The organism is Zoogloea sp. LCSB751 (assembly GCF_002028455.1).
In the GTDB taxonomy this organism is placed as follows: Bacteria; Pseudomonadota; Gammaproteobacteria; order Burkholderiales; family Rhodocyclaceae; genus Zoogloea.
Genome location: NZ_MWUM01000021.1, coordinates 57,159 through 99,227 on the forward strand (window position 1 = coordinate 57,159; position 42,069 = coordinate 99,227).

34 protein-coding genes and 1 other RNA gene (1 of these 35 cut by a window edge) are annotated in these 42,069 nt (G+C 63.4%); 24 read left to right on the top strand and 11 right to left on the bottom strand.

The window, feature by feature from the left end:
* Positions 1-151 carry the 5' end (the start) of a YMGG-like glycine zipper-containing protein gene (locus B4920_RS19600; protein WP_079436373.1) on the bottom strand. It extends 326 nt beyond the left edge of the window, so 151 of the gene's 477 nt are visible here — the first part of the coding sequence; the start codon lies at positions 149-151; the stop codon falls past the left edge of the window.
* An 873-nt stretch (positions 152-1,024) separates the two neighbouring features.
* Here B4920_RS19600 and B4920_RS19610 point away from each other — a divergent pair.
* From B4920_RS19610 to B4920_RS19700, 19 genes are all read left to right on the top strand, one after another.
* Positions 1,025-1,363 carry a hypothetical protein gene (locus B4920_RS19610; RefSeq protein WP_139379567.1) on the top strand — a complete coding sequence of 113 codons (339 nt, stop codon included), beginning with the start codon at positions 1,025-1,027 and terminating at the stop codon, positions 1,361-1,363.
* A gap of 43 nt (positions 1,364-1,406) precedes the next feature.
* An RNA gene (gene rnpB, locus B4920_RS19615) (RNase P RNA component class A) lies at positions 1,407-1,792 on the top strand.
* 332 nt (positions 1,793-2,124) lie between these two features.
* On the top strand, positions 2,125-2,571 hold the full coding sequence (gene mraZ, locus B4920_RS19620; protein ID WP_079436405.1) for a division/cell wall cluster transcriptional repressor MraZ: 447 nt from the start codon (positions 2,125-2,127) through the stop codon (positions 2,569-2,571).
* Positions 2,568-3,497, top strand: coding sequence for a 16S rRNA (cytosine(1402)-N(4))-methyltransferase RsmH (gene rsmH / locus B4920_RS19625; RefSeq protein WP_079436375.1), 930 nt, complete (start codon positions 2,568-2,570; stop codon positions 3,495-3,497). The genes mraZ and rsmH overlap by 4 nt, the downstream gene beginning before the upstream one ends.
* A gap of 1 nt (position 3,498) precedes the next feature.
* Positions 3,499-3,765 carry a cell division protein FtsL gene (gene ftsL / locus B4920_RS19630; protein ID WP_079436376.1) on the top strand — a complete coding sequence of 89 codons (267 nt, stop codon included), beginning with the start codon at positions 3,499-3,501 and terminating at the stop codon, positions 3,763-3,765.
* Positions 3,762-5,519, top strand: a complete 1,758-nt coding sequence (locus B4920_RS19635; RefSeq protein WP_079436377.1) for a penicillin-binding protein 2 — start codon at positions 3,762-3,764, stop codon at positions 5,517-5,519. The genes ftsL and B4920_RS19635 overlap by 4 nt, the downstream gene beginning before the upstream one ends.
* Complete coding sequence (locus B4920_RS19640; protein WP_079436378.1) at positions 5,520-7,034, top strand: UDP-N-acetylmuramoyl-L-alanyl-D-glutamate--2,6-diaminopimelate ligase; 1,515 nt, start codon at positions 5,520-5,522, stop codon at positions 7,032-7,034.
* A complete protein-coding gene (murF, locus tag B4920_RS19645) occupies positions 7,034-8,407 on the top strand; it encodes a UDP-N-acetylmuramoyl-tripeptide--D-alanyl-D-alanine ligase (protein WP_088179510.1) in 1,374 nt (457 codons plus the stop codon). Before B4920_RS19640 ends, murF begins: the two co-directional genes overlap by 1 nt.
* A 60-nt stretch (positions 8,408-8,467) precedes the next feature.
* Positions 8,468-9,556: a phospho-N-acetylmuramoyl-pentapeptide-transferase gene (gene mraY, locus B4920_RS19650; RefSeq protein WP_079436380.1), complete on the top strand. Its 1,089-nt coding sequence runs from the start codon at positions 8,468-8,470 to the stop codon at positions 9,554-9,556.
* Between the two features lie 6 nt (positions 9,557-9,562).
* The gene (murD, locus tag B4920_RS19655; RefSeq protein WP_079436381.1) at positions 9,563-10,954 is read left to right on the top strand and encodes a UDP-N-acetylmuramoyl-L-alanine--D-glutamate ligase; all 1,392 of its coding nucleotides are present in this window, start codon (positions 9,563-9,565) and stop codon (positions 10,952-10,954) included.
* Positions 10,951-12,186 (top strand): putative lipid II flippase FtsW, encoded by a 1,236-nt coding sequence (gene ftsW, locus B4920_RS19660; protein WP_079436382.1) that lies wholly within the window; start codon positions 10,951-10,953, stop codon positions 12,184-12,186. Before murD ends, ftsW begins: the two co-directional genes overlap by 4 nt.
* Positions 12,186-13,244, top strand: a complete 1,059-nt coding sequence (gene murG / locus B4920_RS19665; RefSeq protein ID WP_079436383.1) for an undecaprenyldiphospho-muramoylpentapeptide beta-N-acetylglucosaminyltransferase — start codon at positions 12,186-12,188, stop codon at positions 13,242-13,244. The genes ftsW and murG overlap by 1 nt, the downstream gene beginning before the upstream one ends.
* Positions 13,245-13,253: 9 nt before the next feature.
* On the top strand, positions 13,254-14,648 hold the full coding sequence (murC, locus tag B4920_RS19670; RefSeq protein ID WP_079436384.1) for a UDP-N-acetylmuramate--L-alanine ligase: 1,395 nt from the start codon (positions 13,254-13,256) through the stop codon (positions 14,646-14,648).
* Positions 14,649-14,664: 16 nt separating this feature from the next.
* Positions 14,665-15,579 (top strand): D-alanine--D-alanine ligase, encoded by a 915-nt coding sequence (locus tag B4920_RS19675; RefSeq protein WP_079436385.1) that lies wholly within the window; start codon positions 14,665-14,667, stop codon positions 15,577-15,579.
* Positions 15,572-16,447, top strand: a complete 876-nt coding sequence (locus tag B4920_RS19680; protein WP_254050998.1) for a cell division protein FtsQ/DivIB — start codon at positions 15,572-15,574, stop codon at positions 16,445-16,447. The genes B4920_RS19675 and B4920_RS19680 overlap by 8 nt, the downstream gene beginning before the upstream one ends.
* On the top strand, positions 16,444-17,673 hold the full coding sequence (ftsA, locus tag B4920_RS19685; protein WP_079436386.1) for a cell division protein FtsA: 1,230 nt from the start codon (positions 16,444-16,446) through the stop codon (positions 17,671-17,673). The genes B4920_RS19680 and ftsA overlap by 4 nt, the downstream gene beginning before the upstream one ends.
* 150 nt (positions 17,674-17,823) lie before the next feature.
* Positions 17,824-18,963: a cell division protein FtsZ gene (ftsZ, locus tag B4920_RS19690; protein ID WP_079436387.1), complete on the top strand. Its 1,140-nt coding sequence runs from the start codon at positions 17,824-17,826 to the stop codon at positions 18,961-18,963.
* A gap of 165 nt (positions 18,964-19,128) precedes the next feature.
* Entirely contained in the window at positions 19,129-20,046 is a 918-nt protein-coding gene (gene lpxC, locus B4920_RS19695) for a UDP-3-O-acyl-N-acetylglucosamine deacetylase (RefSeq protein WP_079436407.1), read from the top strand.
* 9 nt (positions 20,047-20,055) lie between these two features.
* Positions 20,056-20,253 carry a hypothetical protein gene (locus B4920_RS19700; RefSeq protein WP_079436388.1) on the top strand — a complete coding sequence of 66 codons (198 nt, stop codon included), beginning with the start codon at positions 20,056-20,058 and terminating at the stop codon, positions 20,251-20,253.
* Here the strand turns inward: B4920_RS19700 and B4920_RS19705 are convergent.
* Complete coding sequence (locus B4920_RS19705) at positions 20,250-20,678, bottom strand: DUF721 domain-containing protein (protein ID WP_079436389.1); 429 nt, start codon at positions 20,676-20,678, stop codon at positions 20,250-20,252. The two genes, B4920_RS19700 and B4920_RS19705, sit on opposite strands and share 4 nt — an antisense overlap.
* A 144-nt stretch (positions 20,679-20,822) precedes the next feature.
* Between B4920_RS19705 and secA the strand changes: the two genes are divergently transcribed.
* The 3 genes from secA (at position 20,823) to argJ (ending at position 26,422) form a co-directional block, all read left to right on the top strand.
* On the top strand, positions 20,823-23,549 hold the full coding sequence (secA, locus tag B4920_RS19710) for a preprotein translocase subunit SecA (RefSeq protein WP_079436390.1): 2,727 nt from the start codon (positions 20,823-20,825) through the stop codon (positions 23,547-23,549).
* A gap of 107 nt (positions 23,550-23,656) precedes the next feature.
* On the top strand, positions 23,657-25,096 hold the full coding sequence (locus B4920_RS19715; protein ID WP_079436391.1) for an HDOD domain-containing protein: 1,440 nt from the start codon (positions 23,657-23,659) through the stop codon (positions 25,094-25,096).
* 87 nt (positions 25,097-25,183) lie between these two features.
* Positions 25,184-26,422, top strand: coding sequence for a bifunctional glutamate N-acetyltransferase/amino-acid acetyltransferase ArgJ (argJ, locus tag B4920_RS19720; RefSeq protein ID WP_079436392.1), 1,239 nt, complete (start codon positions 25,184-25,186; stop codon positions 26,420-26,422).
* A 21-nt stretch (positions 26,423-26,443) separates the two neighbouring features.
* Here argJ and B4920_RS19725 read toward each other — a convergent pair whose 3' ends face one another.
* Both B4920_RS19725 and B4920_RS19730 read right to left on the bottom strand, forming a co-directional pair.
* Complete coding sequence (locus B4920_RS19725) at positions 26,444-27,658, bottom strand: ABC transporter permease (protein WP_079436408.1); 1,215 nt, start codon at positions 27,656-27,658, stop codon at positions 26,444-26,446.
* 13 nt (positions 27,659-27,671) lie between these two features.
* On the bottom strand, positions 27,672-28,907 hold the full coding sequence (locus B4920_RS19730) for an FtsX-like permease family protein (RefSeq protein ID WP_079436393.1): 1,236 nt from the start codon (positions 28,905-28,907) through the stop codon (positions 27,672-27,674).
* 279 nt (positions 28,908-29,186) lie between these two features.
* Here B4920_RS19730 and pepA point away from each other — a divergent pair, with 279 nt between their 5' ends.
* Entirely contained in the window at positions 29,187-30,059 is an 873-nt protein-coding gene (gene pepA / locus B4920_RS19735) for a flocculation-associated PEP-CTERM protein PepA (RefSeq protein ID WP_161493346.1), read from the top strand.
* A gap of 171 nt (positions 30,060-30,230) precedes the next feature.
* Here pepA and B4920_RS19740 read toward each other — a convergent pair whose 3' ends face one another.
* From B4920_RS19740 to mshL, 7 genes are all read right to left on the bottom strand, one after another.
* On the bottom strand, positions 30,231-31,019 hold the full coding sequence (locus B4920_RS19740; protein ID WP_079436395.1) for a 2-oxo acid dehydrogenase subunit E2: 789 nt from the start codon (positions 31,017-31,019) through the stop codon (positions 30,231-30,233).
* A gap of 246 nt (positions 31,020-31,265) precedes the next feature.
* Complete coding sequence (locus tag B4920_RS19745; RefSeq protein WP_161493347.1) at positions 31,266-32,471, bottom strand: glycosyltransferase; 1,206 nt, start codon at positions 32,469-32,471, stop codon at positions 31,266-31,268.
* 196 nt (positions 32,472-32,667) lie between these two features.
* Entirely contained in the window at positions 32,668-33,258 is a 591-nt protein-coding gene (locus B4920_RS19750; protein WP_139379569.1) for a hypothetical protein, read from the bottom strand.
* Positions 33,255-34,757 carry a hypothetical protein gene (locus B4920_RS19755; protein ID WP_079436398.1) on the bottom strand — a complete coding sequence of 501 codons (1,503 nt, stop codon included), beginning with the start codon at positions 34,755-34,757 and terminating at the stop codon, positions 33,255-33,257. Before B4920_RS19755 ends, B4920_RS19750 begins: the two co-directional genes overlap by 4 nt.
* Before the next feature lie 2 nt (positions 34,758-34,759).
* Positions 34,760-35,965: a type II secretion system F family protein gene (locus B4920_RS19760; protein ID WP_079436399.1), complete on the bottom strand. Its 1,206-nt coding sequence runs from the start codon at positions 35,963-35,965 to the stop codon at positions 34,760-34,762.
* Positions 35,962-37,665 (bottom strand): GspE/PulE family protein, encoded by a 1,704-nt coding sequence (locus B4920_RS19765; RefSeq protein ID WP_088179511.1) that lies wholly within the window; start codon positions 37,663-37,665, stop codon positions 35,962-35,964. The genes B4920_RS19760 and B4920_RS19765 overlap by 4 nt, the downstream gene beginning before the upstream one ends.
* A 16-nt stretch (positions 37,666-37,681) precedes the next feature.
* On the bottom strand, positions 37,682-39,532 hold the full coding sequence (gene mshL, locus B4920_RS19770; protein ID WP_079436401.1) for a pilus (MSHA type) biogenesis protein MshL: 1,851 nt from the start codon (positions 39,530-39,532) through the stop codon (positions 37,682-37,684).
* Positions 39,533-39,835: 303 nt separating this feature from the next.
* Here mshL and acs point away from each other — a divergent pair, with 303 nt between their 5' ends.
* Positions 39,836-41,794 carry an acetate--CoA ligase gene (gene acs, locus B4920_RS19775; RefSeq protein WP_079436402.1) on the top strand — a complete coding sequence of 653 codons (1,959 nt, stop codon included), beginning with the start codon at positions 39,836-39,838 and terminating at the stop codon, positions 41,792-41,794.
* Positions 41,795-42,069: the final 275 nt, after the last annotated feature.

Below are 42,069 nucleotides of genomic sequence, written 5' to 3' on the forward strand. Positions count from 1 at the left end.
GCTCCGCGAAGGCGCGGCATTGCCGGTCCTCAGCGACGAATAGATCGAAAGGCTTGCCGGGGGTCGGCATGACCGCGACACGGGGGCCGCTCGGCAGGCTGGCGCAGGCGCTCAGGAGAATGAGCGGGAGCAGGGCGTATGGGGCTTTCATTGGGCACCTCCGGGGACCGCAGTGCCGGGCGGCGGCGAGGCAGGCGTGGCGCGCCACCCCTCGGGGCAACTCTGCACATAAGGGTAATAGGTCTTGGCGCTGTCGCAGTAGTACCAGTTACTCTGTGCTCCGGGTGTGTTCTGTGTGTTGGACGGAGGCGTTGCGGGCACGCTGCGCCAGCCCTCCGCGCAGCTCTGCACGTAGGGATAGTAGGCCTTGGCGCTGTCGCAGTAATACCAGTTCTGTGCCGCGGGCTGTGGTGCCGGCTGGACCACGACGGGTTCGGGCGCCTGCTGGACCACGACCGGAGGGTATGGGTAGACCGGCTGTGGGTAGAATAGCCAGGTTGCCCCGGCCACCCACCACCAGCCCCAGTGTCCGTCGTGATAGCCGTGATGCCAGGAGCCGGGGTGGCCTATGGGGCCACGAGGACCGGGAAAGCCGCCTGGCCCTCTGCCGTGACCGCGTGGGCTGTCGGCACTCGCTGGATGCGTCGCAAGCAGGCTGGTGCTCGCGACGATGGCCAGCAGCGCATAGTGGATGAGTCGTGTGGTCATCTTGTCTGACTCCGAAACGGAACGTTTTCATTGCAGCACCGGGGGAGCATCTGGGTGTGTGAGTGATGATCACATACGTAAGTGAATGAAACTGAAACGGGTTTCTGCAATATTTGCTGACAAGGTTGCCTGGGTTGAGAACGTGCCCGCTTGGTCATGTGGTGTTGCGGTTGCCGTCGTGGAACGATGAGCCCTCTGTCGGGTATGGTAAGTAATGGTCATGGATGTGAGAAAACTTGCGGTAACGCTGTGCGTGCTGATCCTTCTGGCGGTTGGGGCCGTGTTGTATTTCCAGGTGAGGGGGCAGGATGACGGCATGCGACCCAAGAGCAACCCCGAGGTCGTCCAGCAGATCGAAACGCGCCACGGTGCAGCATTGCGTGCCGTCGGCGTGCGTAGCCTGGGGGTGGATCCTCGTAACAGTGAGGACGTGGTGGTGGTCTTTTCGGGCGGCGGACGTCTGGGGCGCAAGGTTGCCGGACGCCTGCCGGGGCTTGTCGGTAGCGCTGGCTGTGGCAGGCTGGAAGTCGGGATTTCGGTGGGCGATTCGCTGACGGCCTGGGGGAGCATGGATGATCCGGCTTTCATGTCCCGCTTGGATTGCGTGGTCGGGAAGGTTGTCGAGCAAGCAGCGGAGTTGCGCGACCCCGACTGATTTTCGGGCGCGACCGGGGGGGACCCGCTATACTGCGCGCCGGGAAGTCCGCCAGGCAATCGCGGTGTTTGCGCATCGAGGAAAGTCCGGGCCCCATAGAGCAGGATGCCGGCTAACGGCCGGGCGCCATAGCCTTCGGGTGAAAGCGACGGAAAGTGCAACAGAGAGCAGACCGCCGATGGCTCTTCGGAGATCAGGCAAGGGTGAAACGGTGGGGTAAGAGCCCACCGCGGCACTGGCGACAGTGACGGCACGGTAAACCCCATCCGGGGCAAGGCCAAATAGGGGGACGTTGACGCTGCTCGCGGAGTCCCCGGGTAGGCTGCTAGAGCGGCGTGGCAACGCGTCGACCAGAGGAATGATTGCCCGGTGGCCGGATCGTCAGATCCGGCTACTCGACAGAACCCGGCTTATCGGCGGGCTTCCCCCATTCTTGTATTCCCCACTTTTTTCCACCTGCGGGGCCGTTTCCGGTCTGCCCGTAGCGTGGCGGTGTGCAATTTCACCTTCCTTTTCCCGGTCGGTCGGTGTTCGGCGGGAGCCGCAATTGATCCAACACTTTTGCATTCCTTCTCATGGGCATTGATTTATAAGCGGATTTGCCTCGCGCCCTTCTTAACTGTAAGTGCTTGTGTCCAAAAGAAATTTACGTTGTGGTCAAGTTGACCGAGTATTTCTTTTCCTCTAAAGTGGGGCGAAGTGGATGAAAGTGGGAAAAAGTGAGTTTTTCCGGTTCGTCCGAGTGGAGAAGTGGGGGAATGATGTTTCAAGGCGCTGCAGCGCTCAGTCTCGATGCGAAGGGTCGCCTGGCGATTCCGGCGCGGCACCGGGACGCGCTGACGAAGCTCGCCGAGAATCAGCTCGTTCTTACCGCCCATCCCCATCGCTGCCTGTTGATCTACCCGGCGCCGGCCTGGGCGCCGATCCGCGACAAGGTGCTTGCCGGCTCCAGCCTTGATCAGCACTCCGCCCTGCTCAAACGCCTGCTTGTCGGTTTTGCCCGTGACGAGGAGGTGGATTCGGCTGGGCGCGTGCTCATCGCGCCGGAACTGCGTTCTTTTGCGCAATTTGAAAAGCAGGTGCATCTGGTGGGACAAGGCGATCACTTCGAACTCTGGTCGGATGCCGGCTGGCAGAAACAGCAGGAAGCGATCTTCGCGCTGGGCGATCAGCTCATGCCTGCCGGTTGGGAAAACTTGCCGCTGTGACGAACACTCCACATATCACGGTGCTACTGGAAGAAGCAGTGGCGGCCCTGGCTATCAAGCCGGATGGCGTCTACGTGGACGGCACCTTCGGAAGGGGCGGGCACAGCCGCGCAATCCTGGCCCAGCTGGGGCCTCAGGGGCGCCTGATCTCCTTCGACCGGGATCCGGTGGCCATTGCGGCCGGGCAGGCGGTGGCAGACCCGCGCTTCGAGCTGGTGCATGCACCGTTCTCGGATTTTGCCGAAGCGCTGGCCGAAAGAGGAATTGCCGGGGTGGATGGCGTCCTGCTGGATCTGGGCGTGTCGTCCCCCCAGCTGGATGAAGCGGAGCGGGGCATGAGCTTTCGGTTCGATGCGCCGCTCGACATGCGAATGGATACGACCCGCGGGGTGACCGCGGCGGAATGGCTGGCGGAAGCGGCGCTTGCTGACATCACCCGCGTACTGAGGGAATACGGTGAAGAACGGTTTGCTTATGAGATTGCAAAGGCGATTGCAGCTGCTCGGGCAGGGGGGCCTGTTGCAACCACGGGACAGCTTGCCGCGATCGTGGAAAAAGCGGTCCGCACACGCGAGCCGGGCCAGCACCCTGCGACGCGCACCTTCCAAGCTCTACGGATTTGTGTCAATCAAGAGCTCGAAGAACTGTCGTTAGTTCTTCCGCAGGTCGTGGCAAGGCTGGCAGTGGGAGGTCGTTTGGTGGTGATCAGTTTCCACTCGCTCGAGGATCGCATCGTCAAACGTTTCATGCGGGATGAGTCGCGTCCGCCGCAGCTTCCAGCGCGACTGCCGGTACGGGCCGCCGATCTGCCGAAGCCGAAACTGGCCTTGGTGGGCAAGCCTGTGCGGCCGTCCGATGAGGAGGTTGCTGCAAACCCGCGTTCCCGCAGTGCAGTGATGCGTATTGCCGAAAGGCTGGAGTCCTGACATGGCGCGCCTCAACGGATTCCTTCTGATGCTGGTGGTGGCCAGCAGCCTTGGTGTGGTGGCGTCCCAGCACCAGGCCCGCAAGCTGTATGCCGCCGTCGAGCGCGAGCAGCAGCGTTCCAGCCAACTGGAAGTCGAGTGGGGGCAGCTCCAGCTTGAACAGAGTACCTGGGCCGCCCACGCCCGCATTGAAAAGCTCGCTCGCGAAAAGCTTGCGATGCGCCCGCCTCAGTCTGGGCAGATCATTGCCATCGAGGAGCGGCCATGACGAAGGCCAAGAAGGGCGTCACCTTCAACCACAATCCCCTCCTGCGCTCCGAATTGCCGGCTTGGCGGCCGCGTTTCGTGCTGCTGTGCCTGCTCGGCGGTTCGCTCGCGCTGATTGGCCGTGCTGCGTATCTGCAGGGGGTCAATGACCAGTTCCTGCAGGCCAAGGGCGAATCCCGCTATGCTCGCCTGCTGGGGGTGCCCGCTACCCGCGGCAAGATCACCGATCGTCAGGGCGATGTGCTGGCGGTATCGTCGCCGGTCAAGTCCCTCTGGGCGATTCCCGAAGATGCCCGCCTCAATCCGGCCCAGACCCGTCAGCTAGCCGCTTTGCTGGAGATGGACGTCAATGAGGTCAATCAGAAGCTGGCGGTCGACAAGGAGTTCGTCTACCTGAAGCGCCAGGTGTCGCCGGAGCTGGCTGACCGTATCGCGGCGCTCAAGCTGCCGGGCATCCACGATCAGCGGGAATACCGCCGGTTTTACCCTGGCGGCGAGGTCATGGCCCATGTGCTGGGCTTTACCGGCGTGGACGACAAGGGCCAGGAGGGCATTGAACTGGCCTACGAATCGGCGCTGGCGGGCAGGCCCGGTTCCCGTCGGGTCGTCAAGGACCGGCGTGGCAATGTGGTCGAGGATGTACAGTCCATTCGCCCGCCGCAGGACGGCAAGGAAGTGGCGCTGGCGCTCGACAACAAGATCCAGTATCTGGCCCATGCCGCGCTCAAGCAAGCCATCACCGACAACAAGGCCAAGGCGGGCGGAGTCGTGGTGCTCGATGCCAAGACCGGTGAAGTTCTGGCGCTGGCCAACGCGCCGACCTTCAACCCGAACAACCGGGTGCATCTCACCGGCGACCAGTTGCGCAACCGCGCGCTGACCGATACCTATGAACCGGGTTCGACGATGAAGCCCTTCACCGCCGCGCTGGCGCTGGAGACGGGCAAGTTCACGTCCAATACCATCATCAACTGCGCCCCGGGCCGGATGACCATCGGAACCGCGACGATCTCCGACGCCCATCCCCATGGTGCCCTGTCGGTGGCCCAGGTGATCCAGAAGTCCTCGAACATCGGAGCGGCCAAGATGGCGCTCACCTTCACACCGGACGTGATGTGGAAGATGTTCGACAACCTCGGCTTCGGTTCGCCGCTCAAGCTCGGGTTCCCGGGCGAAGTCGGTGGCAGGCTGCGTCCGGCCAAGACCTGGCGCCCGATCGAGCAGGCCACGATGTCTTATGGTCATGGCATTTCGGTGAGCCTGATGCAGATGGCCAACGCCTACCAGGTGTTCGCCCGCGACGGCGACATGGTGCCGCTTTCCCTGTCGCGCCTGGATGCGCCGCCCCTGCATGGCACCCGTGTGTTCTCCCCGCAGACCGCCCGCGAGGTGCGCCAGATGCTCGAAATGGTGGTGCAGCCGGGTGGTACGGCAACCCAGGCCAATATCCCGGGCTATCGTGTCGGCGGCAAGACCGGCACCGCAATGAAACTGGTCGGCGGTCGCTATGCGCTCAAGTACGTGGCGTCTTTCGTCGGTATCGCGCCCATTTCCGATCCGCGCCTGATCGTGGCGGTCATGATCGATGAGCCGACGGCCGGCAAGCACTACGGCGGCGATGTGGCCGGTCCGGTCTTTGCCCAGGTGATGGGCGGCGCCCTGCGGACCCTCGGCGTGCCGGCCGATGCACCATTGAAACCCTTGCAGGTTGCCCGCCAGGGCACCACTTCCGCAGCCTCCGGGGAGTCCATGTAAATGCAGCAGCCTCAACAGAAGGCGCGCGCCATCCTCGATGAATTGGCCAAGGCCGGTGTGGACGTGTCACGCTTGTGCGCCGACTCGCGCCAGGTGCGTGCCGGCGATATTTTTCTTGCTTATCCGGGCCACCGGGTGGACGGACGACGCTACATCAAGGATGCCGTCCATGCGGGCGCGGCGGCCGTGCTGTGGGAGCGCCACGGACACACTTGGGACGCTGGTCTGCAGGCTCCCAATCTGGCGGTGGACGGACTTGCGACGCTGTCCGGTTATCTGGCCGACGAAGTATGCGGGCGTCCGTCGGAGGCCCTGTGGCTGGTCGGGGTGACCGGCACCAACGGCAAGACCTCGGTGAGCCAGTGGCTGACCCGTGCTTTTGCGGCCCTCGGTCGCAAGTGCGGGGTGGTCGGTACTCTCGGGATAGGTTTTCCCGGCGCCCTGTCGGCGAGCCTCAATACCACGCCGGACAGCCTGACCCTGCATCGCACCCTTGCCGAATTCCGCGCAGCCGACGCCCAAGCGGTGGCCATGGAAGTGTCTTCCATCGGGCTCGACCAGGGGCGTCTCAACGGCTTGCGTTTCGACGTAGCGGTGTTCACCAACCTGACCCGCGATCATCTTGATTACCACGGCAGCATGGAGAACTACGCCACCGCCAAGGCGCGCCTGTTCGACATGCCCGGTTTGCGCTCGGTGGTGCTCAACCTGGACGACCGCTTCGGCATGGAGCAGGCGCGGCGGCTGGCCGGACACGGGCTGGAGGTGATCGGCTACACCCTCATCGCCAGCAATGCCGATGCGGCGCCGGTCAACCGCGTGCTGATCGCCGACAAGCTGACCACGACAGCGGCCGGGATCCGTTTCACGGCCCGCTGCGGCAACGAGTCCGCCGATCTTTATCCCAACCTGGTTGGGCAGTTCAACGTATCCAATCTGCTGGCAGTCATCGGCACCCTGATGGCCTCCGGTTTCACGCTCGACGATGCGGCTTCGGTAGCCGAAGGGCTGACGCCGCCGCAGGGGCGCATGCAGACCCTGGGTGGGGTCTGCGACCCGCTGGTGGTGGTGGATTACGCCCATTCGCCGGACGCCCTCGAACAGGTGCTTGCCGCTGTGCGCGCCACGGTTACTGCCCGTAATGGGCGCATGACCTGCGTGTTCGGTTGCGGCGGCGACCGTGATCCCGGCAAACGGCCCATCATGGGCGAACTGGCGGCGCGTCTCGCCGACCGGGTCGTGCTGACCAGCGACAACCCGCGCAGCGAGGATCCGCTGGCGATCCTGCAGCAGATCGCGGTGGCTGCCGGTACGCAGGCCGAGATCGTTCCAGACCGTGCCGAGGCGATCCGAAAGGCCATCCTGTCTGCGGCTGCCGACGATGTGATCGTGGTGGCTGGCAAAGGGCATGAGCCTTACCAGGAAATCAAGGGCGTGCGCTATCCCTTCTCCGACGTCGAGCAGGCCAGGGGCGCGCTACAAGCCTGGAACGATGCCCAGGGAGACCTTCTGTGATGGATATCCAGGAAGCCGCGCTGGCCACGGCGGGCACGGCGGTCGGCGGCAACGTCGCCTTTTCTTCGGTTAGCACCGATTCCCGCGCGATCCAGCCCGGGCAGCTGTTCGTGGCGCTGCGGGGCGAGCGTTTCGACGGACATGCCTACGTGTCCGCCGTGGCGGGGCAAGGGGCGGTGGCCGCGATGGTGGATCGTGCCTGGGCTGCCGCCAATCCGGTGCCGCTGCCACTGGTGATCGTCGATGACACGCGCCTTGGCCTGGGCCGTCTGAGCGCGAACTGGCGGGCGCGCTTCGAACTTCCGCTGATCGGCGTGACCGGCAGCAATGGCAAGACCACGGTCAAGGAAATGTGTGCAGCGATCCTGCGTGCCCAGGTACGCCGGGACGGGTTCGACCCTGGGCTTGCCGTACTGGCAACCCAGGGCAACCTCAACAACGATATCGGCCTGCCGCTGATGCTGCTGCGTATGTCGGGTAGCCACCGGGCGGCGGTCATCGAGATGGGTATGAACCATCCGGGCGAGATCGATTACCTGACCCATCTGGCGCGGCCCACCGTGGCCCTGGTGAACAACGCTCAGCGCGCGCACCTGCAGGGCATGGGCAATCTGAAAGAAGTGGCCCGCGAAAAGGGGGCGATCTACAACGGTCTGTCGTCGGACGGCGTGGCGGTGATCAATGCCGACGACGCCTTCGCCGGCTTCTGGAAAAGCCTCAACGAAGGGCGCCGGACCCTCACCTTCGGTTTGAAGGCGGCAGCCGATGTCAGCGCCCGGAGTACAGGCCATGGTTTTGCCAGCGATGTCGTGCTGAGTGCCCCGCAGGGAGACGTCCGTTTTCGGCTGCAGGTGCCCGGGGAACACAACGTGCGCAATGCGCTGGCCGCCGCCGCGGCCTGTCTGGCTGCGGATGTATCCCTTGATGCGGTGGCGGAAGGGCTGGGCGGATTCACCGGAACGCCGGGGCGCCTGCACCTGTGCAAGGGCCTCAATGGCGCTGTGGTCATCGACGACAGCTACAACGCCAACCCCGACTCGATGCGTGCCGGCATCGCAGTGCTTGCCGCAACCCCCGGCCGCAAGATCCTGGTGATCGGCGACATGGGCGAGATCGGCGAGCAGAGTTTCCAGTACCACGACGAGATTGGCGGCTACGCAAAGAGCGAAGGTGTCGATTTTCTGTTCGGGCTGGGTGAGATGAGCGAGATTGCGGCACGCAATTTCGGTGAAGGCGGATTCCATTTCAGCAAGCTCGACGAGCTGGTCGCAGCGCTGAAGCAGGAGCTCAATGCAGATACGGTGGTGCTCGTGAAAGGTTCCCGCTTCATGAAGATGGAACGGGTCGTGAACGCCGTCGCGGAGAAGGCTTGATGATTTGTTGCAGTACAAGGGTGAGCGGTCCGGTTTCCTTCGTTTGCGGGGAGGCCTGGCATGCTGCTTGAACTGGCCCTGTGGCTGGGCAAGGATGCCCGTTTTTTCAACGTGTTCGGCTACATCACGTTGCGCGCGGTGCTGGCTGCCGGTACGGCGCTGGTGCTGTCGCTCGTCTTCGGCCCGCCGGTGATCCGCTGGCTGGCCGCCAAGAAAATCGGCCAGGCGGTCCGTGATGATGGCCCCAAGTCCCACCTGACCAAGGCTGGGACGCCCACCATGGGGGGGGCGCTGATCCTCATCGCCATCGCCATCACCACGCTGCTGTGGGGCGATCTGCGCAACAAGTACGTGTGGGTGGTGCTGTTCGTGACTCTCGGCTTTGGGGCTGTGGGTTGGGTGGATGACTGGCGTAAGGTGGTTTATCGCGACCCGAAGGGCTTGGCGAGCCGCTGGAAGTACTTCTGGACGTCCGCCATCGCGCTGGCCGCCGCCATGTTCCTCGGCCTGACCGCCACGTTGCCGGCCCAGATCGAGCTGATCGTGCCCTTCTTCAAGACCGTGGCCTATCCGCTGGGCGTGATCGGCTTCATCATCCTGAGCTACTTTGTGATCAACGGCACCAGCCATTCGGTGAACCTCACCGATGGCCTCGATGGTCTGGCGATCATGCCGACCGTGATGGTCAGCTCGGCGCTGGCGATCTTCGCCTACGTGGCCGGCCACATGGGCTTCTCCAAGTACCTGGGCGTGCCTTACATCCCGGGGGCCAGCGAACTGGCGGTGATCTGCGGTGCGATCGCCGGTGCCGGCCTGGGCTTCCTGTGGTTCAACGCATATCCGGCGGAAGTCTTCATGGGCGACGTCGGTGCGCTAGCCCTCGGTGCGGCGATGGGCACCATCGCGGTGATCGTCCGCCAGGAGATCGTGCTGTTCATCATGGGCGGCCTGTTCGTCGCCGAAGCCCTGTCGGTGATGGTGCAGGTGCTGTACTTCAAGTACTCGGGCGGCAAGCGCATCTTCCGCATGGCGCCGCTACACCACCACTACGAGCTGGGTGGCTGGAAGGAGACCCAGGTGGTCGTGCGCTTCTGGATCATCACGATCATGCTCGTGCTGTTCGGCCTGTCCACCCTAAAGCTGCGCTAAGCCGACATGAGCACGTCCCAACTCACTCTCGTTGTCGGCCTCGGTGAATCCGGTTTGGCGATGGCCCGCTGGCTGGCCGGGCAGGGCGTCGCAGTGCGGGTAGCGGATTCCCGTGCGGAGCCACCCGGTGTGGACCGCTTGCGGGTGGAGGTGCCGGCGGCCGAAATCCTGACCGGGCCTTTCCAATTGGCGCTGCTGGACGGCGTGAGCCGCATTGCGATCAGCCCCGGCGTGGATCCACGTCAGCCGCTGGTGCGTACGGCCAAGGAACGCGGCATTCCGGTCGTTGGCGAGATGGACTTGCTGGTGCAGGCCCTCGAGGCGCTCGGCGTGCGCGAGCAGACGAAAATCATCGCCATTACCGGCACCAATGGCAAAACCACCACCACCACGCTGGCAGGCGAGATGGTGCGGGCCTGCGGCGTCGATGGGGTGGTCGCTGGCAACATCAGCCCGGCGGCGCTGGATGTGCTGATGGAACGGCAGGCCGTTGGACAGGCGCTGCCCGCGGTATGGGTGCTCGAGCTGTCGAGCTTCCAGCTGGAAACCGGGCCGAAGCTTGACGCGGTTTCGGCGACCGTCCTCAACGTGACCGACGACCACCTGGACCGCTACGACGGCCTGGACGACTACGCCGCCACCAAGGCCGCCGTGTTCCAGGGCGCTGGCGTGCAGGTCCTGAACCGGGAAGACGCGCGCGTGGCGGCGATGGCCGTGTCGGGGCGCCGCATATTCACCTTCGGCGTCGATGCGCCGGCCGGGGACGACGACTTTGGCGTCGTTCGGGCAGAGGATGGCGAATGGCTGGTGCGCGGCGCGGAGCGCCTGCTGCAACGTTCGGAGCTCCAGTTGGCCGGTAGTCACAACGTGGCCAACGCGCTGGCTGCTTTGGCCTTGTGCGAGGCCGCGGGCCTGCCGCGGCTGGCGCTCGTGGATGCGCTGAAGGCCTTCCGGGGCCTGCCGCATCGGGTCGAGCAGGTCGCCGGGCGCGATGACGGCGTCACCTACTACGACGACTCCAAGGGCACCAACGTCGGTGCGACGGTCGCTGCGCTGGAAGGGTTGCGCCGCAAAGTAGTGCTGATCGTCGGCGGCGACGGCAAGGGCCAGGATTTCTCACCGTTGAAGGATGCCTTTGCCCGCTACGCCCGTGCCGTCGTGCTGATCGGCCGCGATGCGCGGACGATTGAGGCGGAGGTCGCCGGCTGCGGTGTGCCGTTGATCCACGCGGCCGACATGGAGGCCGCGGTGCTTGAGGCCGATGCCCGTGCCGAAGCTGGCGACGTGGTGTTGTTGTCGCCCGCCTGCGCCAGCCTCGACATGTTCCGCAACTATGCCCACCGCGCCCAGGTGTTCATCGACGCGGTGAAGCGCTTGCCCGGAGTGAGCTCTGTATGAAACTCGCTGCCCGCCTGTCCGACTTCTGGGCTCGCCATGCCAGCGACAGCGCCTCGCTGGTGACCGGCCGTGCGGTTCATCGCCTGATGCGTCCGCTCAGCCAGCCGCGGGAGCTCGACCCGGCGCTGATCTGGTCGTCGGCGGCGTTGCTGTTGATGGGGCTGGTGATGGTGTTCTCGGCGTCCATTGCAACGGCGGAAGGCAGCCGCATGTTCGGCCACCAGCCGGCCTACTTTCTGATACGCCATGCGGTTTTCCTGTCCATCGGTGTGATCGCCGGGGTGATGGTCTTCCAGATTCCGATGCGGGCCTGGCAGGAGATGGCGCCATGGCTGTTCATCGCCGGCGTGGTGCTCCTGTTGATCGTGCTGATCCCGCATGTGGGGCGGGATGTGAACGGCGCCCGCCGCTGGCTGCCGCTGGGGGTCGTCAATCTGCAGCCGTCCGAGCTGATGAAGCTCTTCGCCGCGCTGTATGCCGCCGATTACACGGCCCGCAAGCTGCCGCTGATGGGCAGCTTCAAGCAGGGCTTCCTGCCGATGGCCGGGGTGATTCTGTTCGTCGGTTTCCTCCTGCTGAAGGAGCCCGACTTCGGCGCCTTTGTGGTGATCACCGCGATTGCCTTCGGCGTGCTGTTTCTGGGCGGCATCAATGTGCGCCTGTTTGCGCTGCTGGCGGTGGTGGCGGCGGTGGGCTTCGTACTGTTGATCACCTTCTCCGAATATCGTCGCCAGCGCATCCTCGGCTTCATGGATCCCTGGCAGGATGCTTACGGCAAGGGCTACCAGTTGTCCCACGCGCTGATCGCCTTTGGCCGCGGCGAGTGGTTCGGGGTCGGCCTCGGCGGCAGCATCGAGAAACTGTTCTACCTGCCTGAAGCCCATACCGACTTCCTGCTGGCGGTGATCGCCGAGGAGCTCGGTTTCGCCGGTGTGGTGACGGTCATCGTGCTGTTCGCGATCCTTATCCAGCGGGCTTTCGCGATCGGTCGCCAGGCGGTGATCCTCGAGCGCAACTATGCGGCCCTGGTGGCCCAGGGAATTGCAATCTGGTTCGGCGTGCAGTCCTTCATCAACATGGGTGTGAACATGGGCCTGCTGCCCACCAAGGGCCTGACCCTGCCGATGATGAGTTTTGGCGGTTCCGGCATCCTCGCCAACTGTGTGGCCATCGCGATCCTGCTGCGGATCGACTGGGAAAACCGTCAGATCATGCGGGGAGGCAACGCCTGATGCCGACGCTGATGGTCATGGCCGGCGGTACCGGCGGCCACATCTACCCCGGTCTGGCCGTTGCGGACGCCCTGCGCGCGCGCGGCTGGAAGGTGGTGTGGATGGGTAACCCGGAAGGCATGGAGGCGCGCATCGTCCCGGCCAGCGGTTACGACATGGCCTGGGTGCGCTTCTCGGCCCTGCGCGGCAAGGGACTGCTGCGCAAGCTGTTGCTGCCTTTCAACCTGCTGCGTGGTTTTGCCCAGGCGCTTGGCCAGATCCGCCGCGTCAAGCCGGATGTAGTGCTCGGCATGGGCGGCTATGTGACCTTCCCCGGCGGCATGATGGCGGCGCTGCTCGGCCGGCCGGTGGTGGTGCATGAACAGAATTCCGTTGCCGGCCTGGCCAATCGCGTGCTGGCCGGCGTCGCAGACAAAGTGGTGACCGGTTTCCCGGGCGTGCTGAAGAAGGGTGAATGGGCCGGTAATCCGGTACGTGCCGAGATCACCGCGGTGGCGCCGCCGGCGCAGCGCTTTGCCGGCCGTTCAGGTCCGCTGCGGGTGCTGGTGGTCGGCGGTAGCCTCGGTGCGGCAGCCCTCAATGACGCCATGCCGAAGGCGCTGGCGCTGCTGGCGCCGGAGCAACGTCCGGTGGTCACGCATCAGGCCGGCGCCAAGCAAATTGATGCGTTGCGCGCGGCCTACCAGGCCGCCGGCGTGGCAGGGGAGTTGCTGCCCTTCATCGACGACATGGCCGTGCGCTACGCCAACGCCGATCTGGTGATCTGCCGCTCGGGCGCGCTGACCGTGGCTGAGTTGGCGGCCGTTGGAGTGGCCAGCGTGCTCGTGCCTTTCCCCCATGCGGTGGATGACCATCAAACCGGCAACGCCCGCTTCCTCGCCGATGCTGGCGCGGCGGTGCTGTTGCCGCAAACCGAACTGACGCCGCAGCGCCTGGCCGCGCTGCTGCAGGAGATGGATCGCGAGCGCCTGCTGACGATGGCCGACAAGGCCCGCGGGTGTGCCAAACCGGAAGCGACGGCCCGCGTGGCTGACGTCTGCGCCGGTCTCGCTGCGTAAAGGAAGAACGTGAAACACAAAGTCAAAAGCATTCATTTCGTCGGCATCGGTGGAGCCGGCATGAGCGGCATTGCCGAGGTGCTGCTCAACCTCGGTTACGAGGTCAGCGGCTCCGACCTGGGCGACAACGTGGCGACACGCCGCCTGCAGGCGCTGGGCGCCCGCGTGGTGAAGGGGCATGCGGCCGAGAACGTCGCCGAGGCCGACGCCGTAGTGACGTCTACCGCCGTCAAGGGCGACAACCCGGAAGTCATCGCCGCCCGCAACCGCGGCATTCCGGTGGTGCCGCGGGCCCAGATGCTGGCCGAGCTGATGCGCCTCAAGCAGGGCATCGCCATTGCTGGCACCCACGGCAAGACCACCACCACCTCGCTGGTGGCGAGCATCCTCGCTGAAGGCGGGCTGGACCCGACTTTCGTGATCGGCGGCAAGCTCAACGCGGCGGGCGCCAATGCGCGCCTCGGCAAGGGCGATTTCCTGGTCGCCGAGGCGGACGAATCCGATGCGTCCTTCCTGCTGCTGACGCCGGTGATCTCGGTGGTCACCAACATCGACGCCGACCACATGGAGACCTACGGCCACGATTTCGCGCGGCTCAAGCAGTCCTTCGTGGATTTCCTGCAGCATCTGCCCTTCTACGGTGTGGCGGTGCTGTGCGACGACGACAAGCACGTGCGCTCCATTGTGCCGCTGGTGTCCAAGCAGATCGTCCGTTACGGCTTCTCCGAATCCGCCCACGTGCATGCGGAGAACATCCATGCGGCGGACGGCAAGATGACTTTCGACGTGCTGCGCCGCCACGGCGAGTTCGCTCCCTTGTCTGTGGTGCTCAACCTGCCGGGCCGTCACAACGTGCTCAACGCGCTGGCGGCGATTGCGGTGGCGACCGAGGTCGGGGTCTCCGACGCAGCCATCGTGAAGGCCCTCGCCGAGTTCAAGGGCGTCGGCCGGCGCTTCCAGCGTTACGGCGAGGTGGCGCTCCCGAGTGGCGGCGTGGTCACCGTCATCGACGACTATGGCCACCATCCGGTGGAAATGGCGGCGACCATCGCCGCCGCCCGCGGCGCCTTCCCGCACAAACGCCTGGTGCTGGCCTTCCAGCCGCACCGCTACACGCGTACGCGGGATTGTTTCGAGGATTTCGTGAAGGTCTTGTCCACCGTCGACGCGTTGCTGCTCGGCGATGTGTATGCCGCCGGCGAGGCGCCCATCGTGGCGGCCGACGGCCGTTCGCTGGCGCGGGCGCTGCGCGTGGCGGGCAAGATCGAGCCGGTGTTCGTCGAGAACATCGAAGACATGCCGGCGGCCATCCTGGCCGCGGCACAGGACGGGGACGTGGTGATCACGATGGGCGCCGGCAGTATCGGCGCCGTGCCCGGCAAACTGGTAAGCGGTGGAGTCTAAAAAGGTGGCAACTGAGGTGAGCAGTCGATTCGGAAAAGTGGCGGTCCTGCTGGGCGGAACGTCCGCTGAACGGGAGATTTCCCTGATGTCGGGGGCGGCCGTGCTGGCGGCGCTGCAGGGCGCGGGCGTGGATGCCCATGCCTTCGATCCGGCCGAGCGGGATCTGCACATCCTCAAGGAAGAGGGCTTCGACCGTGTCTTCATCGCGCTGCATGGGCGCGGTGGCGAAGACGGCACGGTGCAGGGCGCCCTCGAGCTGATGGGCATTCCCTATACCGGCAGCGGCGTAATGGCCTCTGCCATCGCCATGGACAAGTGGCGCACCAAGCTCGTGTGGCTGGCCAGCGGCCTGCCGACGCCGCGTTTCGCGATCCTCGACGAAAGCACGGACTGGGATGCGGTGGTGGCCGAGCTTGGCCTGCCGATCTTCGTCAAGCCGGTGCATGAAGGTTCAAGCATGGGCGCCACCAAGGTCACCGAGGCGGCGCAGCTGAAGGGGGCCTGGGAACTGGCGGCCAAGTACGATTCGCTGGTGCTGGCGGAGGAGTTCGTAACCGGTCAGGAGCTGACCGCGCCTTTCCTCGGTGACCGGGCCCTGCCGCTGGTGCGCATCGTGGCTCCGGACGGCAACTACGATTATCAGCACAAGTACTTCACCGATGACACACAGTACTTTTGCCCGAGCGGTCTGCCCGAGGCGCTCGAGAAGGACATCCAGGCCGCTGTCGTGCGCAGCGCCCAGGTCCTGGGGTGTCGCGGCTGGGGTCGTGCCGATCTGATCCTGCGGGAGGATGGTCGCTTCACGCTGCTCGAGATCAACACTGCCCCGGGGATGACCAATCATTCTCTGGTGCCGATGTCGGCGCGGGTGTCCGGTCTGTCCTTCGAGACCCTGTGCCTGGAAATTCTCGCCGGAGCGCGTCTTGGCTGACCAGCGCACCACCTCCAACGTTCCGCCGCCAGCGGGAGGCAAGGCCGCCCCGGCGAAGCGTGCGCGTACTGCGCGCCCGGCACGGGACGCGGGAGGGAACGGGCTGTGGGATCGTCCCCAGCTTCTCAACCTGATTTCCGACGTGCTGATGGTGTTCGGCGCGGCTGGCCTCGGATACGCGGCAGTGGCGGCGATTTCGCGCCTGCCGGTGTATCCGTTGCGCGAGGTGGTGGTCATGACGCCGCTGGCGCAGGTCACCACGGCCCAGTTGGAGTACGCCGCGCGTTCGTCTTTGCGTGGCAATTTCTTCACGGTGGACCTGGATGATGTGCGCGGGGCCTTCGAGAAGCTGCCCTGGGTGCGGCGCGCCGATGTGCGCCGGCACTGGCCGGGGGGCATCGAGGTGCGTCTTGAGGAGCACGTCGCGTCGGCCTACTGGCGGGTTGGCGAAACCGGCGACATGCGCTTGGTCAATCGCTACGGCGAAGTGTTTTCGGCGGCCAGCAATGCGCGCATGCCGGTCTTCAGCGGGCCGGAAGGCTCGTCGGGGGTGCTGCTGGCCAAGTTCGACGAGTTCACCCACAAACTCGGCCCCATCGGCAAGCAGCTCGTCGGCGTGTCGCTGTCCGCCCGGGAGGCCTGGCAGCTGAAGATGGACGACGGCCTCACCATCGAGCTCGGACATGATCAGTCGAAGGCGCCGATCGACGAGCGACTGGCCCGCTTCGTCAAGCATTACCCCCGCGCCAAGGCGCAACTGAACATGAATGTGGCGGTGGTGGATCTCCGCTACCCCAGTGGTTTTGCCCTCCGGCCGATACCGCCTGCTGCGGCGGCGGGCAAGCAAGAAAGCAAAGGTAAGCGATGAGCAAGGAATACAAAGAACTGATCGTCGGCCTCGATATCGGCACGTCCAAGATCACCTGCGTGGTGGCCGAACTCAAGCCGGACGGCCGCATGGATGTGATCGGCCTCGGTACGCAACCGTCCTCGGGTTTGAAGAAGGGCGTGGTGGTGAACATCGAGGCCACCGTCGATGCGATCTCGCGGGTCATCCAGGAAGTCGAGCTGATGGCCGACTGCAAGATCCGCGACGTGTATACCGGCATCGCCGGCAGCCACATCCGCAGCTTCAACTCCAACGGCATGGTGGCGATCAAGGACAAGGAAGTCTCGCCGATCGACGTCGAGCGGGTCATCGAGACCGCCCGCGCGATGCCGCTGCCGGCCGACCAGCAGATCCTGCACATCCTGACCCAGGAATTCATCATCGACGGTCAGGACGGCGTGCGCGAGCCGATCGGCATGAGCGGCGTGCGCCTGGAAGTGAAGGTGCACATCGTCACCGGCGCCGTGTCGGCGGCCCAGAACATCGTCAAGTGCGTGCGCCGCTGCGGCCTCGAAGTGCTCGACCTTGTTCTGCAGCCGCTGGCTTCCAGCTATGCGACCCTGTCGGAAGACGAGAAGGAGCTCGGTGTGTGCCTGGTCGATATCGGCGGCGGCACCACCGACCTGGCGGTGTTCACGCAAGGGGCGATCCGTCATACCGCGGTGATTCCCATTGCTGGCGACCAGATCACCAACGACATCGCGATGGCCCTGCGTACGCCGACTGCCGAAGCCGAGGAAATCAAGATTCGCCACGGCGTCGCGATGCACACGCTGGCCGATGCATCCGAAATGATCGAGGTGCCGGGCGTCGGCGACCGTCCGCCGCGCAAGCTATCCCGTCAGGCGTTGGCCGACGTGATCGAGCCGCGCGTGTGCGAACTGTACGAACTGGTCCAGGCCGAACTGCGCCGCTCGGGTTACGAAGAATTGCTGTCCTCCGGCATCGTGCTGGCCGGCGGTGCCGCCGTCATGCAGGGCATGGTCGAGCTGGGCGAGGAGATCTTCCACATGCCGGTGCGCATTGGCTATCCGAAGTACGACGGTGCATTGGCCGACGTGGTCTGCGAGCCGCGCTATGCCAATGCTATGGGCTTGGTGATGGAGGGGGCTGCACAGAAGCGGCGGGGTATTCAGGCGCGCCAGACGCGGAATGTGGGACAGGTTTTTTCGCGAATGAAATCCTGGTTTGAGCGCAATTTCTGAGGGCCGGCGAATCCGGCGGGCGAAAGCATTGCATTTGGATAACTGTGTGCGACGGGCCTTTATTTAGCTGTAAAATTCGAGGTTATTACTAAATACGGGGCCGGTTGCGCAGTGGCACGATCAGCGCAGTATCTCTTGGAGGCGAGGTAAATGTTTGAAATAGTTGAAAAGGCTGCCGGCGGCACGAACATCAAGGTGATTGGTGTCGGCGGTGCAGGCGGTAACGCGGTCGATCACATGATCCGCGAAGGGGTGCAGGGCGTCGATTTCATTGCCGCCAACACCGATGCCCAGGCTCTGACCCGTTGCCTGGCACACACCAAGGTCCAGCTCGGCAAGAGCGGTCTGGGTGCCGGCGCGAAGCCCGAAGCCGGCCGTGCTGCTGCTCAGGAGTCCCGCGATGCCATCGCGGCGGCGCTGGAGGGGGCGCACATGTGCTTCATTACCGCCGGCATGGGTGGCGGCACCGGAACCGGCGCCGCGCCGGTGGTGGCCGAAATCGCCAAGGAAATGGGCATCCTGACCGTGGCCGTGGTGACCAAGCCCTTCGACTTCGAGAACCGCATCCGTGTCGCCGAAAGCGGTGTGGAGGAGCTCTCCAAGCAGGTGGACTCCCTGATCGTCGTGCTGAACGACAAGCTGCTCGAAGTCTATGGCGACGACGCCAGCTTCGAGGAGTGCTTCCGTTCCGCCGACAATGTGCTGACCTGCGCGGTCGGTGGCATTGCCGAAATCATCAACGTACATGGCCTGGTGAACGTGGACTTCCAGGACGTGCGTACGGCGATGGCTGAAATGGGCCGCGCGATGATGGGTTCTGCCGAAGCCTCTGGCCTCGACCGTGCCCGTATTGCGGCCGAGCAGGCTGCCGTGTCGCCGCTGCTGGAAGGCACCGAGCTGTCCGGTGCCCGTTGCGTGCTGATCAACATTACTGCCAACCGCAGCCTGAAGATGGCCGAAGTGCGCGATGCCGTGCGCACCGTGCAGGCCTTCGCTGCTCAGGAAGCGTTCGTCAAGTACGGCACTGTCTTCGACGAGGAGATGGAGGATCGCATCCGTGTCACCGTGGTTGCCACCGGCCTTGGCGTGGTGCGTGCCGCTGCCGCGCGCAAGCCCGAAATGCAGGTGATCCGCACCGGTACCGACAACATCGGCATGGAGGTGGATTACGGCAACCTGGAACTCCCGGCGGTGATTCGTCGTACCTCCCGTACGACGGTCGAAGCCATGAGTGCCAATGGCATGTCGACGCTGGACATTCCGGCCTTCCTGCGCAAGCAGGCGGACTAAGCCGGGAAGAGCCGCCCCGGTGGCTCGGACAATACGCGCAGCGGGACGTCGCCTCCGTCCGCTGCGCGTTTGTCATTTGAGCGTCCGCTGGTCTAAGCTTGTTGCTGCGGTGCGGCAAGGGCTGTGTGTTAAAATTCAATGAGTTGAATGCGAGGCCGGATCATCATGTTGAAGCAGAGAACCCTGAAAACCGTTGTCAGCGCTACCGGTGTGGGGCTTCACAGCGGCAACAAGGTGATGCTTACGCTGCGTCCCGCGGCGCCGGATACCGGCATCGTGTTCCATCGTGTCGACCTCGATCCGGTCGTGGATCTGCCCGCCGATCCCTATGCAGTGTGCGACACGCGCATGTGTTCCGGCTTGCAGAAGGATGGCGCGAAGGTCAATACCGTCGAGCACCTGATGTCGGCGCTGGCCGGCCTTGGCATCGACAATGCGCATATCGACGTGGATGCGGCCGAGATCCCGATTCTGGACGGCAGCGCGGGGCCGTTTGTGTTCCTGATCCAGTCTGCCGGTATCGAGGAGCAGAAGGCGCCCAAGCGTTTTCTGCGTGTCATCAAGCCGGTCGAGTATGTGGAGGGGGACAAATGGGTGCGCCTGGAGCCCTATGATGGCTTCAAGCTCAGCTTCTCGATCCTCTTCAATCACCCGGCCATCGACCGCACCGGCACATCGGTGACGGTGGACTTCGCCGAGCATTCCTACGTGCGCGAGGTTGCCCGCGCGCGTACTTTCGGCTTCATGCAGGACGTGGAGTTCATGCGTGCCAACGGGCTCGGCCTGGGCGGCAGCCTCGACAACGCCATCGTGATGGACGAATACCGCGTGCTGAATGCCGACGGTCTGCGCTATGCGGACGAATTCGTGAAGCACAAGGTGCTCGACGCGATCGGCGACCTCTACCTGGCGGGCCATTCCCTGCTGGCATCCTACAGCGCCTACAAGTCAGGGCATGCCCTGAACAATCAGATCCTGCGCGTGCTGCTGGAAGACCGCAGTGCCTGGGAAATCGTCACCTTCGAGGAAGACGCCAAGACGCCGCCGGCCGTGGCCCAGCTTTTCGACCTCGCGAGTGCCTGAGGCGCCTCCGTGCTGATCCTGCGCATCGTGGCGGTGCTGGTGGCGATCGGAATCGGCGCGTCCGTCTTTGCCTTCGTCTTCACTCGTGAGCGGCGCTACCTGGTGCTGGGTTGGCGCCTGTTCCGCTACGCCATCATCGTCGCGCTGCTGTTCTTTGCGCTGCTCATCCTCGAGCGGGTGCTGGTTCCGTTTGTACCGCTGGTCTAGCCGGTATTCTTCACGAAACGCTTGAGGGCTTTGGCCAGCGGCGAGTCGGCCGGCAGGCCGGCTGCCAGTTGGTCGAGCCCGTTGAGGGTCGATGCACTGATGTGGCGGGAGGGCGGCGGCGGTGCCGGGCGGTATTCCCGCACGGCCACCTTCACCTTGATGTCGCGCAGCAGCACGCCGGCCCGGGCCAGATCGACCAGCAGACTGGGCACGGCCTGGCGCAGTTTGACCGCCAGACCGGCGCTATCCACGTGCAGCACCAGCTCTTCCCCTTTCAGGTTGGCGACCTTGCAGTTACGGGCCATGTAGTCGGGCAGCAGGGCGTCGAGCTGACGCTGGAGACGCAGCAGCCGGGTCGCATGGGCCTGCAGGCGGGACAGGGCGGAGCCGCTGCCAAGGAAATTGTCGATCGAACTGGTGCTCATGGGGCTTGGATTTTCGGGATGCGCCCCCATGCTATGGAGAACGTTCGTGTCGTACAAGCGGGCGCCCGCCCGCAGGCCTGTCATGGTCGCGTCCGGACGTCATGTTAGAATCGGCGTTTTGCCGCGTTTTCCCTTCCAAATCAAATGATCGCAGGCCTACTCAAGAAAATTTTCGGCAGCCGTAACGACCGCCTGATTCGCCAGTACACGCAAACGGTGCGCACCGTCAACGCGCTCGAGCCGAAGATTCAGGCCTTGTCCGATGAGGAGCTGCGTGGGAAGACCGATGAATTCCGTCAGCGCGTCGCCAATGGCGAGAGTCTCGATGCGCTGCTGCCCGAAGCATTCGCCGTGGTCAGGGAAGCCGGCAAGCGCGTACATGGGATGCGCCACTTCGACATGCAGTTGGTCGGCGGCATGGTGCTGCACGATGGCAAGATCGCCGAAATGCGTACCGGTGAAGGCAAGACGCTGACCGCCACGCTGCCGGTGTATCTCAATGCGCTGTCCGGCAAGGGCGTGCATGTCATCACCGTCAACGATTACCTGGCTAGTCGCGACTCCGACTGGATGGGCCGCATCTACCGCTTCCTGGGTCTCAGCGTGGGCTGCAACCTGTCGCAGATGCCCCACGACCAGAAGAAGGAAGCCTACGCGGCGGACATCACCTACGGTACCAACAACGAGTTCGGCTTCGACTACCTGCGCGACAACATGGTGTACGACGTGGCCGAGCGGGTGCAGCGCGGCCTCAACTACGCCATCGTCGATGAAGTGGATTCCATCCTCATCGACGAGGCGCGGACGCCGCTGATCATCTCCGGTCAGGCCGAGGACCATACCGAGCTCTACCTGCGCATGAACGCGGTGCCGCCGCTGCTCAGCGTGCAGGAAGGCGAGGGCGAGAACATCACCACGCCGGGCGACTACACCGTCGACCTGAAGGCCCATTCGGTGCTGCTCACCGAGCAGGGTCATGAGCATGCGGAGCAGATTCTTGCCAATCTGGGCCTCCTCGCCGAAGGGACCAGTCTTTACGATCCCAGCAACATCCTGCTGATCCACCATCTCTACGCGGCACTGCGTGCCCATGCGCTGTACCACAAGGATCAGCACTACGTGGTGCAGGACGGCGAGGTGGTGATCGTCGACGAATTCACCGGTCGCCTGATGTCCGGGCGTCGCTGGTCCGAGGGCCTGCACCAAGCCGTCGAGGCAAAGGAAGGCGTGCGCATCCAGGCCGAGAACCAGACGCTGGCCTCGATCACCTTCCAGAACTACTTCCGGATGTATGGCAAGCTGGCCGGTATGACCGGCACGGCCGATACGGAAGCCTACGAGTTTCACCAGATCTACGGTCTCGAGACCGTCGTTGTGCCGACTTCCCGTCCGATGATCCGCAAGGACCAGAACGACAAGGTATATCGCACCCTCAAGGAAAAGCACGACGCCATCGTCGCCGATATCAAGGAATCCGTGGCACGCGGCCAGCCGGTGCTGGTGGGCACCACCTCGATTGAAAACTCCGAGTTGCTGTCCGACCTGCTGACTCGCGCCAAGCTGCCCCACAACGTGCTCAATGCCAAGCAGCACGCCCGTGAAGCGGAGATCGTCGCTGAGGCCGGCCGGCCTGGCATCATCACGATAGCGACCAACATGGCCGGTCGCGGTACCGACATCGTGCTGGGTGGCAACGTGGAGAAGCCGATTGCGCTGATCCGTGAAGATGAGTCTCTGTCTGCCGCGGACAAGGACGTGCAGGTCAACACGCTGCGCGACGAATGGAAGGTCCGCCACGAGCAGGTGCTGGCGGCCGGCGGCCTGAAGATCATCGGTACCGAACGCCATGAGTCGCGCCGTATCGACAACCAGCTGCGTGGCCGTTCCGGCCGTCAGGGCGATCCGGGCGAGAGCCGCTTCTACCTGTCCCTCGAAGATCCGCTGATGAAGATCTTCGCCGGCGAGCGCCTCAATGCAATCATGGTGCGCCTCAAGATGCCGGAGGGCGAGGCCATCGAGGCGGGCATGGTGACCCGTTCGCTGGAAACTGCCCAGCGTAAGGTGGAGCAGCGCAATTTCGACATCCGCAAACAGTTGCTCGAGTACGACGACGTCTCCAACGATCAGCGCAAGGTGATCTACCAGCAGCGCAATGAGCTGCTGGAAAGCGACGATATCGCCGAGACCATCGCGGCGATGCGCGAGGGCGTGCTGCACGACCTGTTCCGCATCTACGTGCCGGCCGACTCCGTCGAAGAGCAGTGGGACATCCCGGCGCTCGAACTGGCGCTGGAGTCCGAGTACCAGCTCAAGTTGCCGATCGCGGAATGGGTCAAGGCCGAGCCCAACCTGACTGACGAAGACGTCCTGCAGCGCGTTCTGCAAGCCGGGGCTCAGGCCTACGCCGACAAAGTGGCACTGGTGGACATCAGCGCCTGGCGCGGTTTCGAGCGCAACGTGATGTTGCAGAGCCTCGATACCCACTGGCGTGAGCATCTGTCTGCTCTCGATCACCTGCGCCAGGGCATCCACCTGCGCGGTTATGCGCAGAAGAACCCGAAGCAGGAGTACAAGCGCGAAGCCTTCGAACTGTTCGAGAGTCTCCTGCAGGTGGTCCGCACCGAAGTGACCAAGCTGCTGATGACCGTGCAGATCCGTTCCGAGTCCCAACTGGAAGAGGCCGAGGCGCCTCCCGAGCTCGAGAACGTTCAGTACCACCATGCTGATTACGATGAGGCCCTGGCTGTCGCCAATCCCGACCGGGATGTCGCCCAGCCGCAGGTGAACCTCGCGCCGAAGGCCGGCCGTAACGATCCTTGCCCCTGCGGCTCGGGCAAGAAATACAAGCACTGCCATGGCAAGTTGAGCTGAGACTGCTCCCCATGGACTGCGGGGCCGGCGTCATGCCGGCCCCGTTTGCGTTTACAGTCGCCTCAAGATGGGCGAATGCCAGCCGTTATGGGGCGAGAGGTGAATGAATGAGTCAGAACGATCAGGATTTGTCGGCGTGGATCGCACGCATTCGCGGGTGTGAAATGCCCGTCTTCGGGCAGACGGTCCAGGCCCTGCGCACCATCATGAGCGATGACCGGGCGTCGGCATCGGCGCTGGCTCAGGTCATCCTCAAGGATGCGCCGATGACGTCCAAGGTGCTGCGTCTTGCCAACAGCGCTTACTTCAATCATGCCCACCAGGGCGTCAATACGGTTTCACGGGCCATCGTGGTGCTGGGTTTCGATCCGGTGGCGGAGCTGGCCCTGTCGGTGTCCCTGATCGACTCCCTGCTGAAGGGGGGAGTGCGCAGCCGGGTACAGATCGAGATGGCCAGGAGCTTCCACGCGGCTGTGCAGGCGCGCTGGGTCGCGGCGCGGCGCGGCGATGGGGCGGGGGAAGAAGTGTTCATCGCCGCACTGCTGGCGCGCGTTGGTGAAATGGCCTTCTGGTGCTTTGGCGGTGAGCAGGCACAGACCCTCGACCGTTGCCTTACCCAGTCCCAGATTCGTGAGGAGGAGGCTCAGCAGGTCGTGCTGGGCTTTCCGTTGCGGCACCTGTCGGTCGGTCTCGTTCGGGAATGGCGTCTGGGCAGTATGGTCGCTGCGGCGCTGGAGGGCGATCCGCGCAGTCGGGGCCCCGAGCGGGCTGTCGTGCTCGGGCATCGGCTGGCGAGGGCAGCGGAAAGTGGATGGGACACCACCATCGGTAAGCAGGCCATCCGTGATGTGGCGGATTACCTCGGGCAAAGCGTATCAGCCGTGCAGGTCGAGGTGATTGCCAATGCCAACGAGGCTGCGCGGGTGGCGGGTACTTTCGGTGCGCCGGAAGCGGCCAGGATCATCCCGCACCGGGACCTGCAGGCCGAGCCGGAGGTGCCTGCGGCGGTCTCTCCCAGTGGGCCCGATGCCGGCCTGCAGCTGCGCATCCTGCATGATTTGACCGCGTTGACCCTGAGCCGCGCCGGGATCGCCGACATCCTTCAGCTGGTGCTCGAGGGGGTATATCGGGGGGTTGGCTTTGAGCGTGTGGTTGTTGCGCTGCTGACGCCCGACCGGCGCGAACTGCAGGGCAAGGCGGCCTTGGGAGTGGGCGGGGAGAGTCTGTGCGCGCAGTTCGTGTTTCCGATGGACGGTGACCCCGACGACGTGGTCGATGCGGCCATCGACAGCGGCGTGCCCTGTTGGATCACGCCCAAGCGTGGCCAGACCGGCATCCGCCGTCTGTATCGGGTGACCGCCTGCAACAACGCCTTCATCGTGCCTTTTGGCATGCCCAACCGCCAGATCGGAGTGCTGTATGCCGATCGGGGGGGCAAGCCGCTGGACGACGAGAGCTGGCGTGCGCTTCAGCATTTTGCGCTGCAGGCCAGCCTGGCGGTGGGGATGCGTGCTCCGGACAGCGAATATTCGCAGTCCAAGTGGTGAGGTGGGACGCGCGCGAGTGCGCCGGTAACGGCTCCGGGATTATCATGCGGGTCTTTGTTTACCCGTACTCGTCTCCGGAGTTCCGCCATGCCCGTCCTGCTTTCCCCTCCTGATGCTTCAGCCCTGTTCCCGGTTGCCGGTGTTCGCCTCGGTGTGACCGAAGCGGGTGTTCGCAAAGCCAACCGGAAGGACCTTACGCTGATCGAACTGGCGCCGGGCTCCCGGGTTGCCGGCGTGTTTACGCAGAACCGCTTTTGCGCCGCGCCGGTACAGGTGTGCAAGGCCCATCTGCCGTCCGGAAACATCCGGGCGCTGGTAATCAATACCGGTGTCGCAAATGCCGGTACCGGTGAGCCCGGTTTGGCCGCCGCACGGGAAACCTGTGCCGCAGTGGCCGCCCAGTTGGCTGTGGAGCCCAGTCAGGTGCTGCCGTTCTCTACCGGTGTGATCCTCGAACCCCTGCCCGTGGATCGACTGGTGGCGGGGCTGCCGGCTGCGAAGTCGGCCTTGAAGGCGGATGGCTGGCATGACGCCGCCCACGGCATCATGACCACCGATACGGTGGCGAAGGCCACCTCCCGCCAAGTCCGCATCGGCGGCAAGACGGTGACCCTGACCGGGATTTCCAAGGGCGCCGGGATGATCAAGCCTAACATGGCGACCATGCTCGGTTTTCTGGCCACGGACGCTGATGTGGCACAGCCGGTGCTGGACGCGCTGCTGAAGGAAGTGGCCGATCTTTCTTTCAACAGCATCACGGTGGACGGCGACACCTCCACCAACGACAGTTACATCCTCATCGCCACTGGCCAGGCCGGCAACGCGACCATCGCCGACACGACGTCGGCGGACTACGCGGCCTTCCGTGCCGCGGTGCTCGAGGTGTCCATCTGGCTGGCTCAGGCCATTGTGCGCGACGGCGAGGGCGCGACCAAGTTCATCACCCTGCAGATCGAAGGGGGCAAGGATCGTGAAGAGTGCCGCAAGGTGGGCTACGCGATCGGCCATTCCCCACTGGTCAAAACGGCCTTCTTTGCATCCGACCCCAATCTGGGACGGATTCTGGCTGCGATCGGCTATGCCGGCATCGGTGATCTGGACGTTTCCAAGCTGCGTGTCTGGTTGGCCAGCAACGGCGAGGAGGCCTTGGTCGCTGAACAGGGCGGGCGTGCCGCAAGCTACCGGGAGGAGGCTGGGGCGCGGATCATGGCGGCAGCGGAGATCACCATCCGGGTCGATCTGGCCCGTGGCGCGGTGTCAGCGACCTTGTGGAGCTGTGACTTCTCGTACGATTACGTGAAGATCAACGCGGACTATCGTTCGTAAGAAACCATGGAGTGCGCTGTGTCAAACGTTCTGGCGCAGCGCATCCACCACCTCCAGCCGTGTCACCTTGAGCGCGGGCAGGATGGAGGCCAGTATCGTGGCGAACAGTCCGACGCAGGCTGAGGACAACAAAGTCGCTGGTACGATCCGGATGTAAGCGGTATAGCCGACATTGGCGTTGGGGGGCGGTGGCATGGATATGCCAATGGCTGAGATACCCAAGGCGATCAGTGTGCCGATCAATACGCCGAGCAAGGCTCCCGCCAGGCCGATCGTCGCGCTTTCCATGATGATCAGACGTACGATGTCTCTTGAGCGATTGCCGAGTGCCTGCATCGTGCCGAACTCGCCCTGGCGTTCGAAGACGCTCATATTCACGCTGTTGCTGACGGACAGCAGGACCATGAGCAGGATGATGAACTGCAGCACGCCGAATTGGCGTTCATAGAGCTGGACGGTCTTGTCGTAGAAGTCTGAAAGATTCTTCCAGCTGCGTACTTCGTAAGGACTGTTCGCCAGTTCAGCGGAGATCTCGCGGAGGGCCTTGTCGGTATCTTCCGTCTTGTGCAGTGACGCCACAAGTAGATTGGCTCCCTGGGTGAACATGAGCTCTCTGGCGGCTGCAAGTGGGATGCGTACTGCGCGGGCGTCGAAATCCTTGGAAAAGCTCTGGAACACACCAATGACTTCAAAGTCGAGGGTGTTCATGGCCCCTTCCGCTGCCGACAGCACGAGGGTGACGCGATCGCCCGGATTGAGGCCCAGCGTCTTGGCTACGCCTTGGCCGATCAGAATGCCATCACGATCCTTGTCGGTCAGGTGGCGCCCCGCGGCAATCGTGATGAAACTGCCGAGTTGGACTTCCTTGTCCGGCTCGACGCCTTCGCCGAATATGGACAGGTCACGCTTGCCGTTATTGAGGAGGCCGGTGAAAAAGATGCGTGCCATGACCTCGTCGACCGCCGGGTTGCTCTTGATCTGCTTGACGAGCGCTTCAGGGGCGTCGATCAGAAAGCGTTCGGGTGATCGGGTGCCTTTGCTGAGGAAGTCCTTCTTGAAAACCTGGATGTGTCCGGTCTGGGAGTGGATGATCGCTTCGCCCAGTTGGATATAGGTGTCCTGCACGAATCCGCCTGCCAGGATCAGACCCGTAACGCCGAAAATGATTGCGGCAAGGGTCATTGCGGTCCGGGTCTTTTGCCGGAGAACGTTGCGGAGGGCGAGTTTGAATCGCATGATCAGGTCGTGTTCAGCGTTGATGACGCAGGGCGTCAACTATGATCATCCGCGATGCCTTCCAGGCTGGCAGGATGCTTGCCAGCAGGGTAGTCAGCACAGCCAGGGCCATCGCCTCGATCACCAGCTCCCCGTTGACATTGATGTGGCCGGTGAAGCCAGTTGTCATGCCAGGGGCGGGGGGCATCGGGATGCCGAAATGGGAGATCACGGACGCGAGTACTCCGCCCACGGTGACACCGATGGCTCCACCCATGAGGCCGAGCAACAGGCCTTCGAGCAGGAACATGCGCATCACATCGCGGCGCCGGAGTCCAAGGGCCATGACAGTACCGATTTCTCCGGTGCGCTCGATGACAGCCATGGAGAGCGTATTCGTGATTGACAGTATGATGATGATTGCAATCAGGAGTTCGACCCCCCCGATCTGGCGCGACATCAAATCCACGGTTTTCTTGTAGAAGTCGGCGAGTTCGTGCCAAGCCACGAATTCGATGTCTGTGCGATTGCTGTCGGCCTTGATTTGGGCGAGCAAGCTGTCTGTGTCCTCGGTGTGGTCGAGCAGCACCAGCCAATTGGTTGCGCCGCTGACTTTGGAGAGCTGTTGGGCAATCGGGAGCGGCGTACGCAGGAAGGCGTCGTCATAGGCCTTGGTTGCCGTGATGAACAGGCCCCGGATGCGGCACTCAACAGCGCTGATGCCTCCCTTTGGGGTTGAGGCCAATAGCACTACCGTGTCTCCCGTCTTGATCCCTAGGTTGGCAGCGAGCCCTTCGCCGACCACGATTCCGTTGGGCTCGTCGGCCGACAGGGGTTGTCCATCGACGATGACCAAGCCCAGGCTCAGTTCCTTTTCACGGGTCGGGTCTACGCCCTCACCGGAAAAACCGATGCTGGAGTCCTGATGGCTGATCAGTCCCGTGAACACCAGGCGTGGAGCGATGGTCTTGACGCCAGGCGTGTGTTCTATTTGCTGGAAGAGAGGATCTTGCTGCGACAGCAGGTACGCATACGGGTTTGCAAGTCCTTTTTCAAAGAACCCTGGCCGCACGATCTGGATGTGTCCGAGCTGCGAACGGATTGTCGCTTCGCGCATGCTGTTGAAAATCCATTGGACGAATCCACCGGCCAGCATCAGCGCAATGACACCCCCGGCGATCGTAGCCAGGGCCAGGAGAGAGCGCCGCCGCTGACGGATAACGTTGCGGAAGGCGATCTTCGTGTCTTGAAAAAAAATGTCTGGCGACATGGGAAGTCGAGGCACTCGTCGATGCACATGTAGTGTTCTGCATCTTACCCGAGTTTGGTGTGGTCACCGGGCCAGAGTGCTGGTCAGCCCGGGAACCAGGGGGTGGCAGGGGTATGTCGGATTTTTTTACATGAGCGGCGATTTTGGGCACTCCTGAAGTCAAGGTGTTTTTTTAAGTTGTTGATTTGTATGTTCGTATTTTATTTGGCATGGGTGTTGCTAGATGTTGGTACAGCCGCATCTTGCTAGCATCCAAAAACCACTTAGTAAGGAATGATCATGATCAAGAACAAGCTCGCAATCCTGTTCGCTAGCGGCGCCATGTTGCTCGCAGGGCAGGCAAACGCATTCGTGTTTAATTTTGGCCCTAGCGCTGGTTCGGTGAATTTCACTGAAATCGACTGGGCGTCCAACGGTTCGGCCTGGGTGAACGGCTTCGCCGGCGGTATCGATCCCACGACGGGTGCCGTGCTGGGTGTTGGCTCTACCTTCGACCTGTTCTACATTTCGAAGGCTGCTGCCCTTAACGATGGCAACAACACGACGGCGACCCTGGCCTTCAACAATATCTTCAGCGCTACGGGTTCTACTGTTGGCGAACTGACGATCTTCGCGTCGATCAAGGAAACGATCACCAAGATTTCTGTCAACTCCTCCGGTCAGATCGTTGCCGATTTTTCGGTGGTTGCTGGTACTTGGAACGTCTTCTATGACAAGACTCCTGATGCCGATCTCGTGAGTGGCCTGAATTTCTCCGACGGTATCGCTGTTCTGGGTGGTACTTTCAACGCGGGTGTTACGGGCTCCTTCACCAACATCATCGGCGCGCCGGGCGTTCTGGGCGCCAACGGCACCGGCTCCAACTTCCTCGATGGCAAGGTGACGTCCGTGGATTCGGCCTATGTTCTGCCGAGCCCCGAAGACACCAATGCTTCTACCACGCTGCAGTATGGAACGAGCGCTCAGGGCTGGGTTCGTCCGACCGCTTTCAACGGCCTGGGCGGTTATGGCCCTACCGATACTCTGTCGAGCTTTGTGCTGAAGGCTGATGCCAACCAGAACTTCACCAAGGTTCCGGAACCGACCTCCATGGCTCTTGTTGGTCTGGGTCTGGTTGGTCTGAGCGCTCTGCGTCGCCGCATTGCCAAGTAAAGACAGCTAATAAAAAGCCCCTCGCTTGCGGGGGGCTCTGCTGGGCCTGTCCCTACTCTGCTTGTTGAGCAGAGTAGGGATTTTGTTTTTTTGACGTGTGCGAGGCGATCCGTGAGTACGAATTCGCATGCGTCGCGGCATGGGGCTTGGCCGGCGTAATGTCTCCGGCGCTTAGACGAGTGAGGATTCCGCCGTTTCGATCGTGTCGGCAACTGCCCGGAAGAAACGCGCCGCCGGCGCGCCACCCATAAGTCGCCGGTCGAAACTCATGATCAGCATCATGGTGGGACGGATCTCGACTTTCCCATCGACGGCAATCGGCCGTTCCTTAACCATTCCGAACGAAAAGCCAATTGGCCAGGGCCAGTTGCCGACCAGCATGTCGACACCATACTTCGCGGGTGAGGAAACCATGACAGAGCCGCCGCGATGCTCCACCCACAAGCCAGGCAACAGTCTTGGAAACTTGAGTACCGTGCGCGCCAATGGTGCAGGTAGGGACTTGACTACACGTTGCAGAAGCGCCCAACGTTCTCCATGGGGCCCTTCGGCCTTGGCAAGATGCTGTAATTCGGTGGTCAGCTTGACCAAGTCCAGCGTATCCGTATTGCGTATCGTGCCGGCGTAGACCGCCTGCTCGATGCCGGGCTCGTCGCGTTCGACGGCGACCGTGACGTGAATGTTTTCTAGTTGAATGATGCGCTTGAAGAAAGGCCATTCAAGGGTCATCCTGTTCGCGTAGGGATGCTTCTTGAGCATCAAGGAAACGGCTCGTGTCACGAAAGCCGTATATGAAGGCTTTATTCCTTGGTTTTCCCCGATTCTGGCTCTGAGGCGAACGCACTGCGTCATGTCTATTTCGGAAAGCATGGCAACTTTGTTGTCGCCATGGTTTTCGACGTTCATGCCGCCGATGACTTCAAAAAACCTATTCCGGGGCAAGAAGGAAAATTCGCGCATTTATTTTGCTCCTTATAGGAGGTTGTTCAGGCTTGGTATTGCGCCTGCGAAGGACCTGCGGATTCTTCGTATTCGTCGGGGCCTCAGGGAACGGAGCCGTCTCTTTCCGCATCGGCTCCGATCTTTCGACCGCCATGTCTGGCAGATGAGATCGCATCAAGATCAGCGTGCAAGTCGGATCGATTGGGTAGATAGCCTTTGTCTGCTGGCCAATATCATACACATGGGATGTTCTGGGCGATTGCCTCAATTTGCGAGACCGAGGCGCGATATGGCTTCTGTGAGGCGTAGGCGGTTGTCGTAGCAGGACATGATTTTTGCGTGGCGTTCGGTGCGGTCACGAAGGTGCCTGTCCGACATCATTGCTCTGGCCAGGACAGGGAGTTGGCCGCTGTTGATGTTCTGGTTGCGCAGGCATTGCGCCAGACCACACTTTTCAAGGTAGTGCATGTTGAGGTACTGGTCCAGATTGCCGGGAATGCCCAGTACAGGTACGCCTCTCGCTATGGCCTGCGCTGACGTGGGGCTGCCACCGTTACAAACGACGAGGCTTGCTCTGGCCACAACCTGGTCGCCGGGAAGGTAGTCGGCGCTGAAGACCTGAGGATATTCAGGCAGGTCACGTGTCCCGGCGGTGGCGACGACCAATTGCGCGCCGAGCGACGTAAGCTGGCGTATCACCTCGGGCAGGAGCCTGCCGTCTCCCGAGCTCCCGAGTGTCACGTAAATCACCGCTTGGGCAGGGTCGAGGGAGCTCCACCAGTCCGGGAGCGGAATGTCCGGTGACCAGTTGATCGGGCCCAGGAACGATCCGCCTGGAATGTCTCCGGTCAGTCCGTAGGTTTCTGGAATATCGCTGAAGAGATCCAGGTCTGCGTCGGTGTATACACGACGCAGGTCGCCGCCGAGAGATGGCAGGCCGTAGTGACGGCGCAACGCATTCATCGGCCGGGCGTGATACGCGAAGGCGAAGGGGCGTGCAAGATCGAATAGAAATTGCGACAGACCGACGCCGAGATAGGGAACCATCGGGAGATCAGGTACGACGAAGCGTGGCTTGAAGGCCGGACTCCAGTAGGCGTTGGTGATGGTGGCGTAGGGGATCTTTTGGCGGCGGGCCGATACCGAAAGGGAAATTCGAAAGTCGCCGATCACGATATCAGGTCGGTAGGCGGATAGAACCGCCTCGTCTTCCATCGTGTAACGCAGGAGGGTCTCAAAGTCGAAAACCGGTTTCCCTTCCGCGAGATTGGCGATGAAGCGCTCTTTCCCGGTGGGCGCAAGCGTGTGTGTCAGTCCTTTGAACGAGGCTAGAAAGCGTGAGGACTCCTGTGATGCCGCGAGGATGACGTCGTGCCCATCGGCGAGCAGGAGTTCGGCCAGATGGAGTGGCCGCCCAAGGTGCGCCAGGGTGACGTCATGGGCCATCAGAAGAATTTTCTTGGGCGTCATGACGAAGTCCTTGGCATGGATATTGGCTGTGGGCGAGCGGGTTTGCAGCGATTCTGAACAGCCCGGGAGGGTGTGTCCAGCCTTCGGTACGTGAATCGTGCCTGCAGCCCGGTGCCCGGTGGTGTGGGGCGGACGGGGCTGCATATGCAAGCCAGCTCACCTGGCCGTGAATCTGAAGCGCCGGTGGCGGGAGACTTCAGCCGGGCGGCGGCTGGAGGAAGAGCACGCCAAATCTGCATTCCGTCGTCAGGGAGCGGGCGGCGGACTCCTCATCCTTTTCGGAGAAAGACAGACTGCATTCTTCTACAGTGGCTCTGCCAAATTTCTTGATGGTGGAAAGCAGCTCGATGAACCTGTCCTCGTGAGCAACGCGGGCTCGAATGTGCAAGGGCATCTGCTTGACCAACGGCAGCGGCATATTCGCGCGCTCTTCGCCCAAGGCGATTGCCGGACTGAACTCGTAATCAGTGATTTCAATGCCGGGTGAGGTGCTCAGGGCCTGGATCCCTTCGATCCAGAAGACCCGGTCCGGCTCCGGGGGGAAGCCGCTTTTCAGGTGTCGGGCCCAGGATGTCAGGGCATCTTGCGTGAGCCGTTTGGTTTCCAGGGACTGCTGGTAACGTGTTTCGAGCATGGCAAGGCGGGATTCTGCCGCAGCGCTTGACTGCCGGGCGTCGGTGCGCCATTGGAGGCTGACTGTCAGGACTGCCGCGCCTGCGGCGATGAGAACGCCTGAAATCCATAGGGGGCGCAGTAATGGACGGAAGCGCTCGGCACGTGGCTTCATGGCGTGGCGGCAGGGAGTTCGAGGTGAACAACGAGTTGGGGGGCCTGGGCTTCCGCCTTCAGTACCGCCGGGCTGAGCGCTCGAGTGGCCATCATTTCAACGGGAACCTGCTGGGTGTGCAGGCGGGCACCAGGAATCGTGTGCAATGCGGTAAGAATTCGTTGTGCATGGGCGACCCGTTCTCGCGCGCCTTCGTAAGGAAGTGCGAAGTGAAGGATCAAACGTTGGCCGAGAGCTGCTGCATCCTTTGCCGGGTCAGCGCCGCGATTGGCGCTCCAATCTATCCGGCGTAGTGCAATGTCCGCTATCGGGCTCAGGGCGACGGCCAGTTGGCGCAAAGCCGGCTCGGGGCCCGTACTTGCGGTGCTCCGTCGTCGAAGTGCATCGAGGGTGGCCTGAAGCTGGGGCAGTGGATAGGGTGGGGTGGGGCTGGCCGCCACCAGTGCTGCCAGGGTGTGTTCGGCGGCGTCACCACGGGTCTTGGCTGCCGCGCGTCGTTGCTCCAGATCCTGGATTTCCTGCATGTGGACGATGGCAAGCGCCCAGCATAGGAACAGGATGCCAACGGCGGCGGCCTTGAGCGCCAGGCCGATCTGGCTGAGCTGGTTGGAGAGCAGGGCATCAGCAGGCGTGGCCTGCGGTAGTCGAGGATGGTTGTTGAGCAGATGCAGCAGGAAGGGCAGACAGCCTTCCCCGTCAGGACTGGGCTGAGGTGTGCCCGGGGCCAGCGGCAGGATGGCCTGCGGGACGAAGTGCAGATCGCCCTGCGCCGGGGAGGTGTCCGGTACGGAGGCAGCATCGTCCATCGGCGGTGCCAGCAGGTAACACGTGCATGACGTGCTGTGGGTGACGAGGCGTTGGCTGAGCAGATGGCGGTGAGCTTCCCGGGCCTCATCCTGCCATTGGGATGCCGGGGGCTGGGCATGGGAAGAGCCTGGGCGCAAGCGGCTGAACAGCAGCCGTTGGCCTTCGAAACAGGAGACTCGCAGACCGGCGGGCGTGAGCAGTCCAAGCAGCACAGGCCCTGGTGCTGCAGGAAGGTGACGCATGACGGTGGCTGCGACAAAAGGAGCGGGAACGAGCCGCTTCAAACGATGGCGGTTGCGCTCGATCGCATCGAGCCACGGGACGATGGCAGACGGGCGGCTCAGGGCCGCAAATAGAATGCGTTCGTCCCGTCTGCCCGACTGCTCGCGATCGAGGTATTGGTGGGCCACGAAGGGCGTGTCGGGAAAGATCTGCGCCTGCCGCCGTTCCCGTAGACGCTTGCGGTCAGGGCCGCGGACATGGGGCACGGTTTCGATTTTGAAGCGCTCGTCAGGCAGGTCGACCAGGAGGGTGAAGGATGTGCCGGCCGTAAATCCACCCAGCCAGCGTGCGAAGGCCTCCTGGCCGGCCGGTTCGGAGGCGAAATGTCCGTCGTGCTCGGTTGTCCGCTCGTGCTGGCGATAGCAGTGCAGGCCGTCCGGCGCGAGATAAAGGAGCGGAGGGCTGCCCATGATCAGAGTGGCATGTGGGTGATGATGTCGTATACCGGCATCAGGATTGCGCTCATCACACCCAGCAGCAGTGCGCCGAGGACGAGTGTCAGCAAAGGTTCGATGCTGGCTTGCAGGCGCTCGATCGCCTCGCGGACGTCCCGGTCATAGAAGTAGCTGACATTGGCGAGGGCCGTGTCGATGGCGCCGGTGTTCTCGCCGATCCGCAGCATGCGGGTCACCATGGGCGGAAACAGATCCACGGCGAGGAAGGCCTCGGAGACTTGCCGGCCGTCCTCGATGGCTCGTCCGACCTGTTGTAGCCCATGCTGCAGGGCGGTGTTGCCGACCACGTCTTCGGCGGTCTTCAGGGCGTCGATGATGGTGATGCCGGATGCGTACATCATGGCGAACAGACCGGTGAAGCGGGCCAGGATGATCTTGTTCAGGATCGCTCCGATGATCGGCAGGCGCAGGAGTGCGGCATCGAAGCGCAGGCGCAGTCCCGCATGGCGGCGTACCGCCATGCGGGCGCCAAGGGCGCTGGTGGGCACGGCGACGGCCAGCAGCCAGCCGTAGTCGGCCAGCAGGCCGGACAGGAGGATCAACTGGCGGGTTTGCCAGGGCAGGGGCCGGCCGGTGCTGTGGAACAGGCGGGCGAGTTCGGGCACGACATAGAGCAGCGCGACGCCGAGTGCGGCCAGGATGACCACGGTGACGATGGCGGGATAGATGGCGAGGCGGCGTGAATGGGAGGCCAGTTCGTCGTCGCGCTTGAGGGCTTCGGAGAGGCTGCGGAGTATGTCCGGCAGGCGACCCGACAGCTCGCCGGCCCGGATCAGGTTGCAGAACACCGGGTCGAACACCCGGGGATGGCGGGCCAAGGCTTCCGACAGGGTGAGGCCGCCCTCGATGGCCTGGATGGTGTCGGCGATGACCTGCCGGAAGGGCGGGTGGTGGATGGCGTCGCGCAGGTCGGTAAGGCTCTCTATGATCGGTACCCCGGCGCGCAGGAACTGCTCCAGGTGAAAGCACAGCTTGATCAGTTCCCGCCGGGAGATGGGGCGCTGCCGGTGCAGCCAGTGGGAGGCTGTGACCGGCTTGCCGTGGAGCAGATCGAGATCGAGGTCGCGCAGGCGTTGCTCGAGATCCACGAGATCGGCGGCCTGCAATTGTCCCCGGACTCGTTGGCCGTGGGCGTTTACGGCCCGGTAGGCAAAATCGGTCATGGCCGTGCGCGCTCGGTAAGGTCGATCACCCGTGCCAGTTCCGCGAGCGTGGTGCTGCCTTCTAAGACGCGCCGGGCTCCGTCTTCGGCGAGGCCGACAAAACCGTGGTCCCGTGCCGTGTTGAGGATCTCCCGCGTGGATGCGCGACGAGCGATCAGTTCATCCAGGCCGGCATCCATGCGCAGCAACTCGATGATGGCCAGCCGTCCGCGATAGCCCTGGAAGTCGCACTGGGGGCAGCCTTTGGCGCGGTACAGAACGGGGTGTGGCTGGTTGGCGCCGAGGCCGAGCAGGCGCAGTTCGTGTTCTTCGGCAGGGTAGGCCTCGCGGCACGCCGGGCACAGGCGCCGCACGAGTCGCTGGGCGACGATGCCGATCAGGTTTCCAGCCAGGATGTCCGGCAGGATGCCGATGTCCAGCAGACGCGGAATCGCGCCGACCGCCGAGTTGGTGTGCAGGGTGGAGTAGACCTGATGGCCGGTCATGGCGGCCTGGAGGGCCATGCGCGCGGTATCCGCATCACGGATTTCCCCCACCAGGATCACGTCCGGATCCTGGCGCAGCATGGCCCGCACGCCGTTGGCGAAGTCGAGTCGGGCCGCGTCGGCGACGGCGGTCTGGCGGATCATGGCCAGTGGGTATTCCACCGGATCCTCCAGCGTCATGATGTTGACGTGCTCGGTATTGAGATGGTTGAGGATGGAATAAAGGGTGGTCGTTTTGCCGCTGCCGGTCGGCCCGGTGACGAGGATCAGTCCTTCGGGGCGGGCGATCATCAGTTTCAGCAGCTCGAATGCTGCCGGTGCGAGGCCCAGCCCGCCCAGGCTGACAATCCCCCGCTGACGGTCGAGCACGCGTAGCACGATGTTTTCGCCGTGGAGGGTGGGCTGGGTGGCGACGCGGAAATCCACCGGCCGTCCGCTGACCTGCAGCGAGATCCGGCCGTCCTGGGGCGCGCGGGTTTCCGCGATGTTGAGGCCGGCCATCACTTTCAGGCGGACGGTCATGGCGGGCCAGTGGGACTTGTGCAGGACACGTATCTGCCGCAGCAGGCCGTCCAGACGATAGCGAATGCGCAGGAAGCCGGCTTCGGGTTCGAAATGGATGTCCGAAGCGTTGCGTTTGACGGCGTCGGTCAGTAGTGAATCGACCAGCCGTACAACCGGCTGCGCGTATTCGCTGCGGGTCGTGCCTCGGCTGCGCCCATCCCGCGTGCCGGTTTCGATTTCATGCAGGATGCCGTCGATGGACAGCGTGTGGCCGTAGAACTGATCGATGGCGCGCGCGATTTCCGATTCGCCGGCAAGGCGCGTCTCGATGGTGGTGCCGGCGGGCAGCATGCCGAGTAGCTGGTCGCGGGTGTCGGTGTCGTTGCCGTTGCCCGTGGCGACGAGCAGCTGGCGACGTGTCGCGTCGTAGCTGAGGGGCATCAGCTTGAGGCTGCTGGCCAGCTCATGGGGGATCAGGGCCAGCGCTTCGCCGTCCGGGATCTGGGTGCCGAGATCGACGCTGGTCTGCTCCAGCGCATGGGCCAGCGCGTCGCGGAGCACCGCTTCGGACAGAAAGCCCAGTCGTACCAGTTGCTGGCCGAGCAGGCCGCCGCCCTGGCGTTGCTCATGCAGTGCGATATGGAGCTGGTCCTGGCTGATCAGGCCGAGATGCAGGAGGGTTGCGCCGATGGGGCGCGGGACGGCGTCCATCTTCATGGCGGGCTGCTCATGGCTGTGCCGGCCTGTCGGCGGGCGGTGTCGGAAAGTTACGCTCGCCGGGGCGGGGCGCTTCCCTGAAGAAGTTCTCCCCGGGAAGGAGGCGTCGCAGGTGGGCCGTGTCAGCGACGAAACTGGGACCGCGCATGACGACCGGGCGCAGGAATATCACCAGCTCGGTCTTCTGGATGCCGTTGTCACGATTGGTGAATAGTTCGCCCAGTAGCGGGATGCTGCCGACGACTGGGACCTTGCCGGTCTTGTAATCGATACGGTCTTCCATCAGGCCGCCGAGAATGGCGGTTTCGCCGTTGGCTACACGCAGTATGGATTCGATCTCGCGGGTGCGGATCTGGGGCACCAGATTGGCGACACCGGCCGGAATGTTGGGGTTCGGATCGCGCCGAAAATCGGAGATGCTGGAGATCGTCGGACGGACGTTGAGGATCACTTCATCGGCTTCACTGACATGGGCGGTGACTGTCATCACCAGGCCGACGGACACCGCCTGCGGGGTTGTGCTGACGGTGGTCAGCGCCCCGGCATTGGTCGTCTGGGTGGTGTCGGCCTTGACGTTGAAGTAGACGTATTCCTCCACCACTTTCAGTGCGGCGGTCTGGTTGTTCAGGACCGACAGCTTGGGGCTGGACAGCACCTTGACGGTCCCGAAGCCCTCGAGGAGCTTCACCGTCGCATCGATGCCACCGGCACTGGAGAAGGTGGCACTGAAGGGCGTTACCGCATTGCCCGCACTGCTGCCCAGGCTCGGGCCGGTGATGCCGAAGCGGGTACCGCTGGCCAGCACCCGGCTCCACTCGATGCCCTGCCGGAAGGTGTCCGACAGGCTGACCTCCAGGATGGTGGCCTCGATGAGCACCTGGCGGTGCGCGGCTGTCATCACCTGTTCGATGAATTCGCGGACCTTTTCGTGCTGGCGTCCGGTAGCCCGCACGCTGAGAACGCCGCTCTCCCGATGGGCGACCACCGATGCGGCCTCCCGAAAGGTGGATTTGTGCACCAGCGTCGTGCTGCTGTTCTGCGTCGACGCGGGGCTGGCGCCGATGCGCACGTTGTTGCGCGCCGGCTGTGCCGGTGTGCCCCGATTACGGGTGCCGGCCGGGCTGGCCGCCGGGAGAGGGGCGCTGCCGGTGGTGGTGCTCGTCTCGGTGTTCTCGATCAGGGTATCGCTCGAGCCCTGGGGCAGGATCTTGTCGGTTTCGTGCAGGAGATCGCGGATGTTCTTCTCGACCGATTCCCAGAACTGGTTGCGGGACGTGTTCTCGATGCGCGTGGCAGAGACATTGCCGCCGCTGACGGGATTGGCGGCGGGGGCTGCGTTGCCGGCCTGGGTGACGCCGGTACCGCTGGTGGCGATCTGGGTGTTGGTGGCAACGGTTCCTGAAACCGTGCGACTGAGGTTGACGTAATCGAGTCGATAGTGGTGCAGGAAGGGCGTGTCGGGCATGACCAGCAGGGTGTTGCCATCGAACTCGAAGCGCATGTCCACCTGCTTGGCGATGCGCGCCAGGAGCTGGGGCAGGGTCTGGTTGATGGCGTTGAGGGTGACCGTGCCGCTCAGCCCCGGGTGGATGTCGATGTTGATGCGGGCATCTTTGGCGAGAGCGAACAGCAGATCCTGAACGCGCACGTTGGTGACGACGATCGAGTAGGTTTCCAGCCGCTCTGCCTGAGGAGGGCCGGGGGGTGGTATGACATCCGCCGGTGCTGGCGTCGTCCTGTGCTGAGGCTGTGTGAGGCTCGGCGTGCCGATGTGTGCGCCTGCGCCCTGTTCCGGCGGCACGGAGGTGCAAGCTGCCAGGAGCAGGGCAAACACCTGGTACAGGCTGGAGCGAGGTGGCATGGTGGTGGCGAATGGGTTATGTCATTCGAGTTTATGCCAAAAAGATTGTGTTGGAAATGGGCCCGCATGGTGGCCTCCGCTTCCGAAGGAGCCGGCAGGGTGCTGGCTCCACGCCTGCCGAGCCAGCCCTGAGCGGGTGTAAGTCATGTGTAAGATTGATAACTTCTAATGGTGCCCGGAAGCAGGATCGGCCCGCCCAAAAAGCCACTAGAAGCAGGCGTCGCCCAGCGGTCTTGCTCCCCACCCTGCCAAGGTTTTAACGCAACCGCGGTTGCACACTCATAACACGAGGAGAGGCGAAAAATGACGAGCGAAACCACCCAGAAGTTCTACTATCCGTCCGAAGAGGTGGTCAAGAACGCTGCCGTGTCGGGAATGGAAGCGTACAAGGCCCTGTGTGCCGAAGCCGATCAGGACTATGAAGGTTTCTGGGGCAAGCGCGCCAAGGAGCTGATCGACTGGCAGACTCCCTTCACCCAGGTTCTCGATGAGAGCCAGGCTCCGTTCTTCAAGTGGTTTGCCGACGGCAAGCTGAACGTCTCCTACAATTGCCTTGATCGTCAGGTCAAAAACGGCCTTGGCGACAAGGTTGCGCTGATTTTCGAGGGCGACAAGGGCGATATCGCCAAGGTTACCTACTCTGACCTGCTGACCCGCGTCAGCAAGTTCGCCAATGCGCTGAAGAGCCAGGGCGTCAAGAAGGGTGACCGCGTCGTCATCTATCTGCCGATGTCCATCGAGGGCGTCGTCGCCATGCAGGCCTGCGCCCGTATCGGCGCCACCCACTCCATCGTCTTCGGCGGTTTCTCCGCCCAGTCGCTGGCCGACCGCATCAACGATGCCGGCGCCGTGCTGCTGATCACCTCCGACGGCCAGAACCGCGGTGGCAAGGCCCTCCCGCTCAAGTCCATCGCCGATGAAGCGCTGGCCAGCGGCTGCCCGACCATCAAGAGCGTGATCGTCGTGAAGCGCACCGGCGGCGAGACCGCCATGGTTGCCGGCCGCGACATCTGGGCCGACGAACTGGTCGCCCAGCAGTCCGACGTCTGCGAACCGGAATGGGTCGAAGCTGAACACCCGCTGTTCCTGCTCTACACCTCCGGCTCCACCGGCAAGCCGAAGGGGGTTCAGCACTCCACCGGCGGCTACCTGCTGCACGCCATCCTGACCATGAAGTACACCTTCGACATCAAGCCGGACGATGTCTTCTGGTGCACGGCGGATATCGGCTGGGTCACCGGTCACACCTACATCACCTACGGCCCGCTGGCCTGCGGTGCCACCGAAATCGTCTTCGAAGGCGTGCCCACCTACCCGGATGCCGGCCGTTTCTGGAAGATGATCCAGGACCACAAGGTCAACATCTTCTACACCGCGCCGACCGCCATCCGCTCCCTGATCAAGGCTGCGGACAACACCCCGGCGGTGCATCCCAAGAACTACGATCTGTCCAGCCTGCGCATCCTGGGTTCCGTCGGCGAGCCGATCAACCCCGCTGCCTGGGAGTGGTACTACGAGAACGTCGGCGGCAGCCGCTGCCCGATCGTCGATACCTTCTGGCAGACCGAGACCGGCGGCCACATGATCACCCCGCTGCCCGGCGCAACCCCGCTGATCCCCGGCTCCTGCACGCTGCCCTTCCCGGGTATCCAGGCCGCGGTGGTCGACGAGACCGGTACCGAAGTGCCCTGGGGCCAGGGCGGCATCCTGGTCGTCAAGCGTCCGTGGCCGTCCATGATCCGTACCATCTGGGGCGATCCGGACCGTTTCGTGAAGTCCTACTACCCGGCCGACTTCCAGGGCAAGCTGTACCTGGCGGGCGACGGTGCGATCCGCGACAAGGACACCGGCTACTTCACCATCACCGGCCGTATCGATGACGTGCTGAACGTCTCCGGTCACCGCATGGGCACGATGGAAATCGAATCCGCCCTGGTGGCCCACGAGAAGGTGGCCGAAGCCGCCGTGGTCGGCCGTCCGGACGATCTGACCGGTGAGGCCATCGTGGCCTTCGTGGTGCTCAAGGGTGCCCGCCCGACCGGCGACGAAGCTGCCAAGGTGGTCAAGGAACTGCAGAACTGGGTTGGCCAGGAAATCGGCCCGATCGCCAAGCCGAAGGACATCCGCTTCGGTGAGAACCTGCCGAAGACCCGCTCCGGCAAGATCATGCGCCGTCTGCTCCGTCAGCTGGCCAAGGGCGAGGAAATCACCCAGGACACCTCGACGCTGGAGAATCCGGCAATCCTCGAGCAGCTCAAGTAATTTCAGGCCCGGCAATTTGCCGGGCGCGACATCCCCGGCCGGGAGGCCGGGCAGTCCGCAACAGGCGGCCCTTGAGCTGCCATACAACTAAAGACATGGAGACCGCGGACTGGTCGAAGGAAAACAGGGGAGGAACCCGGTGCTGTTCGACCGGGGGTTGAGGGGGAGAAAAAGGCGCGTTCATCGCGCCTTTTTTTCGTGTGCGCCCAGCATGGGCGCACGCCTGCGGGTGCAAGTCCCGCTGCGAGCTGGTCACAGTGAGCAAAGTGAAGCGC

Excerpts from the sequence above, each read along its gene's own strand:
- B4920_RS19610 (WP_139379567.1), top strand. The coding sequence starts at position 1,025 with ATGCGACCCAAGAGCAACCCCGAGGTCGTCCAGCAGATCGAAACGCGC.
- mraZ (WP_079436405.1), top strand. The coding sequence starts at position 2,125 with ATGTTTCAAGGCGCTGCAGCGCTCAGTCTCGATGCGAAGGGTCGCCTG.
- ftsL (WP_079436376.1), top strand. The coding sequence starts at position 3,499 with ATGGCGCGCCTCAACGGATTCCTTCTGATGCTGGTGGTGGCCAGCAGC.
- B4920_RS19635 (WP_079436377.1), top strand. The coding sequence starts at position 3,762 with ATGACGAAGGCCAAGAAGGGCGTCACCTTCAACCACAATCCCCTCCTG.
- B4920_RS19640 (WP_079436378.1), top strand. The coding sequence starts at position 5,520 with ATGCAGCAGCCTCAACAGAAGGCGCGCGCCATCCTCGATGAATTGGCC.
- murF (WP_088179510.1), top strand. The coding sequence starts at position 7,034 with ATGGATATCCAGGAAGCCGCGCTGGCCACGGCGGGCACGGCGGTCGGC.
- mraY (WP_079436380.1), top strand. The coding sequence starts at position 8,468 with ATGCTGCTTGAACTGGCCCTGTGGCTGGGCAAGGATGCCCGTTTTTTC.
- murD (WP_079436381.1), top strand. The coding sequence starts at position 9,563 with ATGAGCACGTCCCAACTCACTCTCGTTGTCGGCCTCGGTGAATCCGGT.
- ftsW (WP_079436382.1), top strand. The coding sequence starts at position 10,951 with ATGAAACTCGCTGCCCGCCTGTCCGACTTCTGGGCTCGCCATGCCAGC.
- murG (WP_079436383.1), top strand. The coding sequence starts at position 12,186 with ATGCCGACGCTGATGGTCATGGCCGGCGGTACCGGCGGCCACATCTAC.
- ftsA (WP_079436386.1), top strand. The coding sequence starts at position 16,444 with ATGAGCAAGGAATACAAAGAACTGATCGTCGGCCTCGATATCGGCACG.
- ftsZ (WP_079436387.1), top strand. The coding sequence starts at position 17,824 with ATGTTTGAAATAGTTGAAAAGGCTGCCGGCGGCACGAACATCAAGGTG.
- lpxC (WP_079436407.1), top strand. The coding sequence starts at position 19,129 with ATGTTGAAGCAGAGAACCCTGAAAACCGTTGTCAGCGCTACCGGTGTG.
- B4920_RS19705 (WP_079436389.1), bottom strand. The coding sequence starts at position 20,678 with ATGAGCACCAGTTCGATCGACAATTTCCTTGGCAGCGGCTCCGCCCTG.
- secA (WP_079436390.1), top strand. The coding sequence starts at position 20,823 with ATGATCGCAGGCCTACTCAAGAAAATTTTCGGCAGCCGTAACGACCGC.
- B4920_RS19715 (WP_079436391.1), top strand. The coding sequence starts at position 23,657 with ATGAGTCAGAACGATCAGGATTTGTCGGCGTGGATCGCACGCATTCGC.
- argJ (WP_079436392.1), top strand. The coding sequence starts at position 25,184 with ATGCCCGTCCTGCTTTCCCCTCCTGATGCTTCAGCCCTGTTCCCGGTT.
- B4920_RS19725 (WP_079436408.1), bottom strand. The coding sequence starts at position 27,658 with ATGCGATTCAAACTCGCCCTCCGCAACGTTCTCCGGCAAAAGACCCGG.
- B4920_RS19730 (WP_079436393.1), bottom strand. The coding sequence starts at position 28,907 with ATGTCGCCAGACATTTTTTTTCAAGACACGAAGATCGCCTTCCGCAAC.
- pepA (WP_161493346.1), top strand. The coding sequence starts at position 29,187 with ATGATCAAGAACAAGCTCGCAATCCTGTTCGCTAGCGGCGCCATGTTG.
- B4920_RS19740 (WP_079436395.1), bottom strand. The coding sequence starts at position 31,019 with ATGCGCGAATTTTCCTTCTTGCCCCGGAATAGGTTTTTTGAAGTCATC.
- B4920_RS19745 (WP_161493347.1), bottom strand. The coding sequence starts at position 32,471 with ATGACGCCCAAGAAAATTCTTCTGATGGCCCATGACGTCACCCTGGCG.
- B4920_RS19750 (WP_139379569.1), bottom strand. The coding sequence starts at position 33,258 with ATGAAGCCACGTGCCGAGCGCTTCCGTCCATTACTGCGCCCCCTATGG.
- B4920_RS19755 (WP_079436398.1), bottom strand. The coding sequence starts at position 34,757 with ATGGGCAGCCCTCCGCTCCTTTATCTCGCGCCGGACGGCCTGCACTGC.
- B4920_RS19760 (WP_079436399.1), bottom strand. The coding sequence starts at position 35,965 with ATGACCGATTTTGCCTACCGGGCCGTAAACGCCCACGGCCAACGAGTC.
- B4920_RS19765 (WP_088179511.1), bottom strand. The coding sequence starts at position 37,665 with ATGGACGCCGTCCCGCGCCCCATCGGCGCAACCCTCCTGCATCTCGGC.
- mshL (WP_079436401.1), bottom strand. The coding sequence starts at position 39,532 with ATGCCACCTCGCTCCAGCCTGTACCAGGTGTTTGCCCTGCTCCTGGCA.
- acs (WP_079436402.1), top strand. The coding sequence starts at position 39,836 with ATGACGAGCGAAACCACCCAGAAGTTCTACTATCCGTCCGAAGAGGTG.